General features: G+C 71.6%; 52 protein-coding genes (1 of these 52 cut by a window edge). 32 read left to right on the forward strand and 20 right to left on the reverse strand.

Annotation, left to right across the window (positions count from 1 at the left end; all coding sequences use genetic code 11):
- Positions 1 to 497 precede the first annotated feature (497 nt).
- Together P3T39_RS25300 and ptsP are read left to right on the forward strand one after the other, a co-directional pair.
- Positions 498 to 947: a PTS glucose transporter subunit IIA gene (locus tag P3T39_RS25300; protein WP_280701240.1), complete on the forward strand. Its 450-nt coding sequence runs from the start codon at positions 498 to 500 to the stop codon at positions 945 to 947.
- A 184-nt stretch (positions 948 to 1,131) separates the two neighbouring features.
- On the forward strand, positions 1,132 to 2,802 hold the full coding sequence (ptsP, locus tag P3T39_RS25305) for a phosphoenolpyruvate--protein phosphotransferase (protein ID WP_280701241.1): 1,671 nt from the start codon (positions 1,132 to 1,134) through the stop codon (positions 2,800 to 2,802).
- Positions 2,803 to 2,882: 80 nt separating this feature from the next.
- On the opposite strand, the gene P3T39_RS25310 is transcribed toward ptsP, so the two are convergent.
- The 3 genes from P3T39_RS25310 to P3T39_RS25320 form a co-directional block, all read right to left on the reverse strand.
- On the reverse strand, positions 2,883 to 4,919 hold the full coding sequence (locus P3T39_RS25310; protein ID WP_280701242.1) for an acetoacetate--CoA ligase: 2,037 nt from the start codon (positions 4,917 to 4,919) through the stop codon (positions 2,883 to 2,885).
- Between the two features lie 159 nt (positions 4,920 to 5,078).
- Positions 5,079 to 5,624: an NUDIX domain-containing protein gene (locus P3T39_RS25315; protein WP_280701243.1), complete on the reverse strand. Its 546-nt coding sequence runs from the start codon at positions 5,622 to 5,624 to the stop codon at positions 5,079 to 5,081.
- Positions 5,621 to 6,607, reverse strand: a complete 987-nt coding sequence (locus P3T39_RS25320) for an NUDIX domain-containing protein (protein WP_280701244.1) — start codon at positions 6,605 to 6,607, stop codon at positions 5,621 to 5,623. The genes P3T39_RS25315 and P3T39_RS25320 overlap by 4 nt, the downstream gene beginning before the upstream one ends.
- 290 nt (positions 6,608 to 6,897) lie before the next feature.
- Here P3T39_RS25320 and mmuM point away from each other — a divergent pair, with 290 nt between their 5' ends.
- The 5 genes from mmuM (at position 6,898) to P3T39_RS25345 (ending at position 13,225) form a co-directional block, all read left to right on the forward strand.
- Positions 6,898 to 7,824, forward strand: a complete 927-nt coding sequence (gene mmuM, locus P3T39_RS25325) for a homocysteine S-methyltransferase (RefSeq protein ID WP_280701245.1) — start codon at positions 6,898 to 6,900, stop codon at positions 7,822 to 7,824.
- Between the two features lie 145 nt (positions 7,825 to 7,969).
- Positions 7,970 to 8,734, forward strand: a complete 765-nt coding sequence (locus P3T39_RS25330; protein WP_280701246.1) for an IclR family transcriptional regulator — start codon at positions 7,970 to 7,972, stop codon at positions 8,732 to 8,734.
- 358 nt (positions 8,735 to 9,092) lie between these two features.
- Positions 9,093 to 9,812, forward strand: a complete 720-nt coding sequence (locus P3T39_RS25335) for an MIP/aquaporin family protein (protein ID WP_280701247.1) — start codon at positions 9,093 to 9,095, stop codon at positions 9,810 to 9,812.
- Positions 9,813 to 9,928: 116 nt separating this feature from the next.
- Complete coding sequence (gene glpK, locus P3T39_RS25340) at positions 9,929 to 11,446, forward strand: glycerol kinase GlpK (protein ID WP_280701248.1); 1,518 nt, start codon at positions 9,929 to 9,931, stop codon at positions 11,444 to 11,446.
- 183 nt (positions 11,447 to 11,629) lie between these two features.
- Positions 11,630 to 13,225: a glycerol-3-phosphate dehydrogenase/oxidase gene (locus tag P3T39_RS25345; RefSeq protein WP_280701249.1), complete on the forward strand. Its 1,596-nt coding sequence runs from the start codon at positions 11,630 to 11,632 to the stop codon at positions 13,223 to 13,225.
- Between the two features lie 170 nt (positions 13,226 to 13,395).
- On the opposite strand, the gene P3T39_RS25350 is transcribed toward P3T39_RS25345, so the two are convergent.
- Together P3T39_RS25350 and P3T39_RS25355 are read right to left on the reverse strand one after the other, a co-directional pair.
- Positions 13,396 to 14,766, reverse strand: a complete 1,371-nt coding sequence (locus tag P3T39_RS25350; protein WP_280701319.1) for a gluconate:H+ symporter — start codon at positions 14,764 to 14,766, stop codon at positions 13,396 to 13,398.
- Positions 14,767 to 14,947: 181 nt separating this feature from the next.
- A complete protein-coding gene (locus tag P3T39_RS25355) occupies positions 14,948 to 15,496 on the reverse strand; it encodes a gluconokinase (protein ID WP_280701250.1) in 549 nt (182 codons plus the stop codon).
- A gap of 137 nt (positions 15,497 to 15,633) precedes the next feature.
- Here P3T39_RS25355 and P3T39_RS25360 point away from each other — a divergent pair, with 137 nt between their 5' ends.
- Positions 15,634 to 16,329 (forward strand): FCD domain-containing protein, encoded by a 696-nt coding sequence (locus P3T39_RS25360; protein WP_280701251.1) that lies wholly within the window; start codon positions 15,634 to 15,636, stop codon positions 16,327 to 16,329.
- Positions 16,330 to 16,463: 134 nt separating this feature from the next.
- Positions 16,464 to 16,778: a hypothetical protein gene (locus tag P3T39_RS25365; protein WP_280701252.1), complete on the forward strand. Its 315-nt coding sequence runs from the start codon at positions 16,464 to 16,466 to the stop codon at positions 16,776 to 16,778.
- Positions 16,779 to 16,817: 39 nt separating this feature from the next.
- On the opposite strand, the gene P3T39_RS25370 is transcribed toward P3T39_RS25365, so the two are convergent.
- Positions 16,818 to 17,912 carry an NADH:flavin oxidoreductase/NADH oxidase gene (locus P3T39_RS25370; RefSeq protein ID WP_280701253.1) on the reverse strand — a complete coding sequence of 365 codons (1,095 nt, stop codon included), beginning with the start codon at positions 17,910 to 17,912 and terminating at the stop codon, positions 16,818 to 16,820.
- A gap of 169 nt (positions 17,913 to 18,081) precedes the next feature.
- On the opposite strand from P3T39_RS25370, the gene P3T39_RS25375 reads away from it, so the two are divergent.
- A complete protein-coding gene (locus tag P3T39_RS25375; protein ID WP_280701320.1) occupies positions 18,082 to 18,405 on the forward strand; it encodes a helix-turn-helix domain-containing protein in 324 nt (107 codons plus the stop codon).
- Between the two features lie 57 nt (positions 18,406 to 18,462).
- On the opposite strand, the gene P3T39_RS25380 is transcribed toward P3T39_RS25375, so the two are convergent.
- Together P3T39_RS25380 and P3T39_RS25385 are read right to left on the reverse strand one after the other, a co-directional pair.
- The gene (locus P3T39_RS25380) at positions 18,463 to 18,819 is read right to left on the reverse strand and encodes a metalloregulator ArsR/SmtB family transcription factor (protein ID WP_280701254.1); all 357 of its coding nucleotides are present in this window, start codon (positions 18,817 to 18,819) and stop codon (positions 18,463 to 18,465) included.
- A gap of 2 nt (positions 18,820 to 18,821) precedes the next feature.
- Positions 18,822 to 19,019: a hypothetical protein gene (locus P3T39_RS25385; RefSeq protein ID WP_280701255.1), complete on the reverse strand. Its 198-nt coding sequence runs from the start codon at positions 19,017 to 19,019 to the stop codon at positions 18,822 to 18,824.
- A 736-nt stretch (positions 19,020 to 19,755) separates the two neighbouring features.
- Here P3T39_RS25385 and P3T39_RS25390 point away from each other — a divergent pair.
- The 7 genes from P3T39_RS25390 (at position 19,756) to P3T39_RS25420 (ending at position 25,106) form a co-directional block, all read left to right on the forward strand.
- Positions 19,756 to 21,273, forward strand: coding sequence for an AMP-binding protein (locus tag P3T39_RS25390; RefSeq protein ID WP_280701256.1), 1,518 nt, complete (start codon positions 19,756 to 19,758; stop codon positions 21,271 to 21,273).
- Positions 21,270 to 21,530, forward strand: a complete 261-nt coding sequence (locus P3T39_RS25395) for an acyl carrier protein (protein WP_280701257.1) — start codon at positions 21,270 to 21,272, stop codon at positions 21,528 to 21,530. Before P3T39_RS25390 ends, P3T39_RS25395 begins: the two co-directional genes overlap by 4 nt.
- 94 nt (positions 21,531 to 21,624) lie before the next feature.
- Positions 21,625 to 21,999, forward strand: coding sequence for an ectoine synthase (locus tag P3T39_RS25400; protein WP_280701258.1), 375 nt, complete (start codon positions 21,625 to 21,627; stop codon positions 21,997 to 21,999).
- A 111-nt stretch (positions 22,000 to 22,110) separates the two neighbouring features.
- Positions 22,111 to 23,250 carry an acyl-CoA dehydrogenase family protein gene (locus tag P3T39_RS25405; protein ID WP_280701259.1) on the forward strand — a complete coding sequence of 380 codons (1,140 nt, stop codon included), beginning with the start codon at positions 22,111 to 22,113 and terminating at the stop codon, positions 23,248 to 23,250.
- 78 nt (positions 23,251 to 23,328) lie between these two features.
- Entirely contained in the window at positions 23,329 to 24,015 is a 687-nt protein-coding gene (locus tag P3T39_RS25410; protein WP_280701260.1) for a transglutaminase-like domain-containing protein, read from the forward strand.
- A gap of 61 nt (positions 24,016 to 24,076) precedes the next feature.
- Entirely contained in the window at positions 24,077 to 24,871 is a 795-nt protein-coding gene (locus P3T39_RS25415; RefSeq protein WP_280701261.1) for a maleate cis-trans isomerase, read from the forward strand.
- A 10-nt stretch (positions 24,872 to 24,881) separates the two neighbouring features.
- Positions 24,882 to 25,106 (forward strand): DUF6253 family protein, encoded by a 225-nt coding sequence (locus P3T39_RS25420; protein WP_280701262.1) that lies wholly within the window; start codon positions 24,882 to 24,884, stop codon positions 25,104 to 25,106.
- Positions 25,107 to 25,235: 129 nt separating this feature from the next.
- Here P3T39_RS25420 and P3T39_RS25425 read toward each other — a convergent pair whose 3' ends face one another.
- Positions 25,236 to 25,652, reverse strand: a complete 417-nt coding sequence (locus P3T39_RS25425) for a MarR family transcriptional regulator (RefSeq protein WP_280701321.1) — start codon at positions 25,650 to 25,652, stop codon at positions 25,236 to 25,238.
- A gap of 201 nt (positions 25,653 to 25,853) precedes the next feature.
- Between P3T39_RS25425 and P3T39_RS25430 the strand changes: the two genes are divergently transcribed.
- The 8 genes from P3T39_RS25430 to P3T39_RS25465 all read left to right on the forward strand — a co-directional run bounded on the left by P3T39_RS25430 (position 25,854) and on the right by P3T39_RS25465 (position 32,202).
- Positions 25,854 to 26,228, forward strand: a complete 375-nt coding sequence (locus P3T39_RS25430) for a multidrug efflux SMR transporter (protein ID WP_280701263.1) — start codon at positions 25,854 to 25,856, stop codon at positions 26,226 to 26,228.
- A 32-nt stretch (positions 26,229 to 26,260) separates the two neighbouring features.
- Positions 26,261 to 26,581: a multidrug efflux SMR transporter gene (locus P3T39_RS25435; protein ID WP_280701264.1), complete on the forward strand. Its 321-nt coding sequence runs from the start codon at positions 26,261 to 26,263 to the stop codon at positions 26,579 to 26,581.
- On the forward strand, positions 26,578 to 27,066 hold the full coding sequence (locus tag P3T39_RS25440) for a nucleoside deaminase (RefSeq protein WP_280701265.1): 489 nt from the start codon (positions 26,578 to 26,580) through the stop codon (positions 27,064 to 27,066). Before P3T39_RS25435 ends, P3T39_RS25440 begins: the two co-directional genes overlap by 4 nt.
- 42 nt (positions 27,067 to 27,108) lie before the next feature.
- Positions 27,109 to 27,747, forward strand: a complete 639-nt coding sequence (locus tag P3T39_RS25445; RefSeq protein ID WP_280701266.1) for a DsbA family oxidoreductase — start codon at positions 27,109 to 27,111, stop codon at positions 27,745 to 27,747.
- A gap of 57 nt (positions 27,748 to 27,804) precedes the next feature.
- Complete coding sequence (locus tag P3T39_RS25450; RefSeq protein WP_280701267.1) at positions 27,805 to 28,842, forward strand: FkbO/Hyg5 family chorismatase; 1,038 nt, start codon at positions 27,805 to 27,807, stop codon at positions 28,840 to 28,842.
- An 88-nt stretch (positions 28,843 to 28,930) separates the two neighbouring features.
- On the forward strand, positions 28,931 to 29,950 hold the full coding sequence (locus P3T39_RS25455) for an LLM class flavin-dependent oxidoreductase (protein ID WP_280701268.1): 1,020 nt from the start codon (positions 28,931 to 28,933) through the stop codon (positions 29,948 to 29,950).
- Positions 29,947 to 31,182, forward strand: a complete 1,236-nt coding sequence (locus tag P3T39_RS25460; RefSeq protein ID WP_280701269.1) for an MFS transporter — start codon at positions 29,947 to 29,949, stop codon at positions 31,180 to 31,182. Before P3T39_RS25455 ends, P3T39_RS25460 begins: the two co-directional genes overlap by 4 nt.
- Before the next feature lie 348 nt (positions 31,183 to 31,530).
- Positions 31,531 to 32,202, forward strand: coding sequence for a sigma-70 family RNA polymerase sigma factor (locus tag P3T39_RS25465; protein ID WP_280701270.1), 672 nt, complete (start codon positions 31,531 to 31,533; stop codon positions 32,200 to 32,202).
- Positions 32,203 to 32,400: 198 nt separating this feature from the next.
- Here the strand turns inward: P3T39_RS25465 and P3T39_RS25470 are convergent, their stop codons facing one another.
- From P3T39_RS25470 to P3T39_RS25480, 3 genes are all read right to left on the reverse strand, one after another.
- Positions 32,401 to 36,972: a hypothetical protein gene (locus tag P3T39_RS25470; protein ID WP_280701271.1), complete on the reverse strand. Its 4,572-nt coding sequence runs from the start codon at positions 36,970 to 36,972 to the stop codon at positions 32,401 to 32,403.
- Between the two features lie 167 nt (positions 36,973 to 37,139).
- Positions 37,140 to 38,012 (reverse strand): hypothetical protein, encoded by an 873-nt coding sequence (locus P3T39_RS25475; protein WP_280701272.1) that lies wholly within the window; start codon positions 38,010 to 38,012, stop codon positions 37,140 to 37,142.
- 250 nt (positions 38,013 to 38,262) lie between these two features.
- Positions 38,263 to 39,786: a hypothetical protein gene (locus P3T39_RS25480; RefSeq protein WP_280701322.1), complete on the reverse strand. Its 1,524-nt coding sequence runs from the start codon at positions 39,784 to 39,786 to the stop codon at positions 38,263 to 38,265.
- A 179-nt stretch (positions 39,787 to 39,965) separates the two neighbouring features.
- Between P3T39_RS25480 and P3T39_RS25485 the strand changes: the two genes are divergently transcribed.
- The 4 genes from P3T39_RS25485 (at position 39,966) to P3T39_RS25500 (ending at position 43,477) form a co-directional block, all read left to right on the forward strand.
- Complete coding sequence (locus tag P3T39_RS25485; RefSeq protein ID WP_280701273.1) at positions 39,966 to 40,526, forward strand: hypothetical protein; 561 nt, start codon at positions 39,966 to 39,968, stop codon at positions 40,524 to 40,526.
- Positions 40,527 to 40,887: 361 nt separating this feature from the next.
- Complete coding sequence (locus P3T39_RS25490) at positions 40,888 to 41,664, forward strand: 5-oxoprolinase subunit PxpA (RefSeq protein ID WP_280701274.1); 777 nt, start codon at positions 40,888 to 40,890, stop codon at positions 41,662 to 41,664.
- 160 nt (positions 41,665 to 41,824) lie between these two features.
- Positions 41,825 to 42,580: an allophanate hydrolase subunit 1 gene (locus P3T39_RS25495; RefSeq protein ID WP_280701275.1), complete on the forward strand. Its 756-nt coding sequence runs from the start codon at positions 41,825 to 41,827 to the stop codon at positions 42,578 to 42,580.
- 18 nt (positions 42,581 to 42,598) lie between these two features.
- A complete protein-coding gene (locus P3T39_RS25500; protein ID WP_280701276.1) occupies positions 42,599 to 43,477 on the forward strand; it encodes a biotin-dependent carboxyltransferase family protein in 879 nt (292 codons plus the stop codon).
- Positions 43,478 to 43,920: 443 nt separating this feature from the next.
- Here P3T39_RS25500 and P3T39_RS25505 read toward each other — a convergent pair whose 3' ends face one another.
- From P3T39_RS25505 to P3T39_RS25515, 3 genes are all read right to left on the reverse strand, one after another.
- A complete protein-coding gene (locus P3T39_RS25505) occupies positions 43,921 to 44,676 on the reverse strand; it encodes a DUF1775 domain-containing protein (protein ID WP_280701277.1) in 756 nt (251 codons plus the stop codon).
- Between the two features lie 315 nt (positions 44,677 to 44,991).
- Positions 44,992 to 46,458, reverse strand: coding sequence for a HEAT repeat domain-containing protein (locus P3T39_RS25510; RefSeq protein WP_280701278.1), 1,467 nt, complete (start codon positions 46,456 to 46,458; stop codon positions 44,992 to 44,994).
- 326 nt (positions 46,459 to 46,784) lie between these two features.
- On the reverse strand, positions 46,785 to 48,251 hold the full coding sequence (locus tag P3T39_RS25515) for a hypothetical protein (protein WP_280701279.1): 1,467 nt from the start codon (positions 48,249 to 48,251) through the stop codon (positions 46,785 to 46,787).
- A 478-nt stretch (positions 48,252 to 48,729) separates the two neighbouring features.
- Here P3T39_RS25515 and P3T39_RS25520 point away from each other — a divergent pair, with 478 nt between their 5' ends.
- Positions 48,730 to 49,893, forward strand: coding sequence for an aminoglycoside phosphotransferase family protein (locus P3T39_RS25520; RefSeq protein ID WP_280701280.1), 1,164 nt, complete (start codon positions 48,730 to 48,732; stop codon positions 49,891 to 49,893).
- Positions 49,894 to 50,050: 157 nt separating this feature from the next.
- On the opposite strand, the gene P3T39_RS25525 is transcribed toward P3T39_RS25520, so the two are convergent.
- From P3T39_RS25525 to P3T39_RS25535, 3 genes are all read right to left on the reverse strand, one after another.
- On the reverse strand, positions 50,051 to 51,253 hold the full coding sequence (locus P3T39_RS25525) for an acyl-CoA dehydrogenase family protein (protein ID WP_280701281.1): 1,203 nt from the start codon (positions 51,251 to 51,253) through the stop codon (positions 50,051 to 50,053).
- A 333-nt stretch (positions 51,254 to 51,586) separates the two neighbouring features.
- Complete coding sequence (locus P3T39_RS25530; protein WP_280701282.1) at positions 51,587 to 52,081, reverse strand: hypothetical protein; 495 nt, start codon at positions 52,079 to 52,081, stop codon at positions 51,587 to 51,589.
- 864 nt (positions 52,082 to 52,945) lie between these two features.
- The gene (locus tag P3T39_RS25535) at positions 52,946 to 53,203 is read right to left on the reverse strand and encodes a DUF397 domain-containing protein (RefSeq protein ID WP_280701283.1); all 258 of its coding nucleotides are present in this window, start codon (positions 53,201 to 53,203) and stop codon (positions 52,946 to 52,948) included.
- 449 nt (positions 53,204 to 53,652) lie between these two features.
- Here P3T39_RS25535 and P3T39_RS25540 point away from each other — a divergent pair, with 449 nt between their 5' ends.
- Positions 53,653 to 54,045 (forward strand): PTS fructose transporter subunit IIA, encoded by a 393-nt coding sequence (locus P3T39_RS25540; RefSeq protein WP_280701323.1) that lies wholly within the window; start codon positions 53,653 to 53,655, stop codon positions 54,043 to 54,045.
- Positions 54,046 to 54,118: 73 nt separating this feature from the next.
- Here the strand turns inward: P3T39_RS25540 and P3T39_RS25545 are convergent, their stop codons facing one another.
- Both P3T39_RS25545 and P3T39_RS25550 read right to left on the reverse strand, forming a co-directional pair.
- Positions 54,119 to 54,625 (reverse strand): NUDIX domain-containing protein, encoded by a 507-nt coding sequence (locus tag P3T39_RS25545; protein WP_280701284.1) that lies wholly within the window; start codon positions 54,623 to 54,625, stop codon positions 54,119 to 54,121.
- Positions 54,626 to 54,775: 150 nt separating this feature from the next.
- Positions 54,776 to 55,036, reverse strand: coding sequence for a hypothetical protein (locus P3T39_RS25550; RefSeq protein WP_280701285.1), 261 nt, complete (start codon positions 55,034 to 55,036; stop codon positions 54,776 to 54,778).
- A 338-nt stretch (positions 55,037 to 55,374) separates the two neighbouring features.
- Here P3T39_RS25550 and P3T39_RS25555 point away from each other — a divergent pair, with 338 nt between their 5' ends.
- Positions 55,375 to 56,245 carry the 5' portion of a polysaccharide deacetylase family protein gene (locus tag P3T39_RS25555; RefSeq protein ID WP_280701286.1) on the forward strand. Its footprint extends 137 nt past the window's final position, so 871 of the gene's 1,008 nt are visible here — the first part of the coding sequence; its start codon is at positions 55,375 to 55,377; its stop codon lies beyond the right edge, outside the window.

Consider the following 56,245-nt stretch of genomic DNA (forward strand, 5'->3'; position numbering starts at 1 on the left):
GCTGTTGAGTTCTCAAGGAACGGACGCTTCCTTCGAGCCGCCTTCCAGCGGGCCCTCCGGGCGCTTCGTTCTTTCGTGTTCCCAGCTTATCAGATCCATTTTCCCGGTGTTAACCAGAGGTTTACTGATCCGACTTGCTTTGTTCACCGCTGAAGCGCGGCGACCTGAGCAACGATAGCCCGTCCTGACGCCAGTGCCTAATCGAGGCACACCGGGTGTCACCCGATCAGATGCGGGCGGCCCGCGGAGGCTGGAGGTCTCCGCGATCGTCGACGCTCAGCCAGATGCCGTAGAGTGCGGCGCGTTGGCCAAGAGGACTAGACCACTTGAACTCGCGGGGGCCGTCGACACTGGCGCGGCGTACAGCCGGGGGACGCACGTGGCGCACCCGCGAGATCCTTGCGATATGTCCCAACTTGGCATGATTTAGGCTTCAGTCGATGTCTCCGTCGCTGCCCGCGGCGGCACGCTGTACTCCGTACTTGGGAGGCTCCACCATGACCACTGTGACCTCGCCGCTGGCCGGTCGCGCCGTTGGGCTCGCTGCCGTGCCCGACCCCGTCTTTGCCGGCGCCATGGTGGGCCCCGGCACTGCCATCGACCCGGTCCGGGAGCCCACCGCTGCGGTGGCTCCGGTGGACGGTCTGGTTGTGTCTATGCACCCGCACGCGTTCGTGGTGATGGACGAGGACGGTCACGGTGTGCTGACGCACCTCGGGATCGACACCGTGCAGCTGAACGGCGAGGGCTTCGAGCTGCTGGTCAGCAAGGGCGACCAGGTCAAGCGCGGTCAGCCGGTCATCAAGTGGGATCCGGCCGCGGTCGAGGCGGCCGGGAAGTCGCCGATCTCGCCGATCGTCGCGCTGGAGGCCTCGGCCGAGCAGCTCGGCGAGGTTGTCGAGACCGGTGATGTCGCCACCGGCGGCACGCTGTTCACCTGGAACTGATCCCGGGTACATGCGCATCGTGCGCCGTCCCGCGTGCTGGCGCGTGGGACGGCGCACCGCACTATCCAGGCCGCCGAGCGGCCACCACCCGTAGTGACCCCGTGACGGACAAGCCCGGCCCGGCCCCGACGAAAGCCACGAGGAGTGGCGAACGGCCGGAGTACGGGTGAAAGGAACACAGAAAATGGAACAGGCGCTGCGCGGCGTAGGTGTCAGCCATGGTGTCGCGATCGGCCAGGTCCGGCACATGGGCACTGCGGTCCTCGAACCGCCCGCGACTCAGATCCCGACCGAGGACGCGCCGCGCGAGCAGGCTCGCGCGCAGGCGGCTGTGGATGCCGTGGCGGCGGACCTGATCGCTCGGGGAAACCTGGCGGGTGGCGAGGCCCAGGCCGTACTGGAGGCCCAGGCGCTGATGGCGCAGGACCCCGAGCTGATGGCGGATGTCAGCCGCCGGATCGCCGTCGGCAGCAGCGCGGAGCGCGGCGTGTACGACGCCTTCGCCGCCTACCGGGCTCTGCTGGCCGCCGCCGGTGACTACCTGGCCGGCCGGGTCGCCGACCTGGACGATGTCCGCAACCGTATCGTCGCCCGTCTGCTGGGTGTGCCGATGCCGGGTGTGCCGGACAGCGACGAGCCGTATGTGCTGTTCGCCCGCGACCTGGCGCCGGCCGACACCGCACTGCTGGACCCGACCCTGGTGCTCGGCTTTGTGACCGAGGAGGGCGGGCCGACCAGCCACAGCGCCATCCTCGCCCGTGCGATGGGTGTCCCGGCCGTCGTCGCGCTGCCCGGTGCGACCGAGCTGATCGAGGGCCTGGTCGTCGCGGTGGACGGCAGCACCGGTGAGGTTCTGGTCAACCCGTCCGAGGAGAAGCAGGCCGAGCTGCGGCAGGCCGCTGCCGAGCGGAAGGCCGCGCTGTCCGCCTCGTCCGGCCCGGGTCAGACCTCGGACGGTCACAAGGTGCCGCTGCTCGCCAATGTCGGTGGGCCCGCCGACCTGCCGGCCGCGCTGGATGCGGGCGCAGAGGGTGTCGGTCTGTTCCGGACGGAGTTCCTCTTCCTCGACGACTCGGCGAAGGCTCCGAGTGAGGAGAAGCAGGTCGAGGCGTACCGGAAGGTGCTGGAGGCGTTCCCGGAGAGCCGGGTCGTGGTGCGGGTGCTGGACGCCGGTGCCGACAAGCCGCTGGACTTCCTGACTCCGGTCGACGAGCCGAACCCGGCACTGGGTGTGCGGGGTCTTCGTACCCTGCTCGACAATCCCGAGGTGCTGCAGAGCCAGCTGCGTTCGCTGGCGAAGGCGGCCGAGGGGCTGCCGGTGCACCTTGAGGTGATGGCGCCGATGGTGGCCGACCGGGTGGATGCCAAGGCGTTCGCGGATGCCTGCCGGGAAGCGGGGCTGTCGGCCAAGTTCGGCGCGATGGTGGAGATCCCCTCGGCCGCGCTGCGCGCCCGCTCGATCCTCCGGGAGGTCGAGTTCCTGTCGCTGGGGACCAATGACCTCGCTCAGTACACCTTCGCCGCCGACCGTCAGGTGGGTGCGCTGGCGCGGCTTCAGGACCCGTGGCAGCCCGCGCTGCTCGATCTGATCGCCGCTGCTGCCGATGCGGCACGGTCCACCGGTAAGAGCTGCGGCGTGTGCGGCGAGGCGGCCTCCGACCCGCTGCTCGCCTGTGTGCTGACGGGTCTCGGCGTCACCAGCCTGTCGATGGGCGCAGCGTCGATTCCTTACGTGCGGAGCGCTCTTGCCAAGTACACGCTGGCGCAGTGCCAGCGGGCGGCGGAGGCGGCTCGGGCTACCGACACCGCCGAGGAGGCACGGGCTGCGGCGCAGCAGGTGCTCTCCGGCGAGTGATGCCGGGTGATGTGACGAGGTGATGAAGGGGCGGCCCCGCAGCGGGGCGCCCCTTCGTCGTTCGACCGGGACGGGTGCCCTCAGGCGCGGCGCTCGCGACCGAGGGTCTCGAAGAAGCGCAGATGGTCGAGGTTGTCGACGGAGCCCGGGTTGACGGCCTGGTCGAGGGGGGTGCCGGAGAGCAGGCGCTTGACCGGGACCTCGATCCGCTTGCCGGTGAGGGTGTGCGGAAGGCCGTTCACCGCGATGACCTCGTCGGGCACATGGCGCGGCGAGAGCTGCTCGCGCAGGGTGGTACGGATCCGGGCACGGAGTGAGTCGTCGAGCGCGGCGCCGGGGGCGAGGACGACGAAGAGGGGCATCCAGTAGCCGCCCTCCGGCTCCTCCAGGCCGATGACCAGGGACTCGGCAATCTCGGGGAGGCGCTCGACGACCTCGTAGATGTCGGCGGAGCCCATTCGGACGCCCTGGCGGTTGAGGGTCGAGTCGGAGCGGCCGTGGATGACGACGGTGCCGCGTGCGGTGACGGTGATCCAGTCGCCGTGGCGCCAGATGCCCGGGTACATCTCGAAGTAGCTGTCGCGGTAGCGATGGCCGTCGGGGTCGTTCCAGAAGCCGGTGGGCATGGACGGGAGTGGCTTGGTGACGACCAGTTCACCGACCTCACCGGGGTGCGGGCGGCCCTGGACGTCCCAGGACTCTACGGCTGCGCCCAGGCAGGGGGCCTGGATCTCGCCGAGGTACACCGGAAGGGTGGGGACGCCGCCGACGAAGCAGCTGCAGACGTCGGTACCGCCGCTGACGGAGGCGAGCCAGACGTCCTGCTTGACCTCGTCGTAGATCCACTGGAAGCCGTCGGGCGGGAGCGGGGAGCCGGTGGTGCCGATGCAGCGGACGGCGCTGAGGTCGAGATCGCGGCCCGGGTGCAGCTCGGCCTTGCGGCTGGCGATCACGTACGCGGCGGAGGTGCCGAGGACGGTGGCGCCGGTGCGGGCGGCGGCGGACCAGAGGGCACCGGTGTCGGGGTGGCCCGGGCTTCCGTCGTAGGTGACGATCGTGGACCCGACGAGGAGGCCGGCGACGAGGAAGTTCCACATCATCCAGCCGGTGGAGGTGTACCAGAGGAAGCGGTCCTCGGGGCCCAGGTCGAGGTGCAGGCCCGCCTGCTTGAGGTGCTCGACCAGGATGCCGCCCTGGCTCTGGACGATGGCCTTGGGCAGGCCGGTGGTGCCGGAGGAGTAGAGCACCCAGAGCGGGTGGTCGAACGGGACCTGTTCGAAGACGGGATCGGTGTCCGCGGCGACCAGGTCGTCCCAGTGGAGGGCACCCTCGGGGACGGGAGCTCCCAGGAGGGGGACGTGGATCACGGCGCGAAGGGTGGGCAGTTCGCGGCGCAGCTCGGCGACCACCTCGGTGCGGTCGTGGTCCTTGCCGCCGTAGCGGTAGCCGTCGACGGCGAAGAGTACGACGGGCTCGATCTGCTGGAGGCGGTCGAGGACGCTGCGGGCGCCGAAGTCGGGGGCGCAGGACGTCCAGACGGCACCGACGGCGGCGGTGGCGAGGAGGGCGACGACGGCCTGCGGGATGTTGGGCAGGTAGGCGCCGACGCGGTCGCCGGGGCGCACGCCCTGGGCTCGGAGAGCCTCGGCGAGCGAGCCGACCTGGCGGCGCAGTGCGGCCCAACTGAGGGCGGTGGGCTGCTCGGTGGTCTCGTCGAGGTGGAGGATGGCCGGCTGGTCGGCGTGATTCCCCTTCTCTCCGTTCGGAGCGGGCTTGGCATGGCGGAGGGCGTGCTCGGCGTAGTTGAGGCGGGCGCCGGGGAACCAGCGGGCACCCGGCATGGCCGTATCGGCGAGGACGGCCTCGGGCGCAGTGGAGAAGCGGACGTCGAACCACTGGGTGACGGCCGTCCAGAAGCGCTCCAGGTCCTCGGTGGACCAGGTGTGCAGGGCCGCATAGCGGGCGGCGGCCTGGTCGTCGTCCGTGGTGGGGGCGAGGGGGGCGGCAGGGGCGCCGTGGTGTTCGGCGGCCCAGGTCTGGAAGGCCACGAGCTGGGTGGCGGCGGCGCGAGCGGGGTCGGGCCGCCAGAGCGGCTGGTCCTGGGTTGGGGTGCTCACGGTGGTGGTCTCCCGGCCTGGGCGGGGACGGGTCTGCTTGTGGCGGAGCCCGTCCGACTGGCGCTGACGGTGCAGACCATGCCACGTGATCGTCGACAGCGCCAGAGTCCCGCTGGTCGGAGTGCTGAACTCCTGGTGGGGGAACCCGGCAGGGCCTGGTCAGGGATGGGCGTAGGCGCCCTGGAACCAGGCGGTGGAGACGCGGGTGTGGAACGGGAAGGCCAGTGGGACGGGGGCGGGAATCAGCTGCCAGCCGTCGGTCTCGTCGGTCGGCTTGGACGGCGGTAGCTCGGCGAGGTCACGGGCGGGGAGGAGGCCGAAGAGGCAGAGGTAGCCGCCGGCCTGGTCGGAGTCGGTGGCGACCAGGGTGATCAGGTCGGCCTCGGCCTCGATGCCTGTCTCCTCGTGGAGTTCGCGTACGCAGGCCTGTTGCCAGCTCTCGCCGTAGTCGACGTAGCCGCCGGGGAGGGCGAGTTTGCCGTAGCCGGGCTCGATGGTGCGGCGGATGACGACCAGGGCCTGGGCCTCGGGTGTGGTGACGGGGAGCAGGGTGACCACGACGGGCAGTGGGTTGCGGTAGCTGATCTCGCCGCAGCCCGGGCAGGTGCGGGGCCAGGCAACGGTGCCGGAGGGGTAGGCGGTGCCGCACCAGTGGCAGTGCGTACCGGGGCCGAAGGGGCTGCGGCGGGCCTGCTGGGTCGTCATGAGGTGGATGGTAGCGGTCTGGGAACCAGGCATGCCCCGGCTGTTGCGGGTGCTTCGTCCTCGCGGGCGGGGCGGAGCAGGGGTGGGTGGAGGATCTGGGCGTCGCCCGAGCGGTAGCAGCGGGCGCGGGGGCCGCCTCTGGCTCCGCCGCGGTGGGAGGTGGCGCCGGTGCCCTCGACGAAGCCGGGCACGGAGAGGACCTTGCGATGGAAGTTGCCCGGGTGGAGCTTCTCGTCCCAGACGGCCTCGTAGACGGCGCGCAGCTCGGGGATGGTGAAGTCGTGCCCGAGGAAGGCGGTGGCCAGCGGGCTGTACTCCAGCTTGGCGCGGGCGCGGTCGAGGCCGTCGGCGAGGATCCGGGCGTGGTCCAGGGCGAGGGCGGTGCGGGTGCGGCCCATGGTGGGTGCGGGCGGCCGGGGCGGCTCGGTTAAGACGCCGCCGTGGTGGCCGTGGGTGCCCGGAGCGGCTCCGGTCCGTCCGCCGACGCCACCCCCGTGGGCCTCGGCGGACGGGCCGGAGGCCCGGGTGGCAGCGAGGTCGAGGGAATCGACCCGGTGCCAGGCGGCGACTGCCGCGTCGGTGCCGGCCTCTGGGGCCGGTAGATCGGGAGCGAAGGCCAGGTACGCGACCGAGATGACGTGCATCCGCGGGTCGCGGCCCGGGTCTCCGTACGTACCGAGCTGCTCCAGGTGGATGCGGCTCAGCGCCGCGTCCGCGTCCGCCGTGAGGTGCAGGCCCGTCCCCTCGACGAGTTCGCGCACCGCCGCCGTCTCCAGGCTCTCCTCCCCCGCGCGGAGAAAGCCACCGGGCAGCGCCCAGCACCCCTGGTGGGGAGGCTCGCCCCGCCGCACGAGAAGGACGCTGAGCCTGCCCTGACAGAGCGTCAGCGCGACCACGTCGACCGTGACGGCTATGAGTCCGTAGGCGCACGGATCGTAGGCCGCCGACCACTGCTGATCGGGCGTCACCCTCCCTGTGGCCATGCCGCACCTCCCCCGCGGAGCCCCGGTCGTTCTCGATCTGAGCAGAACCTAGCGCATCCGTCTGACAACCGGCCAACCGTTTTTGACCTGCGGTGGAGCGGACCGCGCAGGAGGGAGCCGCCGGGGTCGTCCGGGGCTCACGGGTATCCGGTGGATGGGCCCCTCCGCGGACGGAGACCGTGCAGGGCCGGGGGTGCCCCCGAGGAGTGCACGGCTGACGTCGTACCCGGGCCCGGCCCGGCAGGCCCTAGAGTGCAGGCACCCCCAGTTGCGCTGCCAGGAGGCCCTCCGTGTCCGCCGCTCCCCCCGTCCGGCCGGTCTCCTTCGCCGAGGCGCTCGCCGCCGGGCCGCTGGTGCTGGACGGCGGGCTGTCGAACCAGTTGGCGGATGCCGGACACGACCTGTCGGACGAGCTCTGGTCGGCGCGGCTGCTGGCGGACGATCCGGCGGCGATCACCCGGGCCCACCTCGGTTACTACGAGGCGGGTGCGAGTGTCGCGATCACCGCGAGCTACCAGGCGAGCTTCGAGGGCTTCGCCCGGCGCGGCGTCGGTCGCGAGGAGGCCGGGCGGCTGCTCGGCCGGAGCGTGGAGCTGGCACGCGAGGCTGCCCGGCAGGCGGCGGTCGACCGGCCGCTGTGGGTGGCGGCCTCGGTGGGCCCCTACGGTGCGGTGCTGGCCGACGGCTCGGAGTACCGGGGCCGGTACGGGATGAGCGTGGCCAGGCTGGCGGCGTTCCACCGGCCTCGTCTTGAGGTGCTGGCGGCGGCCGGTCCCGATGTGCTGGCGATAGAGACGATCCCGGACGCGGACGAGGCCGAGGCGCTGCTGGGCGTCCTCGGCGGTCTCGGGGTGCCCGCGTGGTTGTCGTTCAGCATCGAGGGCGGGCGGACCAGGGCCGGGCAGCCGCTGGCGGAGGCGTTCGCACTGGCGGCGCAGGTGCCCGAGGTGCTGGCGGTGGGGGTGAACTGCTGCTCGCCGCGGGATGCGGACGTGGCCGTCGGACTCGCCGCCCAGGCGACCGGCAAGCCGGTGGTGGTGTACCCCAACAGCGGGGAGCACTGGGATGCCGGCCGCTGGCAGGGCCGGCCGACCTTCCGTCCGGACCGGGTGGCATCCTGGCTGGCCGACGGTGCGCGACTGGTGGGCGGCTGCTGCCGGGTCGGCCAGGACCAGATCGCGGGGCTCGCGCAGTCCGTACGCGCGCTCCGGGGCTGACCGCACGCCCCGTTCAGACAGTCCGCACCCCCGGTACAGCTGACGGCAACTCCGGGGAAACGTGCGCGCCCGGCCGTCGGCCTGGCAGACTCATGGCGATACCACTTCGGTCGACAATGTCGACCGTCTGTCAGCGGAGGTGCACATGCCCGGCCCGATCCAGTCGCTCTCGCGGGCAGCCGCGATCATGCGCCTGCTGGCCGGCGGTGAGCGTCGGCTGGGCCTGTCCGAGGTGGCCACGGCGCTCGGTCTGGCCAAGGGGACGGCACACGGGATCCTGCGCACCCTGCAGCAGGAGGGCTTCGTCGAGCAGGACCCGGAGAGCGGCAAGTACCAGCTGGGCGCAGAACTGCTGCGGCTGGGCCAGAGCTATCTGGACGTGCACGAGCTGCGCGCCCGTGCCCTGGTCTGGGCGGACGACCTGGCCCGCGCGGCCGGTGAGACGGTCTACCTCGGGGTGCTGCACCAGCAGGGCGTGCTGGTCGTCCACCATGTCTTCCGGCCCGACGACACCAGGCAGGTGCTGGAGGTCGGCTCGATGCAGCCGCTGCACAGCACCGCGCTGGGCAAGGTCCTGCTGGCGTACGACCCGGTGGCACGCGGGGAGCTGAACGAGGGCCCGCTGGAGGGCTACACCTCGCGCACCCTCACCGAACTCGGCGACATCGATGCCGAGTGCGCGCTGATCCGCGAGCGCGGCTGGGCCGACGCCATCGAGGAGACCTGGGAGGGCGTGGCCTCGATCGGTGCGCTGATCCAGGACCGGCGACGCAACCCGGTCGGCGCGGTGTGCATCAGCGGCGCGGTGGAGCGGGTCTGCGAGGACGGGTTCGTGCGTCCCTCCCTGGTCGCCTCGGTGCGCAGCGCGGCGCGGGCCATCTCGCGGGACCTGGGCGCGGGCCGCTTCTGATCCTCTCCCCTCACTGCGTGTCAGAGCGCGGGCAGGCACAAGCCTGCCCGCGCTCTGACGTTCTGTCTGTTTTTTGCATGATTTGAGCGGCTTCCTCGCCGAGGATTTCCGATCACTGTGAGTAATGGGTCACAGGAGTGTCACCCGGCCTTGACGCGGGGGCGACACCAGGGGGAAGCTTCCGCATGACGGTCGACATTGTCGAACAGTGTCCGGAGATCCCCGGGCACTTCACCGTCAGGGTGCACCCCCGGGACGGGAAGCACCCACCCGTCGCGGACTCCCCCGCCGTGACGTGCCCTCCCCCACCTGCTCCGGGCCACATGGACAAAGGAGCCAAACAGACAAAGGAGTCTGTGTGTCCGCCTTCTCCAACGGCGACATCTTCGTCGGCGAAACTCTCGGCACTGCCGCGCTGATACTCCTCGGCGGTGGCGTCTGCGCCGCCGTCACGCTCAAGAAGTCCAAGGCCGTCAACGCAGGTTGGCTGGCAATCACCTTCGGGTGGGGCTTCGCGGTCATGATCGCCGCGTACATGGTCGCCCCGAAGTCCGGCGCGCACCTCAACCCGGCCGTCACCCTGGCCCTCGCCGTCGACAGCGGCGACTGGAGCAAGGTGCCGGTCTACCTCGGCTCCCAGCTGCTCGGCGCGATGATCGGCGCCGTGCTGGTGTGGCTTACCTACTTCGGCCAGTTCCAGGCCAACGAGGAGCCCACGCTCGGCATCTTCTCGACCGGTCCCGAGATCCGGAACCCGATCCAGAACCTGATCACCGAGATCATCGCCACCATGGTGCTCTGCATGGCGATCCTCACCCAGGGCCTCAACAAGGGCCTCGGCGAGTCCGGCATGGGTGTGCTGATCACCGCCTTCGTCGTGGTCGGCATCGGCCTCTCGCTCGGCGGCCCGACCGGCTACGCCATCAACCCGGTCCGCGACCTCGGACCGCGCATCGTGCACTCACTGCTGCCGATCCCGAACAAGGGCGGCTCGGACTGGTCGTACGCCTGGATCCCGGTCGTCGGTCCGGTCATCGGCGGTCTGCTCGCCGGCGGGCTGTACCACGTCGCCTTCTGACACGGCCTCCAGCAGTACCAACGGGGTTTGCCCCGCTCGCCCGGGTGGGGACTGAAGACTGCGTCAGGCGCACCGGCCCCTACCCCATCACCCTCTTTACCGAGCCGAGGACTTCCATGACTGCCAACTACGTCGCCGCGATCGACCAGGGCACCACCTCCAGCCGCTGCATCATCTTCGGCGCCGACGGCCGGATCGTCGCCGTCGACCAGCAGGAGCACCGCCAGATCTTCCCGCAGCCGGGCTGGGTCGAGCACGACGCCACCGAGATCTGGACTCGTGTGCAGTCCGTGGTCCGCGGCGCGCTGGAGAAGGCCGGACTGACCAAGGACGACATCCGCGCGGTCGGCATCACCAACCAGCGCGAGACCACCGTGCTGTGGGACAAGAACACCGGTGAGCCCGTCCACAACGCGCTGGTCTGGCAGGACACCAGGACCGAGGCGCTCTGCCGCGAGCTGGGCCGCAACGTCGGCCAGGACCGCTTCCGCCGCGAGACCGGCCTGCCGCTGGCCAGCTACTTCGCCGGTCCGAAGATCCGCTGGCTGCTGGACAACGTCGAGGGCCTGCGCGAGCGCGCCGAGGCCGGGGACATCCTCTTCGGCACCATGGACACCTGGGTCATCTGGAACCTCACCGGTGGTGTCAACGGCGGCAAGCACGTCACTGACGTCACCAACGCCAGCCGCACCATGCTGATGAACCTGAACACCCTCGCCTGGGACAAGAAGATCGCCGAGTCGATGGAGGTGCCGCTGGCCGTCCTTCCGGAGATCCGCTCCTCCGCCGAGGTCTACGGCCACGCGGTCGGCGACCTGGAGGGCGTGCCGGTCGCCTCGGCACTCGGCGACCAGCAGGCGGCGCTGTTCGGCCAGACCTGCTTCGACGAGGGCGAGGCCAAGTCGACGTACGGCACCGGCACCTTCCTGCTGCTGAACACCGGCGAGAAGATCGTCAACTCCTACCACGGCCTGCTGACCACCGTCGGCTACCGGATCGGCAACGAGAAGCCGATCTACGCCCTGGAGGGCTCGATCGCCGTCACCGGCTCGCTGGTGCAGTGGCTGAGGGATCAACTCGGAATCATTTCAACGGCCGCCGAGATCGAGACCCTGGCGAACACCGTCGAGGACAACGGCGGCGCCTACTTCGTCCCGGCCTTCTCCGGCCTGTTCGCCCCGTACTGGCGCTCCGACGCCCGCGGTGTGATCGCCGGTCTGACCCGGTACGTCACCAAGGGCCACCTGGCCCGTGCCGTCCTGGAGGCCACCGCCTGGCAGACCCGCGAGGTGGTCGACGCCATGGAGAAGGACTCCGGCGTCGAGCTCACCGCCCTCAAGGTCGACGGCGGCATGACCTCCAACAACCTCCTGATGCAGAACATCGCCGACGTCCTGAACGCCCCGGTCGAGCGCCCGTACGTGGCCGAGACCACCGCGCTCGGCGCAGCCTACGCGGCGGGTCTCGCGGTCGGCTTCTGGCCGGACCTGGACACCCTGCGGGCCAACTGGCACCGCGCCGCCGAGTGGACGCCGCGCATGGACGACGCCACCCGGGAGCGCGAGTACAAGAAGTGGCTCAAGGCAGTCGAGCGCACCATGGGGTGGGTGGAAGAAGACGAGCACCAGAGCTGAGCTGAGCGCCGTACACACACCGTGACTCCTCCTCCTCCCCTTGGGGGGAGGAGGCTTCTCACTTGTCAGCTCACGCGGACTCATGACGGACAAGCCCTGCCCGGCGCCTTGCGGCGCATGACAGGGCGTAGCGGAGGCACAGCGTTCCGTGCCACCAGATTCAATGATCGCGAAGGAAAACCAATGGCAACCATCCCGACCCTGGGCGCCGAGCGCACCGCCGGACGCACCGCCTCCCGCGCCGAGACCCGTGAGCTGCTGGGCAAGGCGACCTACGACCTGCTGGTGATCGGCGGCGGCATCCTCGGCACGGCCGTGGCCTGGACCGCCTCCCAGGCGGGCCTCAAGGTCGCCATGGTGGACGCGGGCGACTTCGCCGGTGCCACCTCCAGCGCCTCCTCCAAGCTGGTCCACGGCGGTCTGCGCTACCTGCAGACCGGCGCGGTCAAGCTGGTCGCCGAGAACCACAAGGAGCGCCGTGCCCTGGCCACCGACGTGGCCCCGCACCTGGTCAACCCGCTGACCTTCTTCGTCCCGGTCTACAAGGGCGGCCCGCACGGCGCCACCAAGCTGGGCGCGGGCGTCTTCCTGTACTCGGCGCTGTCCGCCTTCCGCGACGGCATGGGCCGGGTCTCCACCGCCGCGCACGCCGCCCAGCAGGTGCCCGCGCTGCGCACCGAGGGCCTGCGCTCGGTCGCGGTCTACGGCGACCACCAGATGAACGACTCGCGCGTCGCCGTGATGACGGTGCGCGCCGCCGTGGACGCGGGCGCCGTGGTGCTCAACCACGCCGAGGTCACGGGTCTGCGCTTCACCGCCGGGCGGGTGACCGGCGCCGACCTGAAGGACCGCCTGGACGGCACCGAGTTCGGCGTCAACGCCCGGCTCGTCCTCAACGCGACCGGCCCCTGGGTCGACCACCTGCGCCAGATGGAGGACGCGGGCGCGGCGCCGAGCATCCGCCTCTCCAAGGGCGCGCACGTCGTGGTCAAGCGCCGCACCCCGTGGCGTGCCGCGCTGACCATCCCGATCGACAAGTACCGTGTCTCCTTCGCCATCCCGTGGGAGGACCACGTCCTGCTCGGCACCACGGACGAGGAGTACACCGGCGACCCGCGCGATGTGCGCGCCACCGAGGCCGACATCGACCAGATCCTGGGCGAGGCGGGCCACGCGATCCGTGACGAGCACCTCGACCGCGACCTGATCACCTACGCCTTCGCCGGTCTGCGCGTGCTGCCCGGCGGTCCCGGCGACACCGCCGCCGCCAAGCGCGAGACGGTCGTCACCGAGGGCCGGGGCGGCATGCTCTCGGTCGCGGGCGGCAAGTGGACCACCTACCGCCACATCGGCCGCACCGTGCTGGAGAAGCTGGCGCACGTGTCCGGCACCGGTCTGGCCGAGGACATGTCGCCGATCGCCGCGACCGTCCCGCTGCCGGGTGTCGGCGCGCCGAACGCCGTCGCGCACCGTCTGCTGATCGACCGCGAGCCCGGCTCGCGGATGCAGCCGCTGGTCGCCAAGCACCTGGCGAGCCACTACGGCACGCTCTCCTTCGAGATCGCGCACATGATCGCCGAGAACCCCGAGCTGGGCGAGCCGATCCACCCGGACGGCCCGGACGTCTGGGCCCAGGTCGCGTACGCCGCCGACAGCGAGTGGGCGTACACGGCGGACGACGTCCTGCGCCGCCGCACCACGATGACCGTGCGCGGCCTGGACACCCCGGAGATCCGGGAGCAGGTGGAGTCCTTCCTGGGGAAGCGCCGCCAGGGCTGATCCCGACTGCTGAAGGGCGGGTACCCGGGGGTTGGGTACCCGCCCTTCGGCGTGCCCGCCACCGGTCGGTCCGAAGGCTGCGCCACGCGGTGGTCAGGCCGATCGCGCGGGCAGCACGTCATCCGTCTCCGGTGGCCGGCAGGGATACTGACGGTACGTCGGAAGCAGCCCTAGATGACGAGGCTCAGCGGGAGGATCAGTGCGATGGCGACCACCGAGATCACCGTCTCCATCACCGACCACGACTTCAGCGTCTGACCGACGCTCATCCCGAAGTACTCCTTCACCAGCCAGAATCCGGCGTCGTTGACGTGCGAGAAGAAGAGCGATCCCGCGCCGACGGCGAGCACCAGCAGCGCCGCATGGGTGCTGGACATATCGGCGGCGAGCGGCGCGACGATCCCGGCGGCCGTGATGGTGGCGACGGTGGCCGAGCCGGTGGCCAGGCGGATCAGTACGGCGATCAGCCAGCCCAGCAGCAGGGCTGAGATGTGCCACTTGGCCGACCAGTCTGTGACCGCGTTGCCCACGCCGACGTCGATCAGGGTCTGCTTGAACCCGCCGCCCGCACCGACGATGAAGACGATGCCGGCGATCGGGCCGAGCGACTTCTCAACGGTGGTGGAGATCCGGGCCTTGTCGAAGCCGGCGGCCCTGCCGAGGGTCAGCATGCCCAGCAGCACGGCGGCGAGCAGGGCGATCAGCGGCGAGCCGACGAAGTCGAGGAAGCGCTGGACACCGGCCTTGGGGTCGTCGACCACCACGTCGGCCAGGGCCTTGCCGAGCATCAGGACGACCGGCAGCAGGATGGTGGCGAGCACCGCGCCGAAGCGCGGGGTGTGCTCGGGGCGCGTGCTCTCGACCGGGGTGGTCTCGGCGGGGAGTTCCAGCGGGCCGACCCAGCGCTCGGCGAGGCGGGCGAACAGCGGACCGGCGACGATCAGGGTAGGGACGGCGATCAGGAGGCCGAGTGCCAGGGTCACGCCGAGATCGGCCTTGAGCGCGTCGACGGCCACCAGCGGGCCCGGGTGCGGGGGCACCAGGCCGTGCAGGACGGAGAGTCCGGCCAGCGCCGGAATGCCGATCCGCATCAGCGGAACGCTCACTCCGTAGGACAGGGGGGCGCGCCGGGCGACCAGCAGCACGATCGGGACCAGCAGCACCACGCCGACCTCGAAGAAGAGCGGCAGCCCGAGGACGGCCGCGATGAGCGCCATCGACCAGGGCAGCATCCGCTTGCTGGACCGCGACAGCACGGTGTCCGCGATGATGTTCGCCCCGCCTGAGTCCGCGAGCAGCTTGCCGAGCATCGCACCCAGGCCGATCAGGAGACCGACGCCGCTCACCGTGGCACCGAAGCCGGTGACGAAGCTGTTGGTCAGCTTGTCGAAGGGCGCACCGGCGACGGCGGCGAGCACCCCGGAGCCGATGGTCAGGGCGAGGAAGGGATGCAGCTTCAGCTTGGTGATCAGCAGGACGATCACGCCGATGCCGATCAGCACGGCTGCCAGCAGCAGGCCGTTGCTGCTGGTGTGCGGCAGGGCCGGTGGGGCGGCCGCGAGGAGAGTGGGGGTGAGGGTCACTCGGAGTCTCCGTTGACGGGCCGCACTCCGCCCCGGGCCCGAGCGGCCCCGCTGCCGGGAGCTACGGGCCGCCGGGGAACAAGGGAGTACGGCGATGAGTGGGTACTGCGGATTCGGGAACGCCCGGAGGCGAGCGGGCTCAGAGCGACCGGCGGTAGGGGGCGCGGGTCGGTCCGAGTGCGGCCGCAGCCAGCTCGGCGAGTTGTGCGGGGGTGTGGGCGACGTCCAGTACGGTGCCGTGCTCGTCCGGCTGGAGCGGTTCGAGGGTGGCGTACTGGGAGTCGAGCAGTGAGGACGGCATGAAGTGCCCGGTGCGGTGGGCGAGCCGGTCCTCGATCAGGGCGTGGCCGCCGCTGAGGTGCAGGAAGAAGGCGTCCGGGCAGCCGGCCCGCAGGATGTCGCGGTACTGCCGCTTGAGTGCCGAGCAGGTGACGACGCCGCCCGTCCCGTCCTGGGCGCGGTCGCCGAGCCAGTCGGCGAGGGCCCGCAGCCAGGGCCTGCGGTCCTCGTCGTCGAGCGGGACTCCGGCCGTCATCTTGGCGATGTTGGCGGGCGGGTGGAAGTCGTCGGCCTCGGCGTACGGGAGGTCGAGCCGCTCTGCCAGCAGCCGGGCGACGGTGGTCTTCCCGACTCCGGAAACGCCCATGACCACGACGATGGGGCGCTGGATCTCGACGCTGAGAGCCATAGGTGGTGCTCCTGTTCTGCCTGCTCGGCTGCAACCTTCGCCTAAAGATATGACTTATTCAAGACTCCGGAACGCAATCGTCATACTTTCTATGCCTGGCGGCCGGTCGCCTCGGCGGCGGCCTCTACCCTGGACGGATGGACATCCAGGGCCTGCCCGGCCGACTCCTCGCAGACCTCGGACCAGCCATCGCCTCCGGCGAACTCCCGGCCGGCACGGTGCTGCGCAGCGAGGAGCTGGAGGTCAGATACGGCGTCTCCCGCACGGTGGTCCGGGAGGCGGTGCGCATCCTCGAGTCGATGCGGCTGGTCACGTCCAAGCGGCGGGTGGGCATCACCGTGCAGCCCAAGTCGGACTGGGACGTCTTCGACCCGATGGTGATCCGCTGGCGCCTGGCCGGGGCGGACCGTTCGGCCCAGCTGCGCTCGCTCGGTTCGCTGCGGGTGGCGGTCGAGCCGGCCGCCGCCGCCCTGGCGGCCCGTCAGGCCACCGACGACCAGCGGCGCGAACTCGGCGCACTGGCCGTCGAACTGACCGTCACCGCCCGCGCGGCCGACCTCACGAGCTTTCTGCAGCACGACATCGCCTTTCACGCGACCATCCTGCGGGCGTCCGGGAACGAGATGTTCGCGCATCTCGGCGACACCGTCGGCGCGGTGCTCACGGGCCGGACGGAGCATCACCTGATGCCGCACCAGCCGCGGCCGTACGCGGTGCGGCTGCACCGGGAGGTGGCGGACGCGATCTGCGCGGGCGATGCGGAGCAGGCCGAGCAGGCGATGCGCACCATCGTGGTGGGGGCGCTCGAAGAGCTGAACGTAACCGTGGACTGATCCTTATGCCCGTTTTGGGCATGATTCGGCGTTTTGAGGGAATGATTGACGCCGAATGGGGCAGTCTGTCGCACGGGGGTGCTTCACCGTGGGCCGCCCCGCTTCAGCATGCCGTCCGCGCCTGGGGGTCGCCGATGTCCGCTGCACGCCGCCGCCTGCCCGACGAGGTACGGTCCGCCGCCGTCCGGGCCTGGCTGATCTTCTCGTGCACTCTGGTGAGCCTGATGGTGGCGGTCGTGGCCTCCTACGGACACAGCTGGCTGCTGACACCGGCTCTGCTGACCACCGGACTCGGGGTGTTCGGCACACTCTGGTGCCTGCTGGAGATTCTGATCTCACGTCAGATCGCCGCTCAGCGGCTGCGCGGCCCGGGCTCGGCCTCGCCGCCGGCCGGGAGCCGGGAGACGAAGCGGCGCCCGGATCCCCACCGGACGCCGCTTCAGGGTTGACCGGGCCGGGCTCCGCCGGACCAGGACAGGACCTAGCCGCTAGCCGCGCTGGCCGACCACGTAGTCGTACTGTTCGGGCCAGCGCCGCTCGGCACCCAGCTCGCGGGCGGCGTGCAGCGGCCAGTACGGGTTGCGCAGCAGCTCGCGGCCGAGCAGCACCACATCGGCCTGGCCGCTTGCGACGATCTCCTCCGCCTGGGCCGGGTCGGTGATCAGGCCGACCGCACCGGTGGCCGCACCGCTGCCCTGGCGCACCTGGGCGGCGAAGGGCACCTGATAGCCGGGGCCGAGCGGGATCCTGGCGTCGGGGACATTGCCGCCGGAGGAGACGTCGAACAGATCCACGCCGATGGCCTGGAGCTCCTTGGCCAGCCGGACGGTCTCCTCCGGCGTCCAGCCCGGCCGGCCGTCGAGCCAGTCCGTGGCCGAGACCCGGAAGACCAGCGGCAGCTCCTCGGGCCACACCGCACGGACGGCCGCCACCACCTCCAGCGCCAGCCGGGCGCGGCCGGCGAAGGAGCCGCCGTAGCCGTCGGTGCGGTGGTTGCTGAACGGGGAGAGGAACTGGTGGATCAGATAGCCGTGCGCGCCGTGCACCTCGGCCACCTGGAATCCGGCCGCCAGAGCCCGCTTCGCCGCGTCGGCGAAAGCCCGCACCACGTCCTGGATCTGATCGACCGTCAGCTCGTGCGGTGCCGGCCTGTCCGCACTGAAGGCCAGCGCGGACGGGCCGACCGTCTCCCAGCCGCCCTGCTCCGCCGAGAGGCCGGCGCCGCCCGCCCTGGGACGGTCGTTGGACGCCTTGCGCCCGGCGTGACCCAGCTGGATCCCCGGGGCCGAGCCGTGCTGCCTGATCAGCGCGGCCACCCGGGCCAGCCCCTCCTGCTGCCGGTCGTTCCACAGCCCGAGGTCGTACGGCGAGATCCGGCCTTCGGGGCGCACCGCGGTGGCCTCGACCATCACCAGACCGGCCCCACCGGCGGCCCGGGCGCCCAGGTGCGCAAGGTGGAAGTCGGTGGCGACGCCGATCTCGGGCCCCTCGGCCGCGGCCGAGTACATGCACATCGGCGACAGCCAGATCCGGTTGGGGATCGTCAGCGAACGGAGGGTGATCGGCTCGAACAGGGCACTCACGACTGCTCCTTGGGGTCCTTGGACGGGGTGAGCGAGGCTCCGAAGACAGTCGTACGATAACTCTCGTAGTACGACATCTGTCAAACTACGATTACTCTCGTACCATCGAGAGGTGACCCAGAAGACCTCAGCCGCCCCCGAGGCCCCAGCCGCCCCCGACGAGTCCGGCGTGCTGCCGGAGCCCGCCCCGAAGGAGATCCGCCTGGAGTCGGTGATGCATGCCCTGGCGGACCCTTGCCGACTGCGCATCGTCACCGAACTGGCCGTCCAGCAGCACGAGATGACCTGCCAGGCATTCGGCCTGCCGGTGAGCAAGTCCACCAGTACGCACCATTTCAAGGTGCTGCGCGAGGCAGGGGTGATCCGCCAGTACCGCAAGGGCACGGCCAGGATGAGCCGCCTGCGCCGGGCGGAGCTGGACGGGCTCTTCCCCGGCCTGCTGGAGAGTGTGCTGAACGGCGCGCTCGCCCAGCGGGCACGTCTTGGCGAGTAACGGCGACATCCGGGTCAGTGCTTGCCGACAGTGAAGATCAGTCCGCCCCGGCGTCGGTCACCGGTGGACTCCCCCGGGTTCGACGGCCGCGCCGTTGCGCAGCTGGACGAGCAGCTCACCCTGGTCCGCAAGCAGGTCGGTGAGGATCCGACGCGCGGCGCGGAGCAGCTCGGCGACGTCGGGAGTGCCCAGCTCGTACACCACGGCGTCGCCCTCGCGGGTCACGGTGACCAGTTGGGTACGGCGGAGCACGGCGAGTTGCCGGGAGAGGCTGGAGGCCTCGATGTCGATCTGCTCGAGGAGTTCACGGACGGGGCGCGGGCCGTCCTGAAGGAGCTCCAGGACACGGATCCGGACCGGGTGACCGAGGGTGCGGAAGAACTCCGCCTTCGCCTGGTACAGCGGGACCGGCATCCTCAGTCCTCTTCCTCCCCCTCTTCGTACCGGGTGTGCGGGATGTCGATGCCGTGCCGTTCGGCAATGCGCAGCAGGCTGGCTATTCGCCCCCGGTACGCGTCCACGCCGTCGTCGTCCCCGGCCTCGCGTGCACTCGCGAGGTCGAGGCGCGCCTGGTCGAGCTGCTCGCGCAGCTCCTGGGCGAACACATCGGTCACGCGTACAGGATCTATGAATGTGAAGAATTCTTCAAGTCGACGAGCGGCCGGACCGGTACGTGGCGGTGCCGGCCGGCCGCCGGGGTGCGGAAGCAGCCGCTGAGCCCGGTGGCAGGCGGCCGCGCGACCGGCGCCGGGGCGAGCAGGACGCGATCGGCCCCGCACCGCCGCAACGCGGCGGTGCTCGCGCAGTGGCCACCAACTCCTTGCTCGGGCACGCGAGTTGACACCCATGGCCCGCACAGCGGGACGGTGCGACCCACGGACACGGCGCGGTGGCCGACGCTGGCGCAGACTCCCCCCGCCGGCCACCGGCTCCGCATACGCACGCCCCCACCTCCCGGCCTCGACTCCTGCACGGAAATGATCCGCATTGATATCAGTTGCCAGTTGCCCAGCAGCGAAATAGGTTTACATTACCCTCCGAACTCGCCACTGTGATCTCCGTCACTGCAAAACAGGCACGCTCGTGTACTATTTCCAGCGATCGAGCACGAGAATCGCAAAGGACTCGCGAGTTCGCATCAAACGGGGGTGTTTCCAGCATGCCGCACATGGTAATTTCTCGCATTGCACGCTGCCTGCCAGGACGGCCGCAGCGGACTGCTATTCCTCGGCCGTCCGGCCGTTCCAGCCAGGCCGAATCCTTGAGCTGACCTGCCCGTCCAAGCTTCCCCTGGCAGATCCCAAAGGGATCTCCGCGTACACAAAAACGCACCGCGAAAGGCCATCAGCCATGCCTTCACGGAAATTATTAGAGTTATTTCTCGAACAGGCCGGGAATCGCCCCGACTCGTGTGCCCTGGTATTCGGCGACGAGCACATCAGCTACCACCGCCTGCTGGATCTGGCACTGGAACTGCGTTCCGCGATGGCGGAACTCCGGGTGTCGACCGGGCGGCCGGTGTGTGTCCCGGCCGTGAAGACACCGGAGACCGTCGGACTGCTGCTGGCCTGCCTGATGGACCGTCGGCAGGTGCTGCTGCCCTCGCCCGAACTGGGCCAGGACGTACTGCGGTTGCTCTGCCAGCAGTCCTCCTGTGCGCATGTCCTGGCGGCCGAGCGCTCCGCCGAGGGACCTGCCGTACTGGGAATCCGCTCCGTACCGGCCTCGGCCGAGGCGGCCGCAGGATTCGTCCTGCCGGCCCCGGACGAGGCCATGCTCTTCCTCACCACCTCCGGCTCGACCGGAACTCCCAAGATCGTGCCCATCGGTACCGAAGCGGCCGACCGCTTTCTGAGCTGGAGCGCCGAGCAGTTCGAACTCGGAGCCGACACCGCGGTACTGAGCTACGCCCCGCTGAACTTCGACCTGTCGCTGCTCGATGTCTGGGCCCCGCTGCGAGTCGGCGGCCGTGTGGTCCTGGTGGATCAGTCGCGGGCCACCGACTCCACCTATCTGGCCGAGCTGTTGGAGACCCACCCCGTCCATCTGGTCCAGGCCGTGCCGATGTTCTACCGGCTGCTCGCCGACGGCGGGCGAGGCGACGAGCGGCCGTACAAGAGCGTGGCGCACGTGGTGTTCACCGGCGACGCGATGCCGCACGGCCTGCTGGTCCGCCTCCCCGAGGTCTTCCCCTCGGCGCGGTTGCACAACATCTTCGGCTGTACCGAGACCAATGACAGCTTCCGGCACGAGGTCGTGGTCGAGGAGCTCGCACCCGACGAGCGGATCCCCATCGGGCGGCCGCTGCCGGGGGTGGACGCCATCGTCGTCGGCCCCGACGGGAAGCCCCTGGACGGGGAGTGCACCGGGGAGTTGCTGGTGTCCACGCCCTTCCAGACCACGGGCTATCTTCAGGCCCGTCGCAACGAGGGGGTGTTCGCCGCGCACCCGGACGGCGGGACCGGGCGGACGTACTACCGCACCGGCGACATCGTGACCCGGCGGGCGGACGGCGTCCATCTGCTGGAGGGACGCGACGACTTCTACGTCAAGGTCCGTGGTGTACGGACCAATGTGCAGGAGATCGAACAGGTCATCCTCGGCCACCCCGAGGTCCGCGACGCGGCGGTGGTGGCCCTCCCCGACGAACTGGCCGGCGCACGGCTGTACGCCGTCGTGCAACGCGAGCCGGGCAGCTCGCTGAACGGCCTCACCCTGCGCACGCACTGCGCACGGCTGCTGCCGCGCCCGTCCATTCCCGCCACGGTCGTCGTCGCGGACGACTCACTGCCGCGCACGCCCACCGGAAAGCCCGACCGGAATCTCATCAAGCAGCGACGGATGGAAATGGAGACGACAGTTTCATGACGACGAGCGCCGAGATCAAGGAATTCATCACCGCCAAGTTCCTGCCGGACACCGATCCAGCGGAACTCACCGACGACTACGACCTGGTGGAGAACGGCGTCATCGACAGCCTCGGCCTGCTCCGGGTTATTTCCTGGGTGGCCGAGACCTATGGACTCCCGCTGGACGACATCGCCATCGCTCCGGAGAACTTCCGCAGCATCGAGGCGATCCGGAACTTCGTGGACGAGTCCCGGAGAACACTGCCGGTCGCCTGACCAGCCGACCGGCCTTCGCTGATCGGCCTTCCCTCATCAGCTGAATCCCGTACAGCTGATTTCCGCACATCACCAGATTCAGGAGAAGCACGAGATGATCATTCGCAGCCTGGACGACGTCAAGGCCGTGGAGTGGGGCAACGGCGTCAGCCGCCGACTGCTGACCGAGGCCGACGGGATGGGCTACAGCCTGACCGACACCCTCGTCTACAAGGGCACGTCCTCGCCGCTGCAGTACGAGCGGCACCTGGAGGCCTGCTACTGCGTCGAGGGCAGCGGCGCGGTCGGCACCGTGAGCGGCGAGCGGATCGAGATCAAGCCGGGCACCATGTACGCCCTCGACAAGCACGACGCGCACTACCTGATCGCCTCGGACGACGAGGACTTCCGGCTGATCTGCGTCTTCACCCCCGCGCTGCGCGGTGACGAGACGCACAGCCTCAGCGAGGACGGCTTCTCGCGCTACTGACCCCAGGGTCATGGCTCATCGCCTGACATGGGCCGACCGGCGCCCCTTCCCGGGGTGCGCCGGTCGGCCCTGCCACGCCCGTACCCGACAAGGACTGGAAGGAACGGCACGATGATCGACTGGACCGAGCAGCAGCAGGAGTTGAGAGACCGCCTGCGACCGTGGGCCGACTCCCTGAGTGCCGATCACATCGAGTGGGACAGGCGGGAGGAGTTCCCCTGGGACAGGTGGAAGACGATCCGGGAGACCGATCTGCTCCGGCTGCCGTTCGGCAAGGAGTGGGGCGGCCTGGAGCAGTCCCTGCCGACCACCATGTACGCCCTGGAGGAGCTCGGCCGGACCTCCCGGGACGCCGGGCTGAACTTCTCCGTCTCCACCCAGATCGTCAGCACCGGTGTCCCGCTCCAGCACTTCGGCAGCCAGGCTCTGAAGGACCGCTACCTCCCGGGGATCGTGGACGGTTCCCGGATCGGCGCACACGCCATCACCGAGCCCGAGTACGGCTCCGACGTCATGAACATCAGGACGACCGCCGTCAGGGACGGCGACCACTACGTCCTCAACGGCAGCAAGAAGTTCATCACCAACGCCCCGATCGCCGACGTCTTCCTGCTGTACGTCCGCACGGGGGCGGCCGGCAGCCCGCTCGGCATCAGCGTCTTCCTGGTGGAGCGCGACACGCCCGGCCTGTCGGTCGGTCCCGCCATGGGCAAGATGGGGCTGCGCAGTTCGCCGTTCGGTGAGCTCCGCTTCGAGGATCTGCGGGTACCGGCGGCGAACCTGATCGGCGGTGCGGGCGCCGGGTTCATCGTCCTGGACTACGTGATGAAGCGGGAGATCCTGCTCTCGTTCAGCATCAACCTGGGCGAGATGGAGCACCGGCTCGCGCGCTGCCTCGAATACGCCCGTACCCGGCGTCAGTTCGGCCAGGAGATCGGGAAGTTCCAGGCGGTCTCGCACCGGATCGCCGATATGAAGATCTCGGTGGAGACCGCCCGCAAGTGGCTCTACGACACCGCCGAGAAGGTTGTCGAGGGCAAGGACGCGACCATCGACGTCGCCGCCACCAAGGTCGTGGTCAGCGAGGCGAACAAGGCCACTGCACTGGCCGCACTGCAGCTCTTCGGGGGTTCCGGCTATCTCACCGAGACGGGGCTGGAGTTGGACGTGCGCAACGCCCTGTCCGGAACGATCTACTCGGGAACCTCGGAGATCCAGCGCACCCGGATCGCCTCGATGCTCGGCCTTTAGAAGTACTCCGGCCCCAAGCGGTACTCCGGGCCCGCAGCAGTGCTCGGCCTGTCACCAGCCACCCACCCAAGGAGAACCATGTCGGCCACCACCGTCGCCGCGGACGACCATGCGAACCTTCTGCGATCCACCGAATTCCTCGACTACGAGGCTCCCGAGATCCGGTCCTTCGTCGACCGGGTGATCAAGGACAAGGACACCTCTGCGCGCGAGAAGGCCGTCCGGCTGTACTACGCGGTACGGGACGACGTCTTCTACGAGGTGTACGGGACGGACCTCTCGCGCACGGGCCTGCGGGCCAGTTCGATCGCGGTCCAGGGCCAGGGCTTCTGCCTGCACAAGTCGGTCCTGTACGCCGCCGCGGTACGGGCCGTCGGCGTCCCGAGCCGCCTGGTCTTCGGGGACGTGCGCAACCACCTGGCCTCCGACCGGCTCAGGGAGCACATCGGGGGTGACGTCTTCTTCCACGCGTTGACCTCCGTCCACCTCGACGGCCGGTGGGTCAAGGCCACCCCGGTGTTCAACAAGATGCTGTGCCGGCTCTACGGGATGACCCCGCTTGAGTTCGACGGCACCGCCGACAGCCTGTACCACCCGTTCGACGGCGACGGCCGCCGGCACATGGAGTTCCTGCAGATGCACGGCGAGTTCGACGACCTGCCGTACGAGTTCGTCATGTCGCAGATGCGGGCCAAGCACCCGAAGTTCCTGTCCGGCTCCGGCACGGTGGCCAGCGGCTCGCTGGCCGACGAGGCCGGGGCGTAGGTCCGGGGCGTAGGTCCGGAGCGGACAGCGGGAATCGAGCAGAGCAGCGGAGGAGAGAAGCATGAGCAAGGCCCAGACGGACGGTTGGCAGGCCCGGGCGCGGGTGGGAGTCGTCGTACCGCACGCGGACGTCGGCCCCGAGTCGGAACTTCAGGCGATGGCCCCGCAGGACGTCTTCATCCACGGCTCGCGACTGCACTTCGGGGCGATGCGCCCCGGCGGGGAGATGGACCCCAAGATCCCGCACTCGCCGGTGCAGGCCTTCACCGAGCCCCCGTTGGTGGACGAGGCCACCGAGCTGCTGGCCGCGGCACCGATTGATGTGATCGCCCTCGGTTTCACCAGCTCGTCCTACGTCCTGGGGCCCGAGGGCGAGCGGAAGCTGTTCACCAGGCTGGCCGAACGCACCAGGGGCATACCGCTGGTGGGCACCTGTGCAGCGGCGGTCGAGGGCCTGCGGGCGCTCGACGCCACCAAGCTGGCCCTGGTGAACCCGCCGTGGTTCGACGACGAGCTCTCCGCCATGGGCTCCTGGTACTTCGAGGCACACGGCTTCGACGTGGTCCACCATGGGGCCTGCGGGCTGCCCAGCAACCAGCGGGAGATCACTCCGGAGGGGCTCTCGGCCTGGATCCGCAGCGAGGTGGCGAGCCACCGACCGGACGCCGTCCTGGTCGCCGGCAACGGCATCCGCGCGGTGGGCGTGATCTCCGAGCTGGAGTCCGAACTCGGCTTCACCGTACTGACGGCCAATCAGGTCCTGCTCTGGCACGCCCTGCACGCGGCCGGGGCCGGGGCCGCCGCCAAGGACATCAACGCGTACGGCCGACTGTTCGGCGCCGTTCCCACCAGCTGAGGAAGTGACGATGGCACTGCTGCCGGCCCACGGCTACCTCGCGGAGTTCTCCGGCCCCGACGGGGAGCGCCACACCGAGCCCCTGATCTGCTGGTGGGAGGACGGCACCCACGTGTTCGGGATGGTTCTGCACCGTGGTTCCCCCCGTCGCGCCGAGCAGATCCCCGGCTTCCTGCGCTACCGCGCGCACCAGCAGGTCCCCACCGGGACGAGCCCGGTCGCCGCCCTGAACTGACCATCACGCCCCGCCCCTGACCGGGCAGGCCCGCACCCCGCCGCGGCCTGCCCGGTCAGGCATGTCGGCCCGCGGCCCGCCCGTGGACCACTCCGCGGTCGGGAAACCGGGCGACGGCCGGGCGAGGCCTCAGGACGTCGGGGCGAAGGCCGCGCGCATGGCGGCCACCAGGGAGCCGAGTGCCTCGGAGGCCTGCTGCGCCTCGTCGAGCGCCGCGCTGAGCGTCTGCTCGTAGGTGGGCGCGGCCTCGGCGTGGCGGCTGCGGCCGAGGTCGGTGAGGACGGTGTAGACACCGCGCTTGTCGTCCGGACACAGGTCGCGGTAGGTGAAGCCGGCCTTCTCCAGGCGGGCGACCAGCCGGGTGACCGAGCTCTGGTTGAGGCCGACCTTGTCGGCCAGTTCCTGCATCCGCAGTTCGCTGTCCTTGGCCACGGCGAGGTTCGCCAGCGCGCGGTACTCCGACAGGCCGAGGCCGTGCTGCCGCTGGAGCACGCCGGCCAGCCGCTCCTCCACGTGTGCGTGCAGGGTGGTGGCGTGCTGCCACATGGCGTCGTCGGGCGCAGCCTCGGGCGCGGGGGTGACGGCACGAGGGGTTGTGGATACCGCGGTCAACAGGGCCTCCTCTTTCTTCGCCGGCTCGCCGAGGTCCGGCCCGTCGAGCGGTGGCACTTGACACAAGAATACATGTGCATGCAAGCTCTTGGAGCAGAGCTTGCTCGTACATACAAATGAATCGGAGCTTCTCCCATGGCCTGGATCTACCTGCTCATCGCCTCCGTCTTCGAGGTGGTCTTCGCGCTCGCGACCAACGCCACCCACGGCTTCACCGTGCTGGGCCCGTCCCTGTTGACGGTCGGGGCCGCAGCCGGCGGGATCTTCTTCCTCAGCCAGGCGCTGCGGACGCTGGACGTCGGCGTCGGTTACACCGTGTGGACCGGCATCGGCTCGGTCGGCACCGTCGTCTTCGGCACCATCATCTTCCACGAGCCGCTCAACGCCTGGAAGGTGCTCGCCTTCGTTCTGATCATCGGCGGCGTCCTCGGTCTCAAGATCTCCGACAAGCTCACCAAGGGCAAGGACTCCGAGCCGCAGGCCGAGCCGAAGTCCGTCATCACCGTCTGATCCCCTCCCCGCATCCCCCAAGGAGCAACGTCATGGCCTGGCTCTTCCTCTCGATCGCCATCGTCTTCGAGATCGCCTTCGCGCTCGGCACCAACGCCACCCAGGGCTTCACCAAGCTGTGGCCGTCGGTGTTCACCCTGCTCGCCGCGTCCGGCGGGATCTTCACCCTCAGCCTGGCGCTGCGGACGCTGGACGTCAGTGTCGGCTACACCGTGTGGACCGGCATCGGCTCCATCGGCACGGTGATCTTCAGTGCCATCATCTTCAAGGAGAAGATCACCCCGGCCAAGCTGGCCTCCTTCGCGGCCATCATCGGCGGCGCCCTCATCCTCAAGCTCGCCGCCGGGGCATGAGCACCATGCCACTGCCCAGCCCCGAGTCGGAACTGTCCGACTACGTCCGCCAGGCCGTCGGGCTCTCCGTCGAGCACGTGGCACGCGGCGGAATCCCGTTCACCGCACTCGTGGTGAACCGCGGCCAGGTGCTCGGCACCGGGGTCAACCGGGTACGCGAGGACCGTGACCCGACCGCCCACGCCGAGGTGGTCGCGATCCGCGAGGCGATCAAGCAGCACGGTATGTACGTGGTCGCGGACTCCGTACTGGTGGCCTCCGGCGAACCCTGTGCGCTCTGCTACCTGACGGCCCTCTACTCGAACATCGGCCATGTGGTGTACGCGGCCGACCGCCAGCTGGCCGCCGCGGGCGGGTTCGACTACCGGCGCTCGTACGACATCTTCGCCACCGACCCGGTGAGCTGGCCGATGAAGGTCACCTCGCTACCGGTGGAGGGGGCGCGCAAGCCCTTCGACGACTACCTGGCCCGCCACTCGCACTGACCGGTCGGTCCTAACCGCCGCACTCCGAGAGGAGAACGACTCATGACGACCACCATCAAGGTCTGGTCCGACTACGTCTGCCCGTACTGCCTGCTGGCCGAGGAGCCACTGCGCAAGGCCATCGAGGGTCTGGACGTGGAGATCGAGTGGATGCCCTTCGAGCTCCGCCCCCACCCGGTGCCCACGCTGTACCCGGAGGGCGAGTACCTGCAGACCGTCTGGGCCCGGTCGGTCTACCCGATGGCCCGGCGGATGGACGTGCCCATCCGGCTGCCCGACATCTCCCCGCAGCCGTACACCCGACTGGCCTTCGAGGGCTACCAGTTCGCCGCCGCGCACGGAAAGGGCACGGAGTACACCCCGCGCCTGCTGCGGGCGTTCTTCCAGGAGAACCTGGACATCGGCGACATCGAGGTGCTGGTCCGGCTCGCCGGCGAACTTGGCCTTCCGGTCGAGGAGTTCAGGACGGCCCTGGAGGAGGGGACGTACACCGAGGCCCACCAGAAGGCGCTGCGGCTGGCCGAGGCCAACGACATCCACAGTGTCCCCACCCTGATCATCGGCGGCACCCAGCGGATCGAGGGGGTGGTCGACCCGGAACGGATCCGCCGGGCGATCGCGGCCGCCGAATCGGAGAGCCGGATCGAGTCGGGTACCGCCTGCGGCATCGACGGCTGCTGAACTCCCCACCGCCCTGCGCCGCTTCGCCCACCGCATGACGAAACGACGGGAAAGTCCTTGAGAACGGACACCGACCGCGCGAGCGCGCGCGGCCTCCGCTCCGAATTACGCGGTCTCGGCACCGACTACGCCGCCCCCGAGGGGCGGCACGTCCTCGGCGCGATGACCTTCGGCACGCGCTCCTTCGCCGCCCTCCACCCCGACGGCCACCCGGAGCTGGGAATCCGCACCGCCTCCCCCGGGTTCGACACCGTCCAGGAGGTATGGACCACCGACTCCCGCCCCGAGCACGGCACCGACCACGGACTGGCCTTCGCCCACGACGGCGAGTACCTCTACTGCATCGGCCACATACCGGAGTTCGGGGTCTACCAGCACCACTCCCGCTCAGCCTACGAGTCGGCCTTCCGGCTGATCGACGAGCTGGGCTACCCGCACATCTTCCGGATGTGGAACTTCGTCGGCGCGATCAACGGGAACAACGCCGAAGGAGTGGAGATCTACCGGGACTTCGTCGCCGGACGGGCCGAAGCCTTCGCCTCCTACGGCGACGGCACCGGCCGCATGCCCGCCGCCACCGGCATCGGAATGCACGGCACCGGCATCGGATTCGCGTTCCTGGCCTGCCGGAGCGGAGCCGTCCGGCACATCGAGAACCACCGGCAGACACCCGCCTACCACTACCCGCAGGAGTACGGGCCCAAGCCGCCGAGCTTCGCGCGCGCCACCCGCCTCCTGCCGGGCTCCGCCGAGGACCGTGGCACGCTCTTCGTGTCCGGCACGGCCAGCATCCTCGGCCACGAGACCGTCCACGCGGGTGATGTCGACCAGCAGTGCAAGGTGACCCTGGAGAACATCGCGGAGCTCATCGGCTCGGCCAACCTCTCCCGCAGCGGCCTGGACCACGGCTACGAGCTGACGGACCTGGACTCCCTCAAGGTCTACGTACGCCATCCGGAGCACCTGCCGATCGTCCGCGCCAAGTGCGCCGAGGCGTTCTCGGCCCGGGCCGGCATCGCCTATCTGCACGCCGATGTCTGCCGCTCCGACCTGCTGGTCGAGATCGAGGGCATCGTCCCCGACCCCACCTGGTGACCGCCGGACCGGACGACACCGTCCGGTCCGGCCCGGCGCCGACACAGTGCCGGACAACACCGCTTCACAGCTCGGGAATTGAGGAGTCATGCCGCACCGCGCAGCCACCACGACCGACGGGCCGAGATTCGGCGTGGTACTCCCCGGCCGGGAGACAGTGATCGCACAGAACCACTACGCCCGGCATCTGGCCGGGCTGTCGGCACTCGCAGAGGAGTCGGGTTACGACTCGATCTGGGCCGGGGAGTCCCCGCTGGCCCGCTCACGGATGGACCCACTGCTCGCGCTGGCGGCGGCCTCCGCCGTCACCGCACGCGTGGAGCTGGGCACGGCCGTCCTGCTCCCGCTCCGCTCCCCCGTCCAGCTCGCCCATGAACTCGCCTGTCTCGACCGGCTCTCCGGTGGACGCCTGGTGGCCGGAGTCGGCGCGGGTTTCCGCTCCGCCGCCACCGAGGCCGAATTCACCGCCTACGGCGTGCCGTTCAAGGAGCGGGTCGGCCGGCTCGCCGAGACCGCCGAGATCTGCCGCCTGCTGTGGACCTCACAGGGCAAGCCGGTCTCCTACCGCGGCAAGTACCACAGGATCGACGACGTCGTGCTGCTCCCGGTACCCGAGCGGCCCGGCGGCCCGGCGCTCTGGCTGGCCGGTGCCACCGACTTCGCGCTGCGCCGGGCCGGCACCGGCTACGCAGGCTGGATGCCGACCAGCACCACCGCGGCCGAGTTCGCGGAGGGCTGGACGAAGGTCCAGGAGGCCGCAGCCGAGGCGGGCCGCACCGCCGAGGAGGTGACCCCCGCGGTCTATCTGACGATCGCCGTCGACGAGGACGCCGAACGGGCCGAACGCACCCTCCAGGACTTCGTCGGCTCGTACTACCGGCTGGACCTGCCCACCATGCGAACCACCCAGGGCATCTACGGCGGCACCGCCCGGCAGGTTGCCGAGTGGGTGCAGGGCTACCTCGACGCCGGCGCCCGCCACGTCGTGTTCCGGCTGGCAACCTCGGATCTGGGCGAGGAGAGCTACCGAGCCGCCATGCACCGGATCGCCGGGGAACTGCTCCCGTCCCTGCGCCGGCCGCTGTCACAGCCCGTCGGTGTGGGATGACAACGGACAGCACCGTGGTCCCGGCCCCCAGCGGGGGCCGGGAGGCCGCCGCACGGGCACGCGTCTGGCTGACGGCCTGGCCGGTGACGGCGGTCTTCATCCTCTCCAACGTCCCCACTCCCCTCCTGGTGGTGTGGCGGCACCGGCTCGGCTTCTCCACCGGGACTCTGACGGTCGTCTTCGCCGCGTACATCGTCGGGCTGCTGGCCGCACTGGCGGTGGCAGGCGTCGCCTCCGACCGGATCGGCCGCAGGCCGGTGCTGATCCCCGCGCTGCTGCTGGCGGCCGTCGCCTGCGTGATCTACGCGACGGCGGCCAGCGTGGCGGCCCTGCTGGCCGCCCGCGTCCTGACCGGGCTCGCGGTGGGCGCGATGGTGTCCGCCGGAATGGCAGCCGTGTCCGAGACTGCCGGGCCCACGCAGAAGAGGTTCGCCGCGCTGGTGGGCTCGGTGGCCATGGTGGTCGGTGTGGGTACCGGACCACTGCTCTCCGGGCTGGTGTCGGAGCTGCTGCCGTGGCCCACGGTGACGGTCTTCCTCATCGAACTCGCCTTCCTGGTCTCGGCCCTGGCCGTGGTGCTGCGCCTGCCACGGCGCAGCACAGGACCGGCCGCCGAGCTGCCCTGGGTGCGGCTGCCCTCCGTGCCCCGGGCCAACCGCCCCCATCTGCTGCTCGGCCTGGCCGTCTTCGCACCGGGCATGACCGGGACGTCGTTCGTACTCGCCATGGGCCCCTCGCTGCTGGCGGGGCTGCTCGGCACCACCGACCGCATCGTGGCCGGTGCCACGGCCTTCGTGATGTTCTGGACGGGCGCGGCGGTCCAGTTCGCGATGCGGCGCGGGCGGGTCCGTACCGTCCTGGTCACCGCCGGAGTCTGTACGGCGGCCGGGATGGCGGCGACCGTCGTCGCCGTGCTCGCCTCCTCGGTCGTGTCGCTGTTCGCCGCCGCCCTGCTGGCCGGCGCGGGGCAGGGGATGAGCCAGCTCGGCGGCCTCTCCCTGCTCGGCTCCGGTGTCGCCGCCGGCCGCCTGGCAGAGGCCAACGCAGCCCTCAACGTGGGCGGCTACCTCCCCGCCGGGGTACTCCCGGTCATCGTGGGCTATCTGAGCGACGGCATCGGCATGACCACGAGCACCACACTCTTCGGAGTGGTCATGGTGACCGCCGCCGTGATCGGCGCCGTATCAGTCGCCAACAGCCGCCATCGGGCGCTGACGGCCACGCACTCCTGAGGGCTCCCGCGCTCGGACCGACGACCGACGACCAACGACCAACGAGCGACGACCAACGACCGACGACCGACCCTGCCCGGCGGGGGCCACGGGCGGCCACCCGACTCCGGGTCCGCCACCACCCGTGGCCCCCGCTCCGGCCGGCCCCCAGAAGCGTCCCGAGGGAGCGCACTGCTTCGTGCGCGCCCGGCAATCGTCATGCCCCGGCCCCGCTCCCTCTTCGCACCGTCCCGCTCTGCTCACCCTCGCCACCAAGCCTGGTGGGCTGCCGACTTGCCCCATGACGGCGGACAGCCGATCCACCCAGGCTGCCAACCTGCTCCGGACAACCGACGTGAGGATGGAACGATGCCCGTACTCTCGGCTCCCTCGAAGCTGAAGCCCACCGCATCCCGGTGGGCACCGAAGCTCTCCAGACGGTCAGCGCAGGACCTCGGACAACACTGGCCCCTGACCGTCCAGCAGGCGGACGCCCTCCGCCTCGACAAGAACAGCGCAGCGACAGAACCCCACGCGGCCGAGCGGGACAGCGTCCTGGTCGCACTCTTCGACCGGCACTTCCCCGGGCTGGTACGGCTCGCCACGGCCCTCGGCCTCGGCCAGGAGGAGGCCGAGGACGTGGCCGCCGAGGCCTTCTGCCAACTGCACCGGCGTTGGAGCACCCTCCAGACTCCGGACTCGGCCTCCTGCTACCTCCGGAACACCGTGCTCAATCTCTCCCGTATGCGGCTGCGCCACCTGCGAGTTGTCGACCGACATGCGTTACGACACCCCGAACCGGCCGAGGAGAGCGTCTGCTCCGCCGAACTGTCCGTGATCCAGCGGGACGACCGCCGCCGGGTTCTCACCGCCCTGCAGGCGCTGTCGGACCGTCAGCGACAGGCCCTGGTCCTGCGCTACTGGCACGGCCTCAAGGAAGCCGAGATCGCCGAGATCATGGGGATCTCCGTCGGGGCGGTCAAGTCCCACACCTCTCGAGGAATGTCGAAGCTGGCCCAGGTCATGAACCAGGCGGCGTAGCCGGCCGGGCTTTTCGCCTCCCGACGGCAGTCGTCCTCCCGGAAGACAGCCGTCGGAACGCGGCACCCAGGAGGGCCTGGCCGGTGACTCTGCCGGCCAGGCCCTTGGACCCTCCGGCGATCGGGGGGTCCAGGACCGACCGGCAATGGGGAGCGCGGGTCAAGGAGCGGCGCTCCCTACTGCCGGTCGGTCTGAGGCTCAGACGCTCGCCTCCGCCGGGCGCTTGAACATCCGGGTGGCGGTGATCTCGCCGTGGATGGCCGGTCCTTCCGGGTCCTGCGGGGCCGGGAGACCGGGGCGCAGGTGTTCCTCCACCGAGATGTACTTCAGCCCGGCCCGCAGGTCGGCGTCGTTGCGCAGGCGGATGACCAGCGGGAACTCCGCCAGCGCGGTGGTGTCGAACAGGCCGGTGGTGTAGATCAGCTGGACCCCGAGGGCGTCCGCGACCGCGCGCTGGAGCTCCAGCAGGTAGGTGGCGTTGGCACGGCCGATCGGGTTGTCCAGGAAGAGCGTTCCGGCGTGGCGCAGTTGGGACTGGCCCCGGTCGTTGGCCCGCAGTGCGGCCATCGTGCAGTAGAGGGCGATGGCCGCGGTGAGCAGCTGGCCGCCGGAGAAGACGTCGGACATCTGGCCGACGCCGACGCGCTCGGCGCGCAGCACCGCGTCCGGCTTGAGGATCTCCACGCTGACGCCCCTGGGGCCGATCGCGGCGGCAACCCCGCGCAGCAGCAGGGACATTCCGTCGCGGCGCAGGTCGCTGTTCTTCTTGACGGCGGCCCGGGTGGCCTCGTCGATGACCTCGCCGAGGCGCTCGACCAGTACGGCGTGGTCCGGGTCCTCGAAGCGGATCCGCAGGAACTCCTGCCCCGACCACTCCCCCAGGCCCTCGGGGAGGCGGGAGAGCCGCTGGGCGGCGCGCAGGGTGGTGAGCGAGCTCTCCACCAGGCCGCGCAGTCGGTCCACGATGCTGCCCCGGTTGCGTTCCAACTGCGCCAACTCGTCGGTGAGGACACGCAGTCGGGGCGCGAAGGCGGTGGCCCAGGCGGCGGCGTGGTCGGGCAGGGCGGCGGCGGGCAGTTCGCGGATCTGCTGGCGGGCGGGGGTACGGACGGCCTCGTAACGGGCCGCGTTGGCGTGCCGGATGAGCGCGTCGGCGGCGTCGCGGACGGCGAGTTCGGCGGCGGTCAGCTCGGTGGCGGCGGCGCGCAGCGTACGGCGGGTGTCGGTGGCGGCGGCGCGGGCCTCGGTGAGGCTGCCGAGGTAGGGCTCCGAACTCTGCTCGGGCTCCTCGGGGTTGTCGCGCAGACCGTCGCGGAGCTGGGCCGCGGCCTCGTCGAAGTCGGCGGCGGCGCTCTGCGCGGCGTCCAGGGTTCGCTGGAGGTCGGCGCACTCCAGGCGTGCCGTCTCGACCTGCTCGCGGCGCTCGGCGAGCAGCGAGGTGGCGGTGCGCAGCAGACTCTGGGCGTGCTCGGGGTCGGTCGGGACGAGGTCCTCGGGCAGCTCGGTGTGGGCCTCGGCGCCGTCGGCGGGGGCTGAGCGCTCGGCTTCGCCGCGCAGGCGGCCGAGTTGCTCGCTGGCGGCCTGGCTGCGGGCCTCGATGGTGGCGACGAGTTCCTCGGCCCGGGATACTGCCGCCTGGCGGGCGGGGCCGTCGGCACCGTCGGGGCTGGAGAGCAGTTCCTCGGCGCGGGTGCGGACCTTGTTGGTGAGCCGGTCGAGTTCGGTGGCGGCGGCGGCCTCGTCGCCCTCGGCGCGGGCCTGTTCGGCACGCAGATCGGCGCCGACGCCGACCTTCTCGTACAGCTGGGAGGCCGCCCGGTACGCCTCGCGCAGGGCGGGCAGCGAGGCGGGGGCCAGGTCGGGCTCGTCGATCTCGGTACCGGCGGAGATCTCGGCGCGTTCGGCACGCAGGGTGCGCGCGGTGCGGCGGGCGTCGTCGGCGGCGCGCTGGGCGGCACGGCGGTCCTCATCGCAGGTGCGGGCGCGTTCGGCGCAGACGGCCTGACGGCGCTCGCACTCGGCGGCGTCCTCGGTGAGTTCGCGCCGGCGGCGGGCCCAGTTGGCGCGCTCGCGCAGGCGGAAGGCCAGACCGGCCAGCGCGTCGGCGCGGCGTCGGGCGCGCTGGGCGGCCTCGCGGCGCTCCTCGTGGGCGGTGGCCGCGGCGGTGTGGTCGGTCTCGGCCTCGGTGTGTTCGGCGCGCAGGGTGGCGAGTTCGGCGCCGGCGGTCTCGGCGGCGAGGGCGGCGGCCGCGACGGCTTCGGTGAGTTCGCCGAGGGTGCCGGGCGGGCAGCTGGCGTGCCAGGAGGCCAGGCGGGCGGCGAGGGCGCGGTCGTGGCCGAGGCGGGCGGCGAGTTCGCGGATGTGCTCCTCGCGGGCGGTGGCGCGGCCGCGCAGTTCACGGCGCTCGTCGTCGGCGGCGCGCTCGTCGTGCATGGCCGGGTTTGGCGGCACGAGGAAGAACGCGGGCTCGTCGGCGATCGGGGCTACCAACGACGCGGCGGTGCCGACGGCGACGGTGGAGCGGGGCAGCAGGGCGGCGGCCTGGAGCGCCTCGCGGGCCCGGTCGAGCGAGCTGGGGTCGGTGACGACGACGCCGTCGACCAGCTCGGGACGGGCAGCCAGGATCGCGTCGTGGTCGGCCGGGTCGACGGACTGGGCGAGGTAGCGCCAGCCCGGCAGGGCGGGGATGCCGTGCTCGCCGAGGTACTCGACGGTTGCGAGCACGTCGGGGCCGGGCGGCAGCAGGCCACCGTCGCCGAGGGCAGCGAGGATCCGGGAGTCGTCGGCAGCGGCGGTACGCAGGTCGAAGAGGGTGCGCTCGGCGGTGGCGATGGCCTGGTCGAGCTGTTCGCGCAGGTCGTCGGCGGTGACGTCGAGGACGGCGGGGGTGAGGAAGCCCTCCTCTTCCTCGGCGCCGTCCTGGTAGGGGGTGAGGGAGAGCAGGTCGGCGAGCCGGGGTTCGGCGGCGAGCTGTGCGGCAGTGCGCTGCTCGGCGGCGAGCGCGCGCCGGGTGGCCCCGAGGGCGTCGCTGGCGCGGGCGGCGGCCAGTTCGGCCTTGGCCTCCAGGGAGGCTGCCTCGCGGACCCGGACGGCGGACTGTTCGGCGGTGGCGCGGGCCTTCTCCAGCGCTGCGGTGGCGGCCTTCTCGGCGTCGGCGGCGTGCAGGGCGGCGCGGGCGGGGTCGGCCTGACCGTTGATCGCGGCGTCCGCGTCGGCGTCGATCCAGCCGGCCTCGACGGCGGCCTGGGTCTCCTGCTCGACCTCGGCGAGGCGCTGGCGCAGGTGCTCCTCCTCGCTCCTGGCCTTCTGGGCGGCGGTCGCGGCGGCGGTGGCCTCGGCCTGGGCGGCGGAGCCGTGGCTCTGCAACTCCTCGGCGCGCAGCTCCTCCTGGTCGGCGCGGGTCTCGGCGGCGACGGCGGCGGTCTCCAGCGCGCGGGCCAGGGCGCCTGCGGCCTTGGCCCGCGCGGCGAGCGCGGGGGCGGCGTCCAGTTCGGCCTCGCGGATCGCGGCGGCGACGCGGGCGACCCGGTCGGCGGCGGCGCGGTGGCGCAGGACGGCCTCGGCTGCCTGCCAGGCGGAGTGCAGGGTGCGGGCCTCGGTGAGTTCGCGGCGCAGGGCGGCGGCCTCGGTGGTGGCGGCGGCGAGGCCCAGGGTGGCGTGCCGGTGGGTCAGTTCGGCGACGATCAGCGAGTGCCTGGTGCGGTCGGTCTCGGCGGCGGTGACGGCGCTCGCGGCGGCGGCGACCTCGACGGCCAGGTCGTGGGCGCGGTCGCGTTCGGCACCGGCCCGGGCGGCGAGGGCGTGGGCGAGGCGGCGGGTGCGGCGCTCGGCGGTGCGGTGGGTCTCGCGGACACTCTCGCGGGCGGTGGTGCAGTCGACGATGCGCTGGAGCAGATCGAGCGAGCCTGCGGTGAAGTCGCGTTCGGCGGTGAGTTCGGCCCGGCGGCCGAGCTTGGCGGCGAAGCCGTGGACGAGGTCGGCGAGGCCGTCGGTGTCGCGGGTGTCGGTGACCGCCCGCAGCAGCAGGTCGGTGAAGTCGGAGTCGTGCTTGACCGCGAAGAGACCGGCCGCCTCGCCCTCGTCGGCGTTCATCTCCCGCTGGTAGCGGAAGAGTTCGGGGTCGAGGCCGAGCTCGCCGAGGTGTTCCGTCCAGCGGTCGTGGCCGTCCTCGAAGGTGAGGTCGAGGTAGGGGTGGGCCTTGCCGGTCTCGGTGAGGGCGTCGCGGAAGCCCTTCATGGTGCGGCGCCGCCCCCGGGCCTTCTGGTCGGCCAGGTTGATCCGCTCGGCGACGGGGAGCGAGTCCAGGGTCAGGCCGGGTCCCGGACGGAAGGAGTACCAGAGCTCGGCGAACTTGCGCGGGTCGGAGGAGACCTGACGGCCGCGCCACTCGCTGACCTTGCCGACCACGATCAGCTCACCGGTGACGGTGTGCTGCCACTCCAGGGCGACGTGCCCGCAGTCGTCGGCGAGCAGGAACTTGCGCAGCACACCGGAGCTGGCGCCACCGAGGGTGTTGCGGTGCCCTGGCAGCATCACCGAGAAGATCAGCTTGAGCAGGACGGACTTGCCGCCGCCGTTCTCCAGGAAGAGCACACCGGCGGGCGCGGGGCGGCGCTGCGGGCCGTCCGGGTCCTCGCCGAACAGACCGATCTGCTGCGGCGCGGGCTCGGGCACCGGCTCGCCGACCCCGCGCAGGTCGAGCACGGTGTCGGCGTAGCGGGCGCCGGCCGGTCCGATCGAGTAGAGGCGGACCCGGTTGAGCTCGTACATGAGGTGCGGTTTCTCCTGGAGCTGAGCTGATCAGAGCGCTGGGGCTGGGCTGAACAGGGTGCTGGGGCTGAGCTGAACTCAGGATCTGGGCGGCGGACTTGGACGGAGGGGCTGGACAGCGTAGCTGCTCAGCGGGGCTGGGCGGAGCAGCTGGGCGGGGTGGCTGCTCAGAGGGCGTGGAAGGGCAGGCCGGCGTCCGCAACCAGGTCCTCGCTGTGGTCGGCGGGCAGCAGCGTCGCGGCGCCGTCGCCGACGGCGACCACGCCGAGGTCGAGCAGCTCGGCCATGGCGGCGCTGCCCGCCAGGTCGCGGACCTGGAGCTGGTAGCGCGCGGTGGTGCGGTAGGTGCCGCCGGAGTCGTCGGAGACCTTCTGCAGGAAGCCGGAGTCGACCAGGAAGAGCACGGCCTTGGAGACGATGCCGATGGTGGAACCGGCCAGGCGGCGGGCGTCCTTGGTGGCACCGGTGGCGCTGCGGCGGGCCCAGACCCGCCAGGCGGACTCCAGTCCTGGTGCATCGCTGGCCGGGTCGGTGTTGGCACCCTCGGCCTCGGCCTGCTGTTCGAGCCTTCGGCAGGCCTGCCGGACGAAGGCGTCCACACCGTTGACGCTGACCCGGCCGAGGTAGCCGTCGTCGGCAAGATCCTCGGGACGCGGGAAGGCCATCGCGGCCACGGCCAGGTGGGCCAGGCCGTGCAGGAAGCGGTCGGTGGACTCGGAGGAGGCCCGGCGGGAGTAGTCGCCCATCCGGACGGCGAAGACGGAGTCCTCGGCGGCGGCGACGGCCATGCCCGCGCGCGGCGAGACCTCCAGGACGACCAGGCCCATACCGGTGGCCACCGCGTCCGCGAGCCGGGCGAAGGCCGGATCCTCCCGGTGACGGCGGATCAGCTCGGCGTACTCGGCGTCACGGGCCGGGAGCAGCTTGGCCTGGAGGCCGAAGGAGACCAGCCGGGCGGCGTCGGCCACGTCGGCGGGGGTGATCGGGGCCGGGGCGGGCTCGGGTTCGGGCGCCCAGGACGCGTCAGGGTGAGTGATCACGGGCGGTGCTCCTTGCGGACGGTGCGGGGGTGGCCTGAAGTACATGAGCTCGGGGGCTGGGGGCAACTCCCAAGGGGCACGCGGAACCGCGCCAAGCGGAGGACACCGACGCCGCACCGTCGCCCGGCGGGCAAGTGGCACCCGCTCCACGGGAGAACGCGAGGTGCCGAGTGCTCTCCTGCCCCGGCTGAACGTCCGGCGCCCGCCGGCTCGCGCAGTTCCCCGCGTCCGTGGCGGGGGGCCGGCGTCGTCACTTTGCGTCCTTGCGGTCGGCCGCCATGCCGATGGCGTCCAGCAGGGCGCTGCCGACGATCAGGTCGGCGCCGCCGAACTCGGGGTCGTCCAGCCGGGTGCCGTCGTCCACGGCGAAGAGCAGGCGCTCCTCGCCCTGCCGGTAGGCCGTGCCGACCGGCGGGCTGGCGGCGTGCACGGCGAGCAGGGCGACCAGGTACGGCAGTTCCGGGTCCTGGTGGCGGGCCTCGGCGAGCAGGCCGGAGAGGCGCCGGGGAGCGTCGGCGGGGAGGTCGAGCAGCTCCAGCGCGGCCTCCAGCTGGGCCTCGGAGAAGCGGCTGTCGTCGGGTGTGGCGACCAGGTCGGGGTCGGGCAGCTCGGCGCCGAGGTGCTCGCGCTCGACGGGCGGGGTGAGCAGCAGGTCCACCAGGTCGGCGACGCGCACGGAGACCGGCGTGCGCAGACCGGCGCCCCGGGCGAAGAAGGCGTCGGTCGGCCGGATCGCCTCGGTTATCGGAAGGCCGAGCAGCGGGGCGAGCAGCTGGCCGTAGAGGTCGATACCACTGCACGAACCGGGCGTGGCGAAGGCCTGACGGTCCTGCTCGGCACGGAACAGCGGGCCTGCCTCCAGCAGGCGGGTCTGCAACTGGGTGTGGCGCCGGATGCAGTCCTTGACGATGTCGACCAGCTCGGCGGCGCGGCGCTTGTGCTCCGGCTCCTCCGTCTCGTCCCGGGCCTTGCGGATGTTGGTGAGGATCGCGTTCTCGTGCCGGTAGCGGTCGGCGATGTGGTCGAGGGCCTCGTCGATCAGATCGGGGATGGCCTGCATCCAGTCCACCGCGCGGACGTTGCGCCGGGTGGCCTCCAGGGCGCGGCGCAGCGTCTCGGCGTACTGGACGGTGCGGTAGCGGGCCTGCTCGGCGGCGAGCTGGGCGTCGGCCAGACGGCCGCGACGGATCAGCACCTCCAGCTTGACCTCGGCGGCGATCTGAGCGGACGTCACATCGGTGTCGAGCGCGCCGACCAGGACGTTGACCGCCTCGTCCGTGGTGCGCAGGTAGACGCCGCCGTCGAGGCCCGGGACCTCCTCGATCAGCTTGAAGTCGTAGTCCCGGCGGACGTACTCGCCGTCGGCGCCGAAGGTGCCGTAGACGGCGCGGAAGCCCCGGTCGACGCTGCCGACGTTGATCAGCGACTCCAGCACCCAGCGGGCGACCCGCTCGTGCTCGGCGGCGGCGCGGCCGGGGTTCTGTGCGGCGGCCCGGGGCAGCAGACGGGCGAGCACGGCGTCCCGGTCGGCCCCGGTGTCGAAGTCCATGTTGAGCGTGACCAGGTCGATGACGGCCAGGCCGACCTCGGCCATGGTGTACGAGCTGTACTCGCCGGCCAGGTTGACCTTGCGGTTGTCGAGGTCGTGCAGCGGGGCGGTGCAGGCCAGCGCCTTGAGCCGACGGGCGAGTCCTTCGTCGGCGGCCGGGCCCGGGGCGGGCCGGGTGGCTGCGGCGGGCGGCCGGAACTCGTACTCGGCGCTCTGATCTGCGATGGCGGTCACGGGGGACAAGATTAGAGGTTCGCACCCACAAGGTCCGAAACGAGCCCGCTTGTCCCGGTTCCCAGGGGCTCGGCCCAATGTTGAACGTGTTCAATTCCAGGCCTAGAGTCAGGGACCGAGCGACCGGGGAGCAGGCCCGGGCCGCTCCTTCGACCTGGGGGTGCACGAGGATGACGGACGATCGGGGTGCGTCGGACGATCGGGGTCCGGCGCAGGGCGCGGCCGAGCTGCGACGCGTCAGGACGTGGTTGTGGATCTTCGTGGTCTGCCTGGTGCTCAGCGGACTGACCGCCTTCCCGCTGGAGAGCGAGTCCCGCTGGCTGGCGGAGCTGGTGGGCGGCTCGCCACTGGGCCGCGCCTTCCCGGAGACGACGGCCTGGGCGGAGCGGGTGCGCGACGGGCTGGCCGACACCAACACGCGCTACCCCTTCCTCGCCTACGGCACCGACTGGCTCGCCTTCGCACACCTGGTGATCGCGGTGGCGTTCTGGGGACCGCTGCAGGATCCGGTCCGCAATGTCTGGGTGATCAGGTGGGCCATGATCGCCTGCGCCGGGATCATTCCGCTGGCGCTGATCTGCGGGCCACTGCGGGGTATTCCGCTGTACTGGCGCTTTGTCGATATGTCGTTCGGCGTGGTGGGCGTGGTTCCCCTGCTGATCGTGCTGCGCGGGATCCAGCGGTTGGAGCGGGCCACTGCGCCGCGGGGTGAAAGTCCGCTGGCAGCCTGACCCCGCGGGCGGTGCTCTCCGGGCGCCGCCCTCCGGGCATGCGGTCGGCCCCGCACCGCGTCCGGGCGCGGGAACCCGGCGGCAAATCCTCTCCCTGCTTACAGAGTTGCCCGCACGGTTCCGCACATCCCTGCGGCAGTGCACGGTGACCGCCGACGGAGAACCCCGGCCGGACAGACTCCGGTGCAGCACGAGGGCTTGTTCCGTGAAACGTTCCGCCACTCGAGGGAGCGCGCACCGGACGGTGCGCGCTCCTGCTACGGGTCAGGTTCACCCGGGCCACCGGCCAGGCCCTACGATCAACCCGAACAGCGGGCGTGGGCAGGCGCGGCAGCAGCAGGACGCGGGAGGCGGGCGTGGCGTGGCCGATGCGGTGATCGATCTCAATGCGGATCTCGGCGAGGGGTTCGGACGCTGGAGCCTGACCGACGACGAGGCCCTGCTCTCCGTGGTGACCAGCGCCAACGTGGCCTGCGGATTCCACGCCGGCGACCCGTCGATCATGCGCCGGGTCTGCGCGCTGGCCGCCGAGCGCGGAGTGCGGATCGGCGCCCAGGTCTCCTACCGTGACCTGGCCGGTTTTGGACGCCGTGCGATGGACGTCCCTCCGGAGGAGCTGGCCGACGAGATCGCGTACCAGATCGGCGCCCTCCAGGTCTTCGCCCGCGCGGCCGGCTCCCGGGTCTCGTACGTCAAACCGCACGGCGCCCTCTACAACAAGGTGGCCGGTGACTCGGAGCAGGCCGAGGCGGTGGTCGCCGGAGTGCTGCGGGCCGGGGCGGTGTGCGACGGACCACTGCCCGTGCTCGGACTGCCGGGCTCGCGGCTGCTGGCCGTGGCCGAGGGGGTCGGACTCCCGGTGGTGGCCGAGGCTTTCGCCGACCGGGCGTACACCTGGGCGGGCACGCTGGTGCCGCGCCGCGACCCGGAGGCCGTGGTGCACGACCCGGAGTCGGTGATCGCCCGCGCGGTCGGCATCGCCAGGGACGGCCTGGTCACCGCCGTCGGCGGCGAACCGGTCGCTGTCGAGGCCCGCTCACTGTGTGTCCACGGTGACACCCCGGGCGCGGCGCAGCTCGCCTGGCGGGTTCGCGGGGCGCTGGCCTCGGCGGGCGTACGGGTCGAACCGTTCTCCTGACGAGACCTCGGCGCGCAACCGGGACACCGAGAGGCAACTCGGCGGCGGCGCCCGGCGGATGATGGCAGGGGATGGCGGAGCCCGGCGGGGGATGGCAGGGGATGGCCCCGGGGATCACGGGCGATGGCCCGGGATCGCGGATGATGGCAGGAGGTGGCGGATGACGGCAGAAGGATTGACGCTGCGTCAGGTCGGCGAGGATGCCGTCCTCGTGGAGACCGACGGCATCGAGCGGGCGACCGCTCTCTACACCGAACTGCTGGCACGCCGGGGCGAGCTTCCCGAGATCACCGAGATCGTCCCCGCCGCCCGGACCGTACTGCTGGACGGTGTCGCCGACCGCCCCGCGCTGCTACGGCAGTTGACCGGATTGGCGGTGGCGCCGCGGCCACCCGCAGAGGGCTCGCTGGTCGAGGTGCCGACGGTCTACGACGGGGCCGATCTGACCGAGGTGGCCGCACTGTGGGGCGTCTCGACGGAGGCGGCGGTCCGCATCCACAGCGAGCCCGAGTACCGGGTGGCGTTCTGCGGCTTCGCCCCGGGCTTCGGCTACCTGACCGGCCTGTCCCGACAGTACGAGGTGCCCCGGCGGCCCACCCCGCGCAGCTCCGTCCCGGCGGGAGCCGTAGCCCTGGCGGGCCCGTTCACCGGCGTCTATCCGCGCCCCTCCCCCGGCGGCTGGCAGCTCCTCGGTCGCACCGCGCTCCCCCTCTGGGACGTCGAACGCGAACCACCCGCCCTGCTGGCCCCGGGCACCCGGGTACGGTTCGCCCCCACCCGGGGCAGCCTGGGCGTCCCGGGCCGACCCACCGCCCTCGGGCCCGCCGCGCGGGCGGCCCGGGACGTCGAGCGCAATCCGCCCGCCCCGGACGCCCGGGCCGGTCTGCCCCCGGCCCGGCAGTCAGAGCAGCACTGAGCAGCGAGGGGGCAGGCGATGAGCGGGCTACTTGTGGTGCGCCCCGGACCGTTGACGACGATCCAGGACCTCGGTCGGCGCGGCGTGGCCCACCTGGGCGTGCCACGCGCGGGCGCGCTGGACGAGCCTGCCCTGCGGGCGGCCAACCGGCTGGTCGGCAACCCGCCGGGCGCGGCCGCCCTGGAGACCACCCTCGGCGGCGTCGCACTGCGGGCCCTGGCTCCGGTCGTCCTCGCGGTGACCGGCGCGCCCGCACCCGTACGAGTCGACGGGCGGCCGGCCGCATGGGGCGGGCCGGTGGCGGTACCGCAGGGCGCGCTGGTCGAGGTGGGCCCTGCCACGTACGGGGTGCGCAGCTACCTCGCACCGGCGGGCGGCCTTACGGTACCCACGGTGTTCGGCAGCCGCTCGGCCGATCTGCTCTCCGGACTCGGCCCGGCACCGCTCGCGGTGGGAGATGTCCTGCCCGTCGGACCGGCCGGTCCCTGGCCCGGGGCGGACCTGGTGCCGCTGCCCGCTCCCCCGGCCGAGCTGGTGCTGCGCCTGCGGCCCGGCCCTCGCGCGCACTGGTTCACCGCCGGGGCGGTGGCCGGTCTTGCACGCGCCCGCTACCGGGTGGCCCCGGCCAGCAACCGGATCGCCCTGCGCACGGAGGGCCCGGCCCTGGTCAGGACTCGCGAGGGCGAACTACCCAGTGAGGGAATGGTGTTGGGCGCGGTCCAGGTCCCACCGGACGGCCTCCCCGTGGTCTTCCTCGCCGACCACCCCACCACCGGCGGCTACCCGGTCATCGGCGTGGTCCCGGCCCCCGACCTCGCGGCCGCCGCCCAGGCCCGCCCGGGTACGCCACTGCGCTTCAGCCCACTGCGCAGCCTCGACCGCGAAGCACGTCCGTAGCCGGCGACGCACTCCTCGCTCCCGGCGTCACGCGGTGGCTCATCGAGGAGTTCACCGGCCGCCCCGATGCCCGCACGCGGCCGACCGGCGCCCCGGAGGACGACCTCGCTGCTGCCGCTCCGGCTCGCTTCTCCCTGGAGAGCCTCGGCCTGCTCCGCGACCGCGACGATCCTCAGCGCGTGCTGCGCGAGGTGTTCGCCCTGCTGGAACGCGGCTGGGGCGACGAACCGGCGGGCCAGGCGTCCACCGGAAGCCGATGATTCCGTACATCAACGCAACCGGCCCGCCGGGTCACGGCGGTCGCCGTTCACCGGCGGACGGCAGCCTTGCGGAACGAGCGGGTTATCGTCAACAGCCCGCAGGCGCAGCCAAGTTCGAGCCGTACTCGGGCGCAGGTGCCGTGAACCGGCGCGTGTGCCGGGAGCCGGCAGGCCGGGCAGGGCTCAGCTGCCGGCGGGGTGGCGGCGGCGCCAGAGCAGACCGCCGACCGCCGCTGCCAGTACCACCGCGACCGTGATGATCACTGGAGCACTGCTGGAGGACGAGCTGCTGTCGGACTTCCTCGCCGTTGCGGAGACCGACGCGGAAGCGGTTGCGGTGGCGGGGGCAGCGGCGGGGGTGCCGGCAGCGGCGGTCGGGGCACTCGCCTCGGCGGAGGGCGCGGTCGAAGCCGAGGGGCTTGCGCTCGGCTCGGCCGGAAGCGGAGTGGCGCCGGGGGCGGCCGCGGCGAGCTTGAGCACCGGCGCCGGGTGCTCAGGGGTGGTCCCGCCCTGCGGCAGCTCGATCCAGCGGTCGATGTGGCCGTCCGTGTAGGTGACCAGCGACTTGAACATCAGCTCCTTGGTGTCCGGCAGCTGGCGCACCTTGATCTTGTAGTCGGCGGCCTTGGAGGGCGCCAGCGCGGGACCGGCGACCGTGTACCCGTCTGCGGCAGGCGTGAGCGTCCACCCCTGCGGCCCCTGGGCCAGCGTCACATCGCCGGGCGCGACGCCGGGCGGAGTCACCACCCGGATCTGACTGATACCCGCCGTATCCGACTCCCCCTCCGCATTGAAGGAGACGACCGCACTCACGGCCAGCGCCCGGGCGCCCTCGGACTCGACCTCGATATGTGCCAGCGCGGGGCTCGCCAGCCCGAGCACAGCCGCCAGGGCGGCAATCGGCGTTGCGGCGCGGGCGACGGAGCGGGAACGGTTCATGAGAGCGGCTGCTCCTGGCAGGACGGGCGACGGGGGACGGAACGGTCGGCGGCACAGCGGCGAAGGCGGAACGGCCCCGCCATCATGCCCCGCCGAACCGCGCCCCGGATACGGGACCTCCGCCACTCGGCGGTTCCCGATCGGATCGGCGCGCCGAGCTCTGCCGCCCCGGGACCTCAGCAGCCGGGCCGACGGCCTGTCAGGCCTCCGGCGGGAGCCGTCCCGCTCACGGTCGACGGCCCGTACCCCGGCGCCAAAGGACCGTTCGCACCGGATCAACAAGCCGTTCGCGGCCGGACCGGCGGGCGAGCGAGCCTACGTACGATCCCGTGAGGTCAGCCGGCCGCGCACTGCGGCGTGGACCTCGGCCTCCTCGGCCGGGTCGGCGGCGAGGCGGCGCAGGCGCTCCAGGACGCGTACGTCACCGGTGGTGGTGACGTGCCTGGCGGCGAGTTCGCGGGTGTTCTCCTCGCAGTCCCAGAGACACTCGACGGCGATGCCGCGCGCGAAGTGCGAGTCGGTCACGGCGAGGGCCCGCGCGGCGCGGCCGCGAAGTTCGGAGGAGACCGCCTCGCCGTAGATGTGGCGCAGGGCGGGGACCGCCTGGACTGCGGCCAGCCGTCCGGCTCCGTCGACCAGGGTGCCGAGACCCGCGCCGTCCACCCCGCGGACCGAGAGCCAGCGGCGCAGCGCGTCGACCACCAGCGGACCGTCGCAGGGCTCCCCCGCGTCGGCCAGCAGTTGGACGGCGGCCTCGCCGAGGGCGCTGTCGGCGCCACCGGTGCCCAGGTCCGCCCAGCGGCGGGCGTGGCCCAGGATCTCGGCTCCGCGCATCCGGCCGAGCAGCTCCAGGGCTGCGGTGACGACTCGCTCGTCGATGTCGGCGGCGGCTGCCTCGATCAGCGCTGCGGCGGCCGTGTCCCGCTGGTCCACCAGGTAGCGCAGGGCGGCCACCCTGGCGCCGGGGGCACCGCCGAGGGCGGCGTCCAGCAGGGTTTCGCGGTCCTGGGGTCGCACGACAGCGGCGAGGCAGCGAGCAGCTGCCGCGGCTCGGCGGGCCACCGCGCCGGCCTCCGAAGCGCCCGAGTCCGAAGCACCGGGCTCTCCGCAGCCGGGATCGGACTGGTCGGCCCAGGCGAGCACATCGGCGGTGCTCCAGCCGGGCGTGACACCGCTGCGGTTCAGCTGGCGCTGCCACAGGTCGAAGGGGGACTGCTCGCTCGCGGCGGCGATCCTGGGGTGGTGGGCGGCCCACAGCCGCCAGGGCCGCGGTTCGTAGGCGGCGCGGATGGCCGCCCGCAGCTCGGCCTCACCGCGCTCGTCCGTGGGGAAGCGGCCGAGGACGGCGGGGGCGAGGGAGAGCAGCGAGCGGTCGTCGTCGCGCAGGGCCAGTTCGTCCAGGGCCCAGGCCCAGTTGGCGCCCACGGCGACGTAGCCGCGCAGCAGGTCGAGGGCGTCGCGGCGCCCGTAGGCGGCGAGGTGGCCGAGGACCGCGAGGGCGAGGCCGGTGCGGCATTCGTCCTGGTCGAAGATGTCGGCGGGGTCGTGCAGATGCTCTTCGAGACCGGCGAGCGGAGCCTCCAGCTCCATGTAGAGGCGCGCGTAGTAGAGGGACCGGTTCTCCACCTGCCAGTCGGAGCGTGGGTCGCGGGTGACGCATTCCTCAAGGGCGGCGAGCGCCTCGGCGCGGTCGGCTGCCAGCGCATGCAGCTGCCCGTCACCACGGCCTCGCTGAAGGAGGCCGAGGAGGCTGGCGCTGGGCGCTATCACTGGCTCGAACATGAGGTCAGCATCCGTTGCGGCGGTCGTAGTGGCAACGGGATTTCCGTCGCCGGGGGTTACTGGTCGGTCCTGCGTGGGCGCCCCGGGCGCCAGAATCACCGAAGGTTACCGCCTGGGCGCTCCTTACGCACACAAGACGGAGCGGGACTCCCGGCCGACCGCTTGCAGACTGCCCGTCGATCGCCGGAACCAGACCCTCCGTACCGTTTCGACACAAGACAGGCACAGAATGGAGGAAAATCATCCCGGGCATACGTTCGTTTCCCACACTGCGGCGGCGCGGCCATGACCCTTTCAAGCCACCGCCGCGCCGCCTACGGACTCGGTCAGATCGTGCGGGGCCGCTGCGGCATCACCGATTCGATCTGCTCGCGCAGCTCCGCCACCGCCGGGACGCCCTGGTACCGGGCGGAGAGCCGGTACATCTCGCGCAGCCGGTCCCAGGTCCGTATCGAGGAGGTCTGGCTGATCGCCGCAAGCGCCATCTTGGCCTGCACCTGGGCCTCGTCCGGCTCCCCGGAAATCCAGTAGACCGAGGCCAGTGTGATCCGGTCCAGTAGGGCCGAACGCTCCCGGCCGTTCCTGGCCCGCTGTTCGATCGCCTGCCGGGCGTGCAGCTCGGCCAGCCGGACGGCGCCGGGGTCGTGCTCGGCGAGCGTGCGGTAGACCAGGGCCTGCATTCCGTGCAGTTCGGCCTCGTCGAAGAGCATCATCCAGCTCGGTGCGGGGTCGTCGGTCCGTTGCCCGAAGAGGTCCTCGGCCTCGCCGAGCACTCTTCGGGTCGCCTCCGCGCGACCGAGGGAGGCCTGTGCCCAGGCCTCGACGGTGTGCAGCATGGCCCTGGTCTGCGGCAGGGCGCGGTCACCGCTGCTGGCCTGGGCGAGCTGCATCAGTTCCAGGGCGTCGTCGGCGCGGCCGAGGTGCAGCATCTGGCGGGCGGCCCGGGAGATCGCCTCACCGGCCCGGGGCCGGTCCTTCGCCTCCTTGGCGGCCTGCGCCGCGATCACGAAGTACCGCTGTGCGGTCGGCTCCAGGCCCACGTCGTGCGACATCCACCCGGCCAGCACCGACAGGTTGGCCGCGACCGTCCACAGCCGCTGCTTCACCTGCGGGGTCAACTCGTGCGTCAGCAGGCCGCCGACCTCGTTCAACTGGCCGACCACCGCCTTGCGCTGGAGGCCGCCGCCGCGCGAGGCGTCCCAGGCCCTGAACACCTCCACCGAACGCTCCAGCGCGGCCACCTCGTCGGCGCCCACCGGGCCCGGTTCATAGACGTCCACCACCGGGCGGGCCCCGCCCTGGGTGATCACTTTCCGAGGCCCGGGACGTTCCGCCGCGTAGGCCACGTCGGGACCGCTGAGCCAGTCGTACAGGTTGTCGGCAATGACGGCACCGGCTGTGAGCGCGGCTGACGCCCCCACAAATCCGCGTCGGTTGAGCATGAGGTCCATTCCCGTGAACTCGGTGAGGACCGCGGCCGTTCGATCCGACTCCCAAGGCTCTGCCGACTGCGTCGCGTGGGACCTGGTTCGCCGGTGTCGTTCCAGACCGAGATCCTCAGTGGTGACGACACGGCCGAGCCGCTCCGTGAACACGGCGGCCAGCACCCTCGGCACCGGATCGCGCGGGATCTCCCCCTGCTCGATCCAGCGCCGCACCCGCGAGGTGTCGGTGGACAGGTGCTGCTGACCCATCGCCGCCCCCCGCCGGTTGACCAGCCTGGCCAGCTCGCCCTTGGACCAACCGGTCAGGGCGAAAAGGTCGGCGAGTCTGGTGTTCGGCCCCTTGCTCACGTGAAGCCCCCAGGTTCCTCGGCTGCTTCGACCCTAGTGCGCTGTCATGTGCCACGCGACCATTCGCCAGGCTTCGCCAGGGTCCGCCAGATGGTGTACCAGTGGCGATCGGGTGTCAGGTAGGAGTGCGCCACCTCGACTTCGGGTCGGGGCGGCCGATGACCGGGCCAGGGCCTTCTCCGACTGGCCGTCAACGGACCCTCCCGTGGCCTCATCCGAGGGGGTGGCGCAGCTGGGTGGCGCGCAGGCGCCGGGCACGGCCACGGCGGTCGCGGCCTCCGCATTCCCCAGGGTGCGGAAGCCGCGGGCACCGAAGCGGAGTTCCGTCTCCGCGCTGTCCGTGCCCGGCGCCTGCGTTCCACCCCACGCCCCTTCGGTGCGCCAGGAAACCGCACCGCGGGGGACGTCCGTAGAAGTCATGGCGTCGGCTCTCACCGGCAGGGGCCACCACCGGACAGGAAGGGACTCTCACCACCCCATGTACTCCTCAGCCACCAGCGGCACCGCCCAGACCCGCACCGCGCTGCGCCCCCCCAACGCAGCACAAGGCGGCCGCCCGGGGCAGGGTCCGGCCCCGCGAGGTGCCGACCTCCGCGACCCACGCGCACTGGCCGGCCGTGGCGGCCTGGTCGGCCAGCTCCCGGCGCGGCCGACCGACCCGATCACCGCCCGCACCGGGGCCGAGCGGCTGCTGCGCGGCCGGCACATCGACCCCTCGGTGGACCGGGTCGACCCGGCCACCCTGCAGACCCCCGCCGTGCGGGCCGCGGTCGCCAACATCTCGCGGATATGCCCCGCCTTCCTCCCCCGCCAGGTGCTCCGGGAGGGCAGCCAGCACATCCTGATCGCCGGCACCATCGGCCGGGCCCCCGTGGTCGCCAAGTGCGTGGCGCCGCAGGCGCTGCGCAGCGAGCAGCACATCCAGGTGGTCGAGCGCTTCCACCACGAGGTGGCGGTCTACCGGGCCTTCGTCCGGCACCGTCCGCCGGTCCGGCTGCCCCGGCTGGTGGCGGCCGACCACGACCGCTGCGTCCTGGTGCTGGAGCGCGTCCCCGGCCGCCCGGCCTCGCGGGAGCGGCACCCGGTCAACGCGCCGACGCCCGGTGAGGTGCGCGCGGTGCTCGGCGCCGTCCGGACGCTCAACCTGTGGCGCCCGCCGACGGACGTCTTCGGCAAGCCGCTCGACTACCAGCTGGAGATCGCCCGTTTCCACTCCGTCGGCCAGCTGACCGACCGCGATGCGGGTGACCTGAGGCAGCTGCTGCACGGTGTCCAGCACACCCCCTGGCAGCTCTGCCATGGCGACGCCCTGCTCGGCAATATGCTGCTCGCCCCCTCTGGTCCCGTTCTGCTCGACTGGGAGCAGGCCGGGTGGTACCTGCCCGGGTACGACCTTGCGGTGCTGTGGAGCGTGCTCTCCGGGGACACCGCCGCGCGCCGCCAGATCAGCCAACTCGCCCAGTCCGGCGGCACGGTGGCCCGGGATGCCTTCCTGGTCAACCTGGTGCTCGTACTGATGCGGGAGATCCGGCTGCACGATGTGCCGGGGGCGGGCGAGGAACAGCGCATCATGATCCGCCGGCTGTACGACGACGCCGCGCTCGCCCGCCGCGCGGTCCGGGCCGCGGTGGGCACCCGCTGAATCACCTCTCCGGGGGCGCGGGAGGGCAGGTGCTCTCAGGATCCCGCGCCCCTGAGGGCACTGAGGGCATGCCCTCCCGGATCCTCGGGGGGCGTACGCCTAGCGCGCAGAGATCTGGGCACACGCCTGCTGTCGCACCCGGGCGCCCTTGAGGTACTCAGTGTGCCCGGCGCGCTCCGCGCTCAAGGGCGGCGCGCCCGACGGCGTCGAGCACCACTTCGTCGGCCGGGAAGTGCACCCGCCCGCTGAGTACGTCGCGCAGATAGCGCTCCAGCGGATGACGGCGGCTCAGACCGGGGTTCCCGGTCAGGGTGACGGCCTGCTGGACGGCCCCGATCGCGGCGCGGTTCACGACCAGTTGGGCCGCCGCGCTGCGGGCCACGGCCGTCTGCCCGCCCCGGTCCACCCCGGCGGCCAGCGAGGCCAGCAGTTCCTCGGCGGCGATCAGTGAACTCTCTATCTCGCCGAGGGCGCTGCGATAGCGGGGAAGATTCCCCAGCGGCTCCGTCAGATTGGCCGGAGTCCGCTGGCTCAGAAAACGCACCAGCCAGTCCTGCGCCGCACGCGCCACCCCCAGGTGGACGGCGGACAGCGCGAGATCGTGCCAGGCCAGATCAAGCCGCTCGGCGGCCAGTTGGGCCTCGGAGCGCGGCCCACCCGCCTCGGCGAGGCCGATCGCGGCCTCGGCAGGAACCCGTACTCCGGTGAACAGCACATCGTGTCCGGCGCTGGCGCGCAGCCCGAGCTGGTCCCAGACCGGATCCACTTCGATGCCCTCGCTGTCGCCGCGTACCAGGAACAGGCCGGTCCGCGGGGCCGGCTCGTCGGTTCTGGCCCAGACGGCCATCCAGGCCAGCGCCTCCGAACCGGTGCAGTACGTCTTTCGGCCAGTCAGCTCCCAGGTGCCGTCGGCGCCCCGCCGGGCCACCGTGACGGGCAGCCCCGGGGCTCCCCCGGGCTCGCTGAGCAGGGTGTTGACCAGCGCCGGTCCGCGCCGGGACTCACCGAGCAGCTTGCGGTAGATCGGGGTGGGCCAGCGCGCGGCCCTGGCCTGCTCGGCGTGCTGGAGCAGGGTGAACGCGGCGAGTACGGCCACCGAGGCGTCACCGCGCCCGAGTTGGCCGAGCACCCGGACGGTGTCGGCCAGCGTCCCACCAGGGCCGCCGAACCGCTGAGCCACCGTCAGGGTGAGCAGCCCGGCCTCGTGCAGGGCCTCGACGCCCTGGTACGGGAAGGTCGCGTCCCGGTCGTGCTCCTCGGCGCGGGCGGCGAGCAGGTCGACCACCCGGGGCAGGCGGGCCAGGGCCTCGGCGACAGGTGACGGGCCGTCGGTCGAAGGATCGGCGGAACGTGTGGTCATGATGCTGGGGCCTCCGGGGCGGCAGCGTGAAGCTCGGCAGACTGCGGGCGGCACGCCCCACTGGCGTGCGGTTCCGGAAGCGGCGCCCCGAAACAAGGATTGCCCGGCCGATCGGTCAGCCGGGCAGGCACCGCCGAGGGAGCGGGCGGCTCCCTCTCAGCAGCCGGGACACGCTGCGCTGGCAGTGCGCCGCAGGTCGAGATAGCTGCGGCGGGTCAGCAGCAGACGGCGACACGACATGCTCGTGACTGTACGAAGCATTGATCGAAACCGTCAAGCAGTGTCGGGCACCCGTCCGGAGGGCCTGCCTCCCGGTGCCGCCCAGGGAGGCGATCAGCCCTGCTGGAACATGTCCGCGGGCAGTGGTTTCAACAGCTGGTAGAGATCGTCCGAAATCGGCCGGTCCCAGGAGGCGATGGTGACCTGGACGCCGTCGCTGCGCCCGAACTGGGCGCAGAACACCCGCTCCTCGCTGACCTTGACCTTCTTCACGATCAACAGGTCATCGCCGAGCATGACCGGAAAGTCCTCCGCCGAGACGAACTCGACCGGTTCCTCGTTCTCCAGCGCCTCAAGCAGCTGACGGACCTCGAACGGGACTCCGTCAGCCGTGTCCCTGGCCGGCGATCCCTCCGGCAGGTTCCCGATGAACATCGCCGGGCCGCGGCCGCCGAACAGGTCGTACCGCAGGAAGATGCCCTGGCAGGAGCCGTCCTGGGCACTCATGATCATGGCGCCGAAATGGCCGGGCCAGTCTCCCGGGTCCATCGCGAGCACGTCGAAGTCCGGTCCTGCGGGCGAGCCGGAGCGACGGCGGAGAAATGACATGACACCCATCGTACGTGCCTGTCAGCGGCCGGTTCACGGGGTGGGTCGGGGTCCGGACGAGATCCACGCTCAGAGACCAATGTTGACTCTGAGCAACCACCCGAGCTACGTTCGGTTCTGCACGACAGCCGCTGTGGACTCGATCCACCGGGGGGCGGCATGTCGCAGCGCGCCCTCGTGCGCATTTCTTCAACCGTGCACACCGCGGTGCGACACACACCAGAACCGCCGAAGCAGTTCCAGCTGTCCACAGACCACCCAGCACCAACACACAACACCAAAAGCCAGGTTCGCGGGGCCCCAGGCCCGTCGCACTCGCGGACCTGCCCAGGAAACCGCCGCGTGGGGGCGTGCGGATCCCGGGCATCGGTGCCAACGCCTGAGTCGCTCTCGGGCGGTTGGGGCCACGCCTCCCGGCGACTGCCGGTCTCTTCGGAGACCGGGATCGGCCGACGCACCCGGGTGCGTGCGGGGATTCACCTACGGGAGGTGCTCGGCACTCGTGCCGGGCTGCACAGCAGGCGCCGTGTACGGCCGCGTGGGGGCGGTCGGCACGGCGTCTGTTGTCTGCTTCATACTGTGGGCCGTCACTTGTCCAGCAGTCAACGAGTTTTCGGCCGCCAGATTTATTCCCGGCGCGCACCTTCTCGGTTCCCGGCGCCCTCCGAGGAGTTGCCGATGACCTGCCGAAGATCCGCCGAGACCCCCGGTGAAACTCCGTGAGCCATATGAGCCGTATGAGCCGTATGAACTGTGGGAGCCGCGCGAGCCGTGTGGGTCTCCGGCAAGCGGGCACCGAGCAGACAGGCCCGACCTGACAGAGCCGAAGCGGATCAGGCCGGGCCTCTGCGGGTCCGGATCGGATCAGGTCAGGTCGAACTCGCCGTCCCGGGCACCGAGTACGAAGGCGCGCCACTCCGCCGGGGTGAAGACCAGTACCGGCCCCTCCGGCTGACGGCCGTCCCGCATCGCGATGTACCCCTCGACGAAGGCGATCTGCACATCCCCCACGCCCTGGCTGCTGGAGAGCCACTCGGCGTCGGTAAGGTCCAACTGGGGCTTACGGCCGCCCTCAAGAGTCCCCGTACCGCCGCTCTCCACGCTCGTACCGATAGTGGCCACTTCCGTGCTCCTCCCGACGTCGTCCAAAAGCCCAGACTAGCCACGCCCGCCCCGCGCGGAAGGGCTTGCGCCCAGCTCTCCTCCGACCGGGCTCAGTAGGCCGGTTCCAGCCGTGCCGTGGCAAGGACTGTGCTATCGCGTGACACGGCCTCGGTTCGCCCCGGCGGACGCGCCGGGCTGCGAGAGTGTTGGTCTCACGCCCCGCCGGGCAGCCCGGCACGGTACCGACACCCCAGCAGTCCGAAAACACCAGCACACCCGCCCAAGCCACGCCCCCGCCACGACCCAGCCACCAGCCAGGCCGACAGGAGCAGCCGATGGACCGCCGGGACGCCCCCAAGGCCGATGTGATCCCCATCTCTACCGCGCCCTCCGCGCCGCACGCCGAGCAGGCCGCCGAGACGGGACCGGCCCGTCCGGCCCGTCCCGCGGGTCACGGCCGGGTCGGCGTGGTGCTGGTCTCGCACAGCCAGGAACTCGCCGCCGCCACCGGCGCGCTGGCGGTGGCCCTGGCCCACAGCGATGACCCGGCCCCCGTGGCCACCACGGGCGGCAGCCTGGGCGACGGCCCGGGGACGAGCGCGGTCCTGATCGCGGCGGCCGCCCGGCGGGTGGATCAGGGCCACGGGGTGGCCGTCCTCTCCGACCTGGGCAGTGCGGTGAGCACCGTCCGGGCCCTGCTGGCCGAGGCGGACGAGCACGGTCTGCCCTTTCCGGTCCGCTTCGCCAACGCCCCGTTCGTGGAGGGCGCGGTCGCAGCCGTGGCCACCGCCACGGCGGGCGGCGATCTCGCGGCTGTGCTGGACGCGGCGGAGGAGATGTACCGCCAGCACAAGCTCTGACGGCACCGCGCCCGTCAGCCGTGCTCCACCTGGTGCGCGGCTGACGAGGTGTCCGGGACGGGCCGGACAGGTCCTAGATCGGATCGCCCGGCAGCGCGGGCGCCCGGCCCGAGAGGGCGAAGGCCGTCCCGCCGTCGAACGCGAGGGCGAGATCGAGCCGTTGGCGGTTGTAGTCGTCCAGTTCCGGCAGCGCGTCCAGTGCGAACCAGCCGACGTCCAGGGACTCGTCGTCGTTCACTCCGGCCTCGCCGGAGACCGGGCGGCAGCGGAAGGTCAGGTCCAGGTACTGAGCCTGGTCACCGTTCGGGTAGTGCAGCATCGGGGAGACGGTCACCGAGGTGAGCGCTTCCGGCTCGACCGTCACACCGGTCTCCTCCCGGCACTCCCGCACCGTCGCGTCGGCAGGCTCCTCGCCGGGGTCGAGGATGCCCCCGACCAGTGCCCAGCGGCCGTTGTCGGTCCTCCGGTTGAGCAGCAGCCGCCCCTGCTCGTCGATGACCACGGCGGTGACGGCGGAGAGCCAGAGCGGCCGGGTGCCGACGAATGAGCGGAGCTCGGTGAGAAAGGGAGGGATAGCCATGCGCAGAGCCTATGCGCCGAGCAGCACCACGAATCCCGCCGACGGCCCGGTGCGCGACCACCCGCACGAACACGCTCCCGCACGAGGTCGACTGCCGGGCGATTGACTGCCGGGGCCCGAGTGCGCCCGGCGCACGGAACAGCGCCTCCGCTACAGCGCAGGCCCCCGGCCGGCCCTGATCAGGGTGAACACCACCCGGGCGAGCAGCAGGACACCCGCCGCCAGGCAGCCGGCCACCGCCATCGCCCAGGCCGGACCATCGCTCTCCGGAACGGCGACCGCCACCAGGATTCCGGCACCGACGCAGGCCGCGCCGACCAGGCTGAGCAGCAGGCGGTGCCGCTCCAGGGCGCCACCGCTGAACAGCCGCGCCAGGCGGCCGGGCGGCCGGTCACGTCGTGTCTCTCCCATGGCACCCACGGTATATCCGAGCTCGTCGACGCGGTGGTGCCGCCACGCGCCCCCGCGCGAGCGCCAACGGGCCGCCGCGCGCCCCTTGAGCGTCGCGCGCACCACCGCAAAAATCCATTGCCGCCGTACAACCATCAGCGGCCTTCGGTGGTCTCCATTACATCGAACGACCCAGACCACTGATTCAGCTGGACCATCCAGGACCGTCCCAGGCGTGGGTAGGGAGTCCCCCGCCGGGCCGGAGATCCCGGGTGCGGAGCCGCCGCGCCCTGGTGCCGGAGACCGGGTACGGCGCTCCGGCGGTGCCACCACGCCGCATCGGCGACCGAGGGGGACCTGTGCCGCATCCCGATACCACCACCGTCACCAGCCGACTCGCCGACCGCCCCACCGGTCTGCTGCCGTCCGGCCTCCCCGCCGCCCCGCCGCCCGAGCGGGACCGGGGCGGCTGGCTGCGGTTCTCCCCCGCGCAGCCGCTGTTCCGGGCCCGCGCCGCGCAACGCCTCGCCGTGCTCGCGTACCACGGGGTGACCGACCCTCGGTCCTTCGGCGCCCAGTTGGACCGGCTGCGCCGACTCGCCACGCCGGTCTCCCTGCAGGCCGTGGAGCGCGCGATCTCGGAGGGCCGGCCGCTGCCGCCGCGCAGTGTGCTGATCACCTTCGACGACGCCGACCGTACGGTGCTCACCCATGCGCTGCCCGCGCTGGCCGCGCGTCGGATCCCGGCCGCGGCCTTCGTGATCGCCGAACTGATCGGCACCGACCGGCCGTTCTGGTGGCACGAGGCCGCGTTCCTGGCGCAGCACGGCGGCCAGGCCCGCTCGCTGCCCACCGACGGCCGTCCCGAACAACTGCTGGACCGGCTCAAGGCCCTGCCCGATCCGGACCGTCGCCGGACTCTGCACGAACTGCGGGTCAGCTCACGGCACCGTCCCCCCGGTCAGGAGCAGCTCACTCCGGACGACCTGCGGACCCTGCGATCGGCAAAGGTCGCGATCGGGAACCACACCATGGGCCATCCCTGCCTGGGCCGCTGCGACGAGGCGACGGTGGCTGCGGAGATCATGGGCGCGCATCGGGTCCTCACCCAGTGGCTGGGCGAGGCACCGACGGCCTTCGCCTACCCCAACGGCGGGTACGACCCCCGGGCCGATGCGGTGCTGCGCGCGCTCGGCTACCGGCTGGGCTTCCTGTCGGACCACCGCCTCG

Source organism: Kitasatospora sp. GP82 (genome assembly GCF_029892105.1).
GTDB lineage: Bacteria > Actinomycetota > Actinomycetes > Streptomycetales > Streptomycetaceae > Kitasatospora.

Coding starts and splice junctions, on each gene's coding strand:
- P3T39_RS25300 (WP_280701240.1), top strand. CDS start 498: ATGACCACTGTGACCTCGCCGCTGGCCGGTCGCGCCGTTGGGCTCGCT.
- ptsP (WP_280701241.1), top strand. CDS start 1,132: ATGGAACAGGCGCTGCGCGGCGTAGGTGTCAGCCATGGTGTCGCGATC.
- P3T39_RS25315 (WP_280701243.1), bottom strand. CDS start 5,624: ATGACGACCCAGCAGGCCCGCCGCAGCCCCTTCGGCCCCGGTACGCAC.
- P3T39_RS25320 (WP_280701244.1), bottom strand. CDS start 6,607: ATGGCCACAGGGAGGGTGACGCCCGATCAGCAGTGGTCGGCGGCCTAC.
- P3T39_RS25330 (WP_280701246.1), top strand. CDS start 7,970: ATGCCCGGCCCGATCCAGTCGCTCTCGCGGGCAGCCGCGATCATGCGC.
- glpK (WP_280701248.1), top strand. CDS start 9,929: ATGACTGCCAACTACGTCGCCGCGATCGACCAGGGCACCACCTCCAGC.
- P3T39_RS25345 (WP_280701249.1), top strand. CDS start 11,630: ATGGCAACCATCCCGACCCTGGGCGCCGAGCGCACCGCCGGACGCACC.
- P3T39_RS25355 (WP_280701250.1), bottom strand. CDS start 15,496: ATGGCTCTCAGCGTCGAGATCCAGCGCCCCATCGTCGTGGTCATGGGC.
- P3T39_RS25360 (WP_280701251.1), top strand. CDS start 15,634: ATGGACATCCAGGGCCTGCCCGGCCGACTCCTCGCAGACCTCGGACCA.
- P3T39_RS25365 (WP_280701252.1), top strand. CDS start 16,464: ATGTCCGCTGCACGCCGCCGCCTGCCCGACGAGGTACGGTCCGCCGCC.
- P3T39_RS25380 (WP_280701254.1), bottom strand. CDS start 18,819: ATGCCGGTCCCGCTGTACCAGGCGAAGGCGGAGTTCTTCCGCACCCTC.
- P3T39_RS25390 (WP_280701256.1), top strand. CDS start 19,756: ATGCCTTCACGGAAATTATTAGAGTTATTTCTCGAACAGGCCGGGAAT.
- P3T39_RS25395 (WP_280701257.1), top strand. CDS start 21,270: ATGACGACGAGCGCCGAGATCAAGGAATTCATCACCGCCAAGTTCCTG.
- P3T39_RS25400 (WP_280701258.1), top strand. CDS start 21,625: ATGATCATTCGCAGCCTGGACGACGTCAAGGCCGTGGAGTGGGGCAAC.
- P3T39_RS25405 (WP_280701259.1), top strand. CDS start 22,111: ATGATCGACTGGACCGAGCAGCAGCAGGAGTTGAGAGACCGCCTGCGA.
- P3T39_RS25410 (WP_280701260.1), top strand. CDS start 23,329: ATGTCGGCCACCACCGTCGCCGCGGACGACCATGCGAACCTTCTGCGA.
- P3T39_RS25415 (WP_280701261.1), top strand. CDS start 24,077: ATGAGCAAGGCCCAGACGGACGGTTGGCAGGCCCGGGCGCGGGTGGGA.
- P3T39_RS25420 (WP_280701262.1), top strand. CDS start 24,882: ATGGCACTGCTGCCGGCCCACGGCTACCTCGCGGAGTTCTCCGGCCCC.
- P3T39_RS25425 (WP_280701321.1), bottom strand. CDS start 25,652: ATGTGGCAGCACGCCACCACCCTGCACGCACACGTGGAGGAGCGGCTG.
- P3T39_RS25430 (WP_280701263.1), top strand. CDS start 25,854: ATGGCCTGGATCTACCTGCTCATCGCCTCCGTCTTCGAGGTGGTCTTC.
- P3T39_RS25435 (WP_280701264.1), top strand. CDS start 26,261: ATGGCCTGGCTCTTCCTCTCGATCGCCATCGTCTTCGAGATCGCCTTC.
- P3T39_RS25440 (WP_280701265.1), top strand. CDS start 26,578: ATGAGCACCATGCCACTGCCCAGCCCCGAGTCGGAACTGTCCGACTAC.
- P3T39_RS25445 (WP_280701266.1), top strand. CDS start 27,109: ATGACGACCACCATCAAGGTCTGGTCCGACTACGTCTGCCCGTACTGC.
- P3T39_RS25455 (WP_280701268.1), top strand. CDS start 28,931: ATGCCGCACCGCGCAGCCACCACGACCGACGGGCCGAGATTCGGCGTG.
- P3T39_RS25460 (WP_280701269.1), top strand. CDS start 29,947: ATGACAACGGACAGCACCGTGGTCCCGGCCCCCAGCGGGGGCCGGGAG.
- P3T39_RS25465 (WP_280701270.1), top strand. CDS start 31,531: ATGCCCGTACTCTCGGCTCCCTCGAAGCTGAAGCCCACCGCATCCCGG.
- P3T39_RS25470 (WP_280701271.1), bottom strand. CDS start 36,972: ATGTACGAGCTCAACCGGGTCCGCCTCTACTCGATCGGACCGGCCGGC.
- P3T39_RS25485 (WP_280701273.1), top strand. CDS start 39,966: ATGACGGACGATCGGGGTGCGTCGGACGATCGGGGTCCGGCGCAGGGC.
- P3T39_RS25495 (WP_280701275.1), top strand. CDS start 41,825: ATGACGGCAGAAGGATTGACGCTGCGTCAGGTCGGCGAGGATGCCGTC.
- P3T39_RS25500 (WP_280701276.1), top strand. CDS start 42,599: ATGAGCGGGCTACTTGTGGTGCGCCCCGGACCGTTGACGACGATCCAG.
- P3T39_RS25505 (WP_280701277.1), bottom strand. CDS start 44,676: ATGAACCGTTCCCGCTCCGTCGCCCGCGCCGCAACGCCGATTGCCGCC.
- P3T39_RS25510 (WP_280701278.1), bottom strand. CDS start 46,458: ATGTTCGAGCCAGTGATAGCGCCCAGCGCCAGCCTCCTCGGCCTCCTT.
- P3T39_RS25520 (WP_280701280.1), top strand. CDS start 48,730: ATGTACTCCTCAGCCACCAGCGGCACCGCCCAGACCCGCACCGCGCTG.
- P3T39_RS25525 (WP_280701281.1), bottom strand. CDS start 51,253: ATGACCACACGTTCCGCCGATCCTTCGACCGACGGCCCGTCACCTGTC.
- P3T39_RS25530 (WP_280701282.1), bottom strand. CDS start 52,081: ATGTCATTTCTCCGCCGTCGCTCCGGCTCGCCCGCAGGACCGGACTTC.
- P3T39_RS25545 (WP_280701284.1), bottom strand. CDS start 54,625: ATGGCTATCCCTCCCTTTCTCACCGAGCTCCGCTCATTCGTCGGCACC.
- P3T39_RS25550 (WP_280701285.1), bottom strand. CDS start 55,036: ATGGGAGAGACACGACGTGACCGGCCGCCCGGCCGCCTGGCGCGGCTG.